Here is a 57,671-nt window from a genome sequence, read left to right as displayed (position 1 = left end):
AAAGTCTCCTAATCATTTACTTTCATTACTTATGCTTTATAGACAAAAAAACGGAGATCCTTTTGACAGGGATCTCCGTTTCGAAATTATTGCAAGAAGATAAAGTATAGAAGAAAGATGACAAAGAAGAAATACATGATTGGATGAATCTCTTTTGCTTTTCCTTTTACAATCATTGTAATCGGATAGAAAATAAATCCAACTGCTATACCCGTTGCAATGCTGTATGAGAGAGGCATTGTAATCATCGTTAAAAAGGAAGGGACCGCAATTTCAAACTTCGTCCAATCAATTTTCCCAAGAGAAGATACCATCAACACACCGACAATGATCAACGCTGGTGCAGTTACCTCTGGTGTTACAACCTTTAATACCGGAAAAAAGAATAATGATAAAAGGAAACAGCCTGCAGTTACTAAGGAAGCAAATCCAGTTCTCGCACCAGCAGCAACTCCAGCAGATGATTCAACAAAAGATGTAACGGTTGATGTACCAAGAATCGATCCAGAAACTGAAGCAACAGAATCAGATAATAACGCTTTACCTGCACGAGGTAGCTTATTATCCTTTACAAATCCAGCTTGGTTCGCAACTGCCACTAACGTCCCTGCATTGTCAAAGAAATCTACGAATAAGAATGTTAAAATAATTCCAAGCATCGTTGCTGTGTAAAATGAACTATCTCCAAAAGAAGAGAATAAAGCACCAAAGGTAGGAGCAATACTAGGCACACCATCTACTACTTTAGTAGGTACGTCAATTAGATTGAAAATCATACCGACGATAATCGTAATGACCATTCCATAAAAAACGCCGCCCTTTACCCCTCTAGTCATCAATATGACAGTCACTATAATTCCAAAAATCGCAAGCAATGTATTAGGGTTTGATAAATCCCCAATTCCAACTAGAGTTGCATCATTATTTACGATAATTCCAGCACTTTGCAAGCCGATAAAGGTAATAAACAAACCAATGCCCGCCCCAACTGCATATTTAAGCTCAATCGGAATGGCATTAATTAGTTTTTCACGAAGACCTGTTAACGTTAAAATTAAAAAGAAGATACTCGAAATAAATACGGCACCAAGCGCATGCTGCCACGGAATCCCACTTCCTAATATCACCGAGTAGGCGAAAAAGGCATTCAAACCTAAGCCTGGAGCGAGACTGAGCGGATACCTGGCAACTAGACCCATTATTACGGAACCAATCGCTGCTGACAGGGCAGTCGCAACAAATACTGCACCATAATCCATTCTAAGGGCTGCAGGCAGGTCTGGTACATCTTGCAATGTTAATGTGACCGGGTTTACAACTAAAATATAAGCCATTGCGAGAAATGTTGTCAGCCCGCCCATTATCTCCCTACGATAATTTGTTCCAAGTTCTTCAAACTGGAAATACTTTCTCACACATTACTCCCCCTAATAAGTCTATTTATTTTCTTTTAAAAATTTCTTTCATTAATGTATATTGCCGACATTGAATTAATAGCATTTGAATTCACTAAATATAAGGAATTTTCCAAAAATAATCAAAAGAATACTTACTTCCCTTATACTTCAGCAACATCCAATGGAAACAATAAAAAAAACGCTACGGAGTAAATGTACCGAAGCGTTGACAAACAGGGTTTATGTAAAATATGTAGCACCTGCCTAATGTAAGGAGATCTACAAAACTTACACTTACCTCGTAGTCAAGCCATTTACGGTAGCTTGGTAGATACTTTTGGGCCATATTCCCCAGATTATACGACGTAAAACGACAATATTTAATTCCTCTTTATTCTATCAGCAAAAAGTAAGTTCGTCAATATAAAAAGCGAACATTTTCATGTTCGCTTCAGTTATTGTTCGTATTTATATTTTTCATATGATAAAAATTACTAAGCAGGGCGCTTCCGAATTTTCTTTATTGTCTAGCTGCAGCGCCTAGCCCCTCGAGGTCATAAGCCAATCCATCAAGTAGGTTAAAGAGCAACCTTCTCGCTGGCTTATCTTATGCTTGTCGGGGCTAATCAAGGCGCTTCCGCTTTTCTTTTTGTCTAGCTGCAGCGCCCAGCGACTATTGGACTTCCGTTCCCTCCCTACGATAAGTCAACATCGAATCGCTATCGCTCTTCGTGTTTCCTTTATCTCAGTCGGGAGCCGTCCAGTCCATACGTCGCTAAGCGGGGCGCTTCCGCTTTTCTTTATTCCCACTCAATTGTTGCTGGTGGCTTGCTCGTAATGTCATAGACTACACGGTTAATGTGATTTACTTCATTCACAATCCGGGTTGAAATAATCTCAAGCACATCCCAAGGGATTCTTGCCCAGTCAGATGTCATCCCATCTATGGAAGTCACTGCACGAATGCCGATTGTGTAATCATACGTTCGGGCATCCCCCATTACACCTACACTTCGGATGTCAGGAAGCACGGTAAAGTACTGCCAGATATCGCGGTCTAGGCCTGCTTTCTTGATTTCCTCGCGTAAAATATAATCTGATTCACGAACGATTTCAAGCTTTTCCTCAGAAATTTCACCTAATACGCGAATACCAAGACCAGGACCTGGGAATGGCTGTCTCCAAACAATTTCGTCCGGAATGCCTAATTCTGTTCCTAAGGCACGAACTTCATCTTTAAATAAAGTGTTTAGCGGCTCAATTAGCTTAAATTGCATATCTTCAGGTAGCCCGCCGACATTATGATGAGACTTAATTGTCTGTGCAGTAGCCGTACCACTTTCAATAATGTCTGTATAAAGCGTTCCTTGAGCTAAAAATTCGATTCCTTCAAGCTTTGTCGCTTCATCGTCAAACACATAAATAAATTCATTGCCGATAATTTTACGTTTTTGTTCCGGATCAGATACACCTTTAAGCTTGTCCAGGAAACGGTCTTGGGCATCCACTTTGATTACATTCATATGGAACCCTTCTGCGAATGTCTTCATAACACTGTCAGCTTCCCCTTTACGAAGCAGACCATGATCAACGAAAATACAAGTCAGCTGATCGCCGATTGCCTTGTGAATAAGTACAGCAACAACGGAAGAATCCACACCGCCGCTTAATGCACAAAGAACCTTCTTATTTCCAACCGTCTGACGGATTTTTTCCATTTCTACTTCAATAAAGTTTTCCATTGACCAGTCGCCTTTGCATGAGCAAATACCAAAAACAAAATTCTTTAAGATATCATTTCCATAAACAGAATGAAGTACCTCTGGATGGAATTGCACGGCATATAAGCCCTTTTCTTCATTACTCATCGCTGCAATTGGGCAAGATGGATTTGTCCCATCAACCGTAAAGCCTTGAGGCGCTTCTACTACTAAATCACCATGGCTCATCCAAACCGTGTGTTCATCAGGAAGCTCAGCAAATAGCTTTGATTGATTTTCAAGCTTTAGTAACGCCTTTCCGTATTCACGTTGTTTTGCCTTTTCCACCTTGCCGCCAAAATGCATCGTCATTAGCTGCATCCCGTAGCAAATACCAAAGATCGGCAGACCAAGATCAAATATTTTTTCATCACAATGGAACGCTCCCTCTTCATATACACTGTTCGGACCGCCGGAAAAGATGATTCCTTTTGGATTTAACTGTTTAATTTCTTCAGCTGTAATCGTATGTGGATGCAATTCACTATATACACCAAATTCTCTAATTCTGCGTGTAATTAGTTGATTATACTGGCTGCCAAAATCCAATACAATAATCATTTCTTGATTGTTCCATTCTGTTTTCCCCGTCACACGGTTCACCTCATTATGTTAATTAAATTCTTTTAAACATATTTTTATTGTTCTCTTTTTTGCATAAAAAAATCTTAAAAACTAGCTAACCAAACAAAAAAACCAGAATTCTCCCTCACATTATGGCGAAGGCAGAATTCTGGTTCCTAAAAAGAAATAGCAAATAGAATCATCTGCCTTCATAGTCAAATCATTTACGGTGATCTGGTAGAAACTTTCGAACCATATTATCGAGGATATATGAAGGATACATTTAGTTTTTAATTATACCTATTGTATCAACAGGTCATTTTTTTGGTCAAGCTATTGTCTTTTTAATTAAATTTTCCCATAATTCCTTCGTTTCCTTCCAGCTTCCCTTTTGGAGATTTCCCCGGTAGATAAGCTGTTCATATCGAGCCGTTAACCTGCCCATCTCTCTAGACGAGAAGAACCGATCGACATAGTCTGCATAATCTCTAAGTGTTTGCCCATCCTTTCGATGCAATCCATAGCGTTCTAATTCTCTAAGTAATAGCATGTAAGCCTTTTGGAAGTTTTCATCTTTTTTCGTCCATTTGAATCTCAAAGTTAAATAATACGGAAGCCATCGGCCACGGATTTTATAGATAATGAGGGCAAGGACAGCTAATACAATAATAACCAAAGCGATCCATTTCCAATAAACCTCAAAGAAGTTTTTTATTGGAACGAATAACTTTTTAAATGAACCTTCAGAAGAAGCAGCTTGTCTCTCATTATTCTCTTTTAATTCCGGCTTATCCTTTTCCAATTCTTCAGGATTCATCACTGAAGGCTGATCATGACTTTGCGAAGCTGTGTCAAAGTTAAATTGAACACTATTTGAAAAGCCTTGAGTAGGTTCAAACGGAACCCATCCGATTCCAGGAAAATAGACCTCAACCCATGAGTGTGCATTGTTATTCGTAATTTCAAACATACGGCTTCCCGACTCACTTATTCCTTTGTACTCCCCTTCTGTATACCCTTTCACCCACCTTGCCGGTATACCGATAGACCTTGCCATTACAACCATCGAAGTCGAGAAGTTATCACAATATCCTTGTTTTGTGTCAAATAAAAACTGATCCACATAATCTTCATCATCTCCAGGTACAGCCACATCTTTCTGATCATAAGAGTACCCCGATCTACTAAAATAACTCTCTAACTCCCTTGCCTTCTCAAACCAGGAATCTTTCCCATCCGTAATCTCTTTAGCTAATTCCTGAATACGCTGAGGCAAATCCTTGGGAAGCTGTGTATACCTGTTGATCAATTCATTATTTTCAACTATATTTTTCTCTGAACTAGCTTCATTTAGAGCCGTTACACTGTATCGAGGAACAACATAATCAAGTGTATATTGTTTAATAGGAGAAGGACTATCCCCTTCTAAAGAATGAATTTTCTCTGTGGCCACTTCCAATTCAAAGGAAAAGAAGGAGGCTGCATCTATTTTCTTAATACCTAATGGGTAAACAATATGAGAATTGTTGTTCAGTGAATAAACTGTACTTGATTCCTTGACTGTTTCCACACCTGGTCTATTGAAAAAAGAAGTAATGGGAACTTGATCTGCAGAACCAAAAGGACTTCTTACTTCCCTTGAGCCTGAGGTAATCCACCCCTTCCCAGTGTACACATCCTTTGTCTCTACTTTCCAGTAATGACGCGACTCCGCCTCTACAGTGAAAACGACTTGATTGTCACCAATGAAAGGTCCGCCAAGACTAGAATCATCCAGTCCATACCCGATTTTCTGAACCCCTGTACCATCGCCGCTTTCTTTCCCATATGACGTTAAATATGGAACCGGATCAGGCCAGATTGGTTCTGCTTTCGGAGCAGCCAGGCCAAAGCCTATACTTACAACAATCATAGCAACTAAAGGGATCATCCATTTTCGTGAAAGATTTGTCTCTTTTTTGATTCCTTCTTTATCAAGAAGCCTGAAGAAGGTTAGCATCCCTAAGACGGCAAATCCTGAAATAACCGTTCGTACAATTGCCCATCCAGCATTATATGGAGTAAAAGTATCTAACACCGTAATATAGACCAATGTCATGAAAAAAAATATAAATATTTGCTTACGATTTATTAACCAATATTGGATTAAATAAGTCATCAGCCAAAGCAGAACAAAAAACAAAAAGCTTCTGAAAAGATTGCTTAAATTTGCCCAATCTCTTGCCATTACAAACTGAAAGCTTTCGATAAAATCAGTAATAAATACAGAAACCCACTTAAATTGAAAAAATGCTTCATCGATATATAAAAAGTCTAAAGCAGCGATGATAAATACCCATTTTATACATCCGCCAATTATAACAGGAGTCCCGATGAACGAAAGCAAGAGTGAAATGAAAATAAAAGAGAGGAAGACCCAAATATTCGAAGTATCTGTTAGTTGTTCCAGCGGTCTTAGCCATTCCCAAAGCAGCAAAAAGCCAAATATATACATAATAAAAGTCATTAAATCCTTCTGTACCTTCCGTGATGTCATTATCGTACCACCTCCGAAAATACAGATGAAAATTGTCCATCATGCACCATAACTATACGTAAGCCCCTTGCATTTGCAGCAGCTTTTAAAGAAAGCTCATTCTGAGAAAGGAACTCCTTTTCATTTTTCAAGAGGAAGATCGTGACTGTTCCATTTTTCGAAGTAAACCTTCCTGCCTTTTCTATTAAGCTTCTAGTCAATTGTGCCGTAATAAGCATCATATTGTTGCTTTGAAGCAGAAAGGTATGTTCCATTTCAAGCACACGATCGAACGGAACAGGACTGTTATCTCTTACCTTAGCTAAATGGTAAAATAGCTGTTGCTGCTGACTTTCTCCGCCTCTAACCGGGAAAGCAACACGCTCAGATGCAGAAGAAAGAAAGCCGATATGTGCCCCTTTTAAGAGAATTGCCTTTATGATGGATGCCGAAAAGGAAACAATCACTTCAAAATGATTGTCCGGCATACAATCCATTAGCATGTACACATCATGCGACTGTCTTTGCTCAAATTCCTTTGTCATAATATCATTCCGCTTTGCAGTCGCTTTCCAGTTAATCCATGAAAAACGGTCTCCAGGCTGATATTCTCTAATTCCAATCGCCATCGTTGTATCCCGTTGGACACGTTCTTTTGAAGCAGTCATCCCCTGATCATATTGATTTTCCATTGTCTTGTAGATAATCTCCTCATATGAAGGGTAAACAAGTATTTTATCTTCTGCTTGGAGCTGCCTTTCTTTTTCAATCAGTCCAAGGAGGTCCCCTGTCTTCATACGAATATTCCGAAAAAAATGTTCGCCTCTTGGTAACTTATCCACTTGATACTCCCAAGTGATTTCTTTACGGATGCCCGGGATTAGAAATACCTTTGATTGATTGCCCTGCTGCGAAAAGAAAAGAGGGTCGCCAATACAATCTTCTAATACTAGAAAGAACAACGGAAACGCAGATTTTCTTGTCATTGTAATCGTAACCTTTAATGTTTCTCCTGCATTATATTCACTCTTAAGGAAGGATCTCTTTGCCTCAAAATTCCTCATCGGATAAAAGGCAAGGGTAAGTGCATAGAGGGCAAATGGAAGGAAGCTATAAAATAAAAACCAGCTGACAAACCCGCCCTGGAACATAGCATAAGAAAAAGTAATCGCTATAAGCAAAAATAAAACGATTAATTTCCATACTTTTTTAATGACCGAAAAGAACCGATTCATATTATTTCACTAGCCTTCGTACTGGAACAGGTACTCTCGATACCACACGATCGACTATTTCTTCCGCTCGAATCCCTTCAAATTTCGCCTCTGATTTTAGAATAATCCGGTGGGCAAAAACAGCTGGAGCCAAATATTGAATGTCATCGGGAAGTACATAATCTCTGCCATACATAAATGCATAGGATTGTGCTGCTTTCATTAAAGCAATGGATCCTCTCGGGCTTACCCCAAGATAAACACTTGCATGAGTTCTCGTCCGACTAGCCAATTCTACGATATAGCGCTTGATTGTATCATCCACATGCACTTCTTTAATCTGTGTCTGCAATCCTCTTAATTCTATCAAATCGATTACTGGCTCCAGCTCATCAATGGGCTTTACTTTCTGCGCCCGATTTAATACTTCTATCTCATCCGCCATATCAGGATAGCCCATTTTCATTTTTAATAAAAATCGATCCAGCTGGGCCTCAGGAAGTGGATATGTGCCTTCATACTCAATTGGATTCTGAGTTGCCATTACAAAGAAAGGCTTTTCAAGCTGATGTGTAACTCCATCAATTGTGACGCTGCTTTCTTCCATTCCTTCCAGCAAAGCGGACTGCGTTTTTGGAGACGTACGATTAATTTCATCAGCTAAAATAATATTCCCCATAATAGGCCCTGGTCTAAATTGAAATTCCATTTCCTTTGGATTATAGATGGACACTCCTGTAACATCTGACGGAAGCAAATCGGGTGTAAATTGAATTCGCCTAAAGTTTGCACCCACAGACTTCGCCAGTGCACGCACCATCATTGTTTTCCCGACACCCGGAACATCCTCTAGCAATACATGTCCTTCTGCAAGCAAAGCAATGATACTTAATTCCGCTACGCTGCGTTTCCCAATCATTACTTTTTCTATATTTTTCAATATCTTATCTATCATCGGGTGAATATGTTCATGAGTCATAAAGATCCTCCTGTTATTAGCCCTATTTTTCTAAATTCATCCATTTATGTAATTCGATATTTTTTGTCAAAATCCTGCGGAAATTAAAATTCCCTGAAAGGAATTCCTCTCAGGGATATTTTTTGTATTCTGCTGATTTGCCGCAAATTCTTCAAAATGGTTTACATAATCTTCTCTTCAAATGCTTTATTATTCATTTCCATATTACTTCTCAACCCAAGCGCCCCTGCAATAATGTAAAGTACGCTTGGGACAAACATAAGAAAAATCGATATCGGAAAGGAAAGGACGCCACATGTAATCATTAATCCGCCATAAAGTTTATTGTCCATCCGATTCACCAGACAGCTCATGATTAACGCGCCTATTTGGATAATAAAAAATACAAATGTAATGATAGCAACCACCCAAGCAGCACCTGGGTCATCAGCTAAAAAACCAGCAATACTAAAAAAGAAACCGACTAAAGACAAAAGTATGCCTATTATTCCCCCGACTAATCCTAATACAAATTCCGCTGTTCTATTCATATACTCCTCCTGTTGCACACCACAATCTTAAATAAGATAATTTTCATTGTCCTATTCATTTTCCAGCTCTTTATACCACTTATCCTTCCACGCCTGAACCTTTGCATCAATTTCTTCATGCGCCTTTTTTGCCTCTGCATCTTTCTCTTCTTTAATCGCTTTAAAATGGTCTGTGCGCAAAATACGCATTTCCTCTGCTTTGTCAGAGACTTCCGTTCCATCTTCACGGCTAATCAGTTTGTTATCCTTTAAATAATAAACTGCCGTTTTTATTCTGTCAGCTTCCCGTTCAGATGCATGATAAAGGGGTCCATAAATATTCTGCAATCTTTCCATTTGATCTACATATTCATGCAGCTGGACACCTTGCGTCCCAATCAGCTGAAAAATACTTGGTTTCCATTTCTTTAAAATAACATCCTCAAACTCTGATTTATCACGAACAGTAGCATAATTACCTCCACCCGCTTCAGCAACCTGTTTTAGCTGCTTCTGCCCATCATCATCTACATCAAATCCAATAATATTTACCTTCGCCTCCGGTCCCGATATGACCGTACGCCAAAAGTGAAACATTCACATCCTCCTCAAGCTGATCTGTAAATTGCTTAATCGTTTCCTTGGCTAAATCCATCTTCACTCCACCAGCGACACTTGCTTTCATGCTTCCACTCGCATCCATTAAGATGACTACATTTGTTATCTGTTTTTTGGCTATTTCAATTTCGGCTTCTCCATTTCCTCACTTGCGGATGGCTTTGCTTTGTCTGAACATCCAGAAAGAATAAATAAACATAGAATTATACTCAAACTGCCTGCTAAATAATAACTGCTTTTTCTTAGCATTTCATATCCTCCTGATTTGTACCTTACTGTTCATTTTCCGCACGTATTTGTTCCATCCGTTCAGCCCAATCATTGATCTTCTTATCAATCCGATTGACTTCATCATCAATTTCCTTTAATTTTTGTTCTTTTAATTGATTTGTAAGCTGTTTTAATCGCTCTCCATGCTCCTCAATTTTGCCAATTAGATTCTTTTTTTGTTCCTCTGTAATTAGGCCCTCAGCAAACATGACGTTCGCAGCTCCCATGAACCTTCCTTGCTCTACATTAATTGCATCTGAAATTTTCAGTGCCATTTTATGTATATCCATATTCATCCACGCAACCGTAAAGGTTCCCTTAGGTGTGGACCACTGCTTTCCGATAATATCAATCAGACCAGGCGGCACCCATTTTTGGATAACAGTACTTTTTAGTTCCTCCGTATTTTTCGCTGAGAAATATGCTCCTTGTCCAGCTTCCGCAACAGCCTTTAATTGATTCTCTTGCTTTACATCGACATCAAAGCCAATAATATTTACTTTACGATTTTCTTGCCCTTGTACAAATTGCTTTGCTTCAGCAATAGGGTCTCCATCACATGTTTCTGCTCCATCGCTTACTATATAAAGAGTGATCTCCCCATCTAGCGATTGACTAACTTCATATGCTTTTTTAATTGCACCTGCTAATGGGGTCCAGCCTTTCGCTTCGACACCATCAACTGCTTGATAGAAACCTTCTTCTTCATACTTTTGCAGCGGATAAACTTCATCTATTGTCGAACACGATAATTGCTTATCTTTATTTTCCTGAGATCCGGCATGCCCATAGATATAGAGAGAAACCTCACTAGCTGAGCCAATTGTTTTCGCAAAGCTTCGGACAGCGCTTTTTGCGATTTTCATTTTCTGCTCACCATCTACGTTCAGCAGCATACTAGAGCTTGCATCTAACATGATAATGGCTTTTGAAGGAGCTGCATTCTCTTGAACTGTTTCTTCTGAAACTTGCTCAGGTTCTGGCAAATACGGTTCATCAAATTCAGGCTTAAATGTTAGTAACTCCTTAACCACTTGCGGATACGCACTGTTGCCAATGTAATAAATGAGTGATTGATAAAGCTTATCCACATCATCCGTTTCACCTGCAACTGAACGCAAATGCTCAGTCAGCTCACTCTCAATTCCTTCTAACGTATGCAGACTTGGCCAGGATGCTGTTTCTTTTTCATAGGAAAAGTTTGATGTAAGTTTGCCAGGCTGTGAGTTTGCAAAGTCCTCTATCGTTTTTGGGATTTTCACTGCCTCTATTTCTGTTAATATACTGTCCTTTTTTACTTCATCCTTTTTCTGAACATTTCCAGCTTCCTCTTCTACAGCCTTCTCTGGTTCTGCTTCAGGCTTTTCCTTGATTGTTTCATTTTTCTCCGAACAGCCTGAAAGAATTAGCAATAAAATAGCAATCATTGAAATTGTCCGTTTGAACACTTCCCCACCTCAATCAACGTTTTATAAAATTATATTACAGGATTCCCCGATAATTTTTCCTAAAATATACAAAAACAGGAAATAAGTTATAGGTATGGATTCATTTCTTCTAGGAAAAAAGATAGAATAATAGTTGTTGCTCGATGAAACTATTTTCACAAAAAAACCTTAATGGGCTTATTTGCCAATCAAGGTTTTTTCGATATGTCATAGCTAAGTTAGAAAAAGCCATGTCTCGTTCATTTTCATCTTGACAACATATTCTTTGGACACGCCTTCGTCTTCAACATCCACTTTCCTAGTTCCCTTTTACTATCCATACTACATTTCAATATTAGTGAATACAAAAAAAGCCCATTACCAAAGTACATAGTTATCCCTTGGTGACAGACTCCTCCAAAATTTCATTTCTATTAATTTGCGAACTAGTAAATCAAAATTTTTTATACCCACCTAAATCGATAGCACTATATAAGATATTTTATGAAGTAAGTTTTAATCCTATTGCTGCACCTAGAACCATAGCTATGAAGACCAGTCTTTTCCAGTTTTTTGATTCACCATATAAAAGTATTCCTAATATTGCTCCACCAGACGCACCAATTCCTGTCCATATCGCATAAGCTGTCCCCATAGGAAGTGTTTCCATTGCATAAGATAGAAGCACGAAGCTTGCTCCAAATCCAAGAACTAATAGAACAAGTGATTTCCAATTACGATCCCTATGAAGTTTATTTATCATAGCAACACCAAACATTTCAAATAACCCCGCTAAGACTAAAGAAGTCCACGCCATTAGGAATCAGCCCCTTCCTTAACGTCATCCTTTGTAACTAATTTCAAACCAATTACTCCCGCAAGTAACAGTAAAATCAAAAGTATTTTACTTATTTTAAATGGCTCTCCAAAAAATATTATTTCAGAAATAGCAGTGCCTGTAGTACCCAATCCCACAAAAACTGCATATACAGTTCCTACAGGAAGTTCTCGTCCCGCCCTTATCATTACATAGAAGCTTATGATAATGGATATCACTGTTCCAGTCCAAGTCAAAAAGTCATCAGCATGTTTTAAGCCAATAACCCAAAACACTTCAAAAAAAGCAGCAACAAATACTTTAATCCAGTTTGCATTCATATAAATGACACCTCCAATTTTATTTATTTTCCCCCAAAAAATAAAAAAGCCTGAGAGAAACTGATAAACAGTTTTCTCCCAGGCTTTTATCCCTCCGTGACACAGTAAGCTGTGAGTTTTCTCTCGGACCAGACCAACAGGTAGTTGCGGAACCCTAGAAAACATTTAAATTATTCATTTTTCTTTTATTATACGCACATTTAAAATTTATTCAAGATTAAAATTATGGGAATTTAGAATACAAGTTTCAAGTTTGCTTTTTTGTTTCTACAGTTTCTAGATTTATTTCTATACTCACTTTTCAACAAATTTTGGTATACTTTTAAATGGTTTGATAATAAAATATAATTGACTAATAAAATAAAATTTATCAAAAAAGAGGTGAATTCTTATGAATTATTTAGACTTATATTTGCAAAGACATCATTGCAAAAGATATGATGTCTATAAAAAAACCGGTGTGAGTCAACAGTTACTTGCAACTCACATCAATAAAAGCATTGAAAAATACTCCAGTAAAGTAATAATTGCAATTGCAGAAACATTAGATAAAACTCCGGGTGATGTACTAAATGAGCTCTTGCTTTTAGAGAAAGAAAAACCGACTTATGAAGCTTATAATCCAAATGATTTATTAGTGGGGTTAAAGTCAAAGTATGACAAGATTATTATACAAGGAGCATACTACAAAGAGGTAAAGAAAATAATGAACACTCAGCTTTCAGATAATGAACTTTTAGGAGTTGAATTGGGGAGTGCTGGTGTGTTATCCATTCTAATCTTTGCGATAGAATCCGTCATGGGCTTATTTAGTAATTCAGAAAAAATTGAAAAGGAAATAGAAAAAAGGTTACAATTGTATAATATTTTAGAGATGACTGATGAAAGTTTAGTTTTAGGTTTAAAACAATTAGATTATTAATCAAGTATTGTTTCATAATAACTTTTATCAAGTGTTCTGCATCTTTAATTGTACAAAAATAGGCTTAGCCCTTCTAAAAGGAAAACCCTGCTAAGTTCATATGATGAGTATCTTATATCAAATCAACTACCAAAAAGCTATTAAAGAATTAAGAGCCATTAACATAAAGAAAGAGCGTAATTCTTCCTGCTGAATTGCGCCCTTATGTGGAAGATTGATATTAAAGTAAAGCCACTTTGCGTAAGTACTATTTTAGTAAATAATATTTTCGACTACTTCGTAAAGTATGTCATTGAGATTAAATCATAATATATATCCTCATTAACTTTTATAGCTTTTACTTTACGACCTTCCTCAACAAAGCCGACCTTTGCATATAAAGATATTGCATTCGTATTTTCAGCGAACACCTCAAGGCAAACTTTTTCAATTAAAGGGTTTTCTTTTGCCCAAGCTAACAGTAAAGATAGCATAGCATTACCAACCCCTTGATTCCTAAATTCGTCAGCAACACTCATACCAAATGAACCTTGATGTTGTATTCTCTTTTTATGACCATTATGGAAATCTAAAAACCCAATAATATTGTTTTGATATTCTGCTACAATTGCTAACTTGCCATTGTCATCAAAAATCTGTTTTATAAATTGTTTTTGTTGTTCATAGGATACTTTGAATTCGGCTTCCGTAGTAAGTAAAAATGGTGCTTCGCTAATAATGGTTTGATTAAACCTCAATACCTTCTCCGCATCTTCAGGTAATGCCGTTCTTACTGTATATGGTTCGCCTTTATTATTGACGAAGTGCTTCGGTTGAATGAACCCCATAGAATATCACTCCCTCTGTTGTTTTATATTTAATTTCTTCCGAACTGTGTGATTCTCCTTTCTCATTACCTGCATTTATAGTTGAATTAAAAAAGCGATGCTTCGTTAATGAAGTATCGCGCCAATTAGTTGAACTAGATTTGTATAATTTTTTTGTTCATTTGAATACAGGTCGCATAAAGCTTCTCTCATAACTTAGAATACATTTCGTTTCCTCAGCAAATTTAAAAGCTTCCTGACATTCGGCATCCAATGCCATCTTTCCTCGGTACTCTTCATATGCTGCTAAACTAGGGAAAGTGAATAGGGCATAAGCAATATTATTAGCACCTTCATGTGGAAGGAAATATCCTTGATGTGAACCGCCTAATTTATTAACTAATCGAATCCACATCTTACCGTATTCTTCGAATTCCTTTACTTTATACGGGTCAATAACATATTTCAGATAGCATGTAACCATCTTACTCCCCCTAAAAATCTATTTTTTTTATCATAACATAATATTCAACTAACCTCCCTCTATATAGAAAGGAAAACCTCTCGATTTCTCTTGTTTTCTCTGAATTACACAATAGTCTGTTTTAAAATTCATTTGAATATTGGAAGAGTTGCCCTAACAATTAAAAATGTATATTTCTTAGGTCTAAAGTATAGTTTTTTAATCTTTCCCCAAGCCACTTTTGCTAAGAACTAATAGTTATCAACAATCCCCCCTAAAGATGCAGCTCTTATACTGGGTTCTTTCATCATTTCTAGAATTTGATCCTTCGTCCCATAAACGACTACTCCTAATATTTCTATATCTTCTATTTTTATATTTTTAAAGGTACTGTATACTTTCTTATGTTCACTAGAAACACTCGTTTGAAGTAATTTGAGAAACCGATCATAATCATAGACTAAATCTGCTGTTGAAGTAAAAGGACTATTTGTGGAAAAACCTAAAACATCATGTTCTCTAATAAATGTTGAAGACCAGTCATTTTCTTTTGCTTCTTTTTGAAATGCTTTTACTTCCCTATTCGTATACGTATTTATCCAAAACCAAGTCATTTCAGGAAGTACAGCAAAAGGTAATTCATTTGGCTTGTATGGCTTATCAAATGAGAGCGCAACCTCATATATTTTATCTCCCTGCATTTTTTCAATCAGTTCTTCATCCTGTTTGTATTTTTTATACGTAACATTAGGATGAAAAAACATCATTTCTCTCCAGCCGTTTTCTTTATAGGAAACTTGCCAATCCTCTCCAGTGACTCCGATAATTCCTCCTGAACCTCTTGAAATCAAAACAGATGGAATCAGACCAAATGAATATTGTTTTTGTTCGATAACGAGCGATTTGATTTTCATGTCTTTTGCTACTTTATAATTGCTTATTCCTCCTAAAAAACCTCTCGAATCAACTGTTTCGCTTATATAACCATTTGGCGTACTAAGTCTGATATAAGCATCCCATTGTTTAAATGTCTTTTGGCTATAATAAGCAGAAATAGCAAAGTTTAAAATGTTCAAAATAACAAATACGATTACCGAAATGATTCCAATCGTAAAAATCGTTTTCCTTTTGCCTTTTTTAATCGCTTTTTTTATCTTCCTTTCATCAAAAACATCATCTGTAAAGTCATTCATGAAGATTCCTCCATTTCTTTTGAAAATCTTTTCTTGCTCGAAATAAATACGTTCTAATGGTTTCTTCCTTCATTCCTAGTAATAGTGCCATCTCTTTATAACTTAGTTCCAGTTCGTATTTTAATAATAAAAGCTGCTTGTAATTTTCTTGTATACAATTTAAAGTAAGTGCTATTTCTTTATTCATTTCAATAGTTAATACATTAGATTCCATATCATGGTCATTGGTGAAATTATTCCAGAAGCGATCATCATTAATCGAAATCACTTGTTCTTTTCCTTTTTTCTTTAAAATTTTTTTTAAACTCATTCATAGCAATAGAGAAAATATACGAAAGAGCTTTATGTGAAGCAACACCACTGCTGTAAGCTATAAATTTTGTATAGCTTTCTTGGACAATATCTTCTGCATCTTCATGACTGCACCCGTTCTTTTTTAAATAAAAATAGATCATTTTTGCTTGCTTTTTATATAATTCCAATAGAAGCTGAGAATCCATAGTTCCTCCTCTCTACTATCCTCTATAAGTATAGAGTCCTTTTCCCTAAAAAAGTTTACAGCAAAGCGAAAATAAAATTAGAAAAAATAAAACCTTGACAGGCTTAAGCCTGTCAAGGTTTTTGGTTAAGCTTACTTATTGTTGAGTATAAGTATGGATTAACTCCGTTTTAAAATCTTCATACATAACCTGATAGCACATGTAAACTGCAATAAAAAACTGCCATATAAATGACAGTTTTTCCAACTTCCTTATTCTCCTACTATTTTTGCATCCTTTAACATTTCTTCTGTAAGTGTAATTCCTTCCTGCTCAGCTGCAGCTTTGTTAATAACAAGCTCTAAGCTTTCTGGAAAACCTACTGGAATCTCACTCGGCTTTTTCCCTTCAAGAATTTCGACTGCCATTTTGCCAGTTGTATATCCTAAGTCATGATATTCAAAGCCATATGAAGCAAATGTTCCGCGTTTAACTGAATCACTTTCCCCTACAAATGTTGGGATATCCTTCTCGTTGGCTACAGTAATAACTGATTCAAGAGCGGAAACAACTGTATTATCCTTCGGAATATAGAAAACATCCGCTCTTCCGACTAATGACTCTGCTGCTTGTTTTACTTCAGAGCTCGCTGATATGGTTGTTTCAACAGCCTCTAATCCAAGTTCCTTTAGAGCCTTTTTCGCGTTTTCCACATTAACAACAGAGTTAGGTTCCCCAGAGTTGTAAATCATCCCTACTTTCTTGGCATCAGGAAAAAATCTTTTAATTGTATTCATCGTATTTTTAATTGCGTCTGGATGTGTATCGGACGTACCTGTTACATTTCCACCCGGTTTTTCAAAGCTTTCAACTAATTCAGCACCTACCGGATCAGTGATTGCAGTAAACAGGATAGGAATTTCCTTTGTCGATTGAACAGCTGCTTGTGCACTTGCTGTTGCAATAGCTAAAATCAAATCATTATCATCCGTAACGAGATTTTGAGCAATCGTCATGTTGTTGTTCATATCTCCTTGCGCATTCTGGTAATCTAGCTTAAGATTTTTTCCTTCCTCGTAACCAGCATCCTTCAAGGCAGCAATAAACCCTTCACGTGCCGCATCTAATGATGGATGTTCAACCAGCTGCGTAATTCCTATTTTGACTGTTTCCTTTTCTTCCTTGCTTCCCCCTGCTTCTTTGCTTCCTGATCCACAAGCAGAAAGCAATAATAGGGAGCTGCATAGCAATGCAGATAAAATCCTTTTCAAGCACTTTCCCTCCTTCGACTATTTCGTGCATGTTCTAGTTGAAGGCATAAGGATATGTACTCAGATGCAGTCATGGATAGTGTCCTTTCAGCCAATATTAGATTCATATTATTCATAATATTTAGATATTATCATATTTAGAAACATATAAACAATGATAACTTCTGCTATCAACGATTTTTTTATTAGAAATATTGAAGGTCCAAAATGTTGCTATTACAATGCTCCTAAACTGTCAAACCATTTACGATAAAATTGTAATTGTTCTGCAAGGCTAACACATTTTAATGTTTCTTCATATCCGAAAATGTGAACGATATCCTCTGTGGAAGCTGGCTTACCTAAGGTTAATTTATAAGCTAGCTCCCCGGTTCCCATAGATATTTGCATGGGGGATGGGTAAACATTTTCAGCTGCACCATTGCACAATATTTGAATCTGTTGAGCCTCTAACTGTTCTCTAAGTAATTCAAGCGATAGGAAAAAGCTTTCTCCCTGATGACTCATTCTACTTCCTTCTATTATTAATTCGATCAAAACAAGATCATCATTAACCGGTGATTCCTCAAACAACAATAGTTGTCCATTAATCAAGTTTCCCTCATTATTTATAAGTTTAATATTCTTCTCTTCTCCAATCATAACGGCTACCTCCTAAACGATGGATTTGGAATAAATTCTCCGGTTAATTTCCCTTTCTTCTTCACATGAGCTCTTACAATTACACTTGGCTTAATTCCACCGGGTATAGAATGCTCTAATTCCTTATTTAATATTTTTCAACTACATAGAGGAAAAAATATTAAATTTTTACACCTATCTACTTATTACCATCTGTTTAATATTCGGTCAATAACGCCTAACTTTCCGATATTACATACTTTTCATTTCAATAGATATAAAACAGTACTAAATCATTATTTTTACTATAAATAGCAAGAAACGCTTGGAAACTTAACCAAGCGTTTCAACTGCATTATTAATCGTAGCCCTTTCTTTCTTTCCATGCAGTAAATAATAAAGACCAGAGGATACCAAAACAACAATGCCTAAAATCATGTAAAGTGTACTATAGCCCGTAATTGGTGTGAAGAATCCCAATAGATAAGGTCCGAATCCAAGCCCTGCATCAAGAAAAATAAAGAAAGTTGATGTAGCTAATCCCATTCGATGAGGTGGAGTGAGCTTAATCGCAATTGCCTGTGTACATGACTGCATATTTCCAAATCCGAGTCCAATTAAGATGCCGGCTGCTAATAGCGTAACGCTGTTGTGAGCCAAACCTAAAAGCAGCATACCGGCTGTAAAGAAAATAAATGCCGGATACATCGCATAATTTGCTCCTTTTACATCCATTAATTTGCCTGTAAATGGACGTGAAACCAACACCGCTATTGAATAGACAAGAAAGAAAAAGCTTGCTGCGCTAACAAGGTCAATTTCAATAGCATAGAAATTAATAAAGGATAGAACACTAGAGTAGCAGAAGGCTACAACTAAAGTAATCAATGCGATTGGAACGGCCTTTGGCTCAATAAATTGAGAAAGCTTGAATCCTTTTATCTCATATGTTTTTGCTGATCCTTCCAATAACGGTACATACACAAAGAATGCTGTGATCAGACTAATGATTCCTAAAACAAGGCAAAGACTAAAAATAATTTGTGTACTAGTATGCTGGCTCATATACAGACCAACGAACGGTCCGATTGCAGTAGCCAATGTGGCACTCATACTATAATAACCGACCCCTTCACCTCTTCGTGTTTCCGGGATAATCTGAGCTACAATTGTTCCCGTTGCAGTACTCGCAATACCTAACGTAATTCCATGCAATAAACGAGTAATAAGGAGGAAGACGATCCCGAAGTGGATAAAATATAATGTTGTCGATAAAATATATAAAATTAATCCAATAAACAATGTTCTTTTACGCCCAATTGAATCGATACTGCGGCCGATAAATAAACGGCCAATTAACGTCCCCACAATAAAAATTCCTGTTACAAGTCCTGCCTGGCTTGCTGTCGCATGATATTCATCTACCGCATAGACACCTATAATGACGATTAATAAATAAAAGACTAACGTTAACAAAAAATTGATGCTGGACACAATAATAAAATCCTTCGTCCATAATTTAGGCTTACTCACTTTTATTACCCTCTCTATTAAATAGGTTCTCTTGTATTTTAGGAAGAGTGTGGAAAGCAGCCTTTTGCTCGTCTTTCGCTACCCCTTCCATCACACTATTTTCTAAATCAGTTATTTTTTTTCTGCATTCCTGGTAAATCTTATCTCCTAATTCAGTTAACTGAATCACTTTTTCTCTCCTATCCTTACCGGGAATTTGCTTCACCATTTGCAGTTCTTCCAAACGGTGAACCCTCCTCGTAATGGTTGGCTTTTCTACATTATATCTAGAAGAAATATCTACAAGTGTCGACGGTCCATTGTTTTTTATATGATAGATAACTTGCCATAAAGAATAAGAAAGCTCATAAGCGCTCAATAATTCATTCAATGTAGTAATTAGTGATCGATAAAGACTTAAATAACGTTGAAAAAAACCTTCCAACTCTTACACTTCCTTTCACAAAATATAATTACCATAGATAACTATTACCAAGGGTAACTATAAGGTTATTTAAAGAAAAAGTCAAGTTACTCTCAATTATATGGTAAAATATTCAAAGCTATAAGCTTATTGAATATCATTAAGAGAGGTGGTATTTGTTATGGAATATAGAGGATCCAGCGCCTACAACCAAGCTGATTTTTTTAACAGTTACACGAAAAGAAGGGATAGAAAGGACAGTCCCAACAATGCGATTGAAGGCCCTATCATAAAAGAACTTATTGGTGGCGTTCAATATAAGGATATTTTAGATTTAGGCTGTGGTGATGCCTCATTTGGTAAGGAATTACTAAAGCAAGGAGCAGCATCTTATACAGGAATAGAAGGTTCTGAACAGATGATAGCTTCTGCAGCTTTCAATTTATCTGGATTAAATGGAGCCCTTCTGCATGAAACTATGGAATCCTATCATTATCCTGAAAACGATTTCGATATTGTCACCTCTCGTTTTGCCATACACTATGTTCAAGATATTCTTTTACTATTTCAAAACGTGCATAGCACCTTAAAAGATAATGGAAAATTTATTTTCAGTGTGCAGCATCCGCTCACTACTTCTTCTTTTATAAGCAAGCAAAAAGGAGATAAGCGCGGGAACTGGGTCGTTGATGATTACTTTATAGAAGGAGAAAGGAAAGAACCTTGGATCGACCAAACCGTTGTAAAGTATCATCGAACCATTGAACATTACTTTAAAGCACTTACTGCATCTGGTTTTTCAGTGGTTGATTTACGAGAAGGATCACCTAAGCGTGAGCATTTTTCTAATGAGGAAGAGTTCACTAGAAGACTAAGAATCCCAGTCGTACTTGCCTTTTCCTGTACCAAATAAGCAGAAAAATTTATGTTCCTCAGTGTCATCTGCAATGGCAAAAGCCCCTTTTATACAGGGGCTTTTGCATATTTAATTAACTATATGCAATCCTCTATATTTAAGGAGCGATCTGCCCATTGCCGATAGAACTTTTCTTCATGAGAGACTAGTAATACACTGCCTTTAAACTGAATTAATGCCTTTTGTAATGCTTCTTTTGTTTCCGCATCTAAATGATTGGTAGGTTCATCTAAGATAAGAAAATTGCACGGCGAAAGTACGAGCAGGCATAACTTCACTTTCGACTGTTCTCCGCCGCTCAGTGTCGCTATTGCTTGAGTCGTATGGGTATTCTTTACACCACATTGAGCCAATCGGCTTCGAATTTCCTTCAATCCCAATTTGGGATAAAAATCTGAGATGATTTGAAGCGGTGTTTTCGTTCCATCTTCCCATGCTAAATCTTGTTCGAAATAACCAATCTTTACTGATTCTGAAAATCGAAAACTGCCTGCTACAGCCGATATACGTTGTACAAGTGTTTTTAGCAATGTGGATTTACCGATTCCGTTGAAGCCTGTAATTACTAGCTTTTCACCGCCTAGAACGGAAAAATTCAATTTAGGCAATAAGGGTTTTCCGTAACCAACCTCTAGGTCGTTTACAGAGAGTGCAATCTGCGCGGAAAGTGAGATTTCCTTAAAGGCAAAAGCAGGTTTATGAGTGAATGTTGGTGGTGCCAATCGTTCCATCCTTTCAAGCTGCTTCCGGCGCCCTTGTGCGATCTTCGTATTAACTCCAGCAATATTTTTTCTAATAAATTCCTCCGTCTTTTCAATCTTTTTTTGCTGGGCTTGATATTGCCTGACATAATCCTCACGTAAATGCTCTTTTTGACGAAGAAAATCCGAATATTTCCCAGCATACTTTTTGATCGTTCCAAACTCAATATCGCATATGCAAGAAGATACTTTTTCTAAAAAGTCATAATCATGGGAAACAACGATATAGGCGCCATCGAAAACGGCTAAATAATTGGCAAGCCATTCTACATGTTCTTTATCAAGGAAATTCGTTGGTTCATCCAGCAATAGAACATTTGGCTTTTCCAGCAAAAGCTTCGCCAAAATGACTTTCGCCCTCTGCCCTCCGCTCAGTTCATGAATTAAGCGATCCGTGCCAATTGCATTTATCCCTAACCCGTATACGACTTTATCAATATGACTGCCTATTGAATAAAAATCACTCGCCTCAAGCTTTTCCTGATAGGCTGCTGCTTGCTCCAGTAGATCATAATTACCTGTATCCGCCATCTGCTGATAGAGATCATTTATTTTCTGTTCTAGATCAAATAGATTTGCAAAGGCCGTGTTTAAATATTCAATAATTGTTTGCGTTCCCGTCATTTTGGCATATTGATCAAGATGTCCTATACGAATAGAAGATTGCCATTTGATCAAACCGTTATCCGGAATAATTTCTCCCATCAATATTTTTATCAGGGTGCTTTTCCCTGCACCATTTTGTCCTACAATCCCCATATGCTCGCCTTTGTATAAATCAAAACCTGCTTTATCATATAGAACCTTATCTATATAACTGTGGGTTAAATTTCTAACTTCAAGTAAACTCATTCTCATTCCTCTTTTCCTAAAAATAAAAAAAGCAAAGAGACGGCGTTTTTAGACGCCAGCTCTTTGCTTTGGGGTTTTGCTGCAATAGATGCAACAAAATTCTTTCAATAATCATTGAAAAATCCAAAACAAAGGGCCATAGACAAAGCATTGTCTATGGCCCTTTAATCTTTGTATCATCGGCAAATAGTCATACTCAAATAAGCATAGTACCCTACACTTTTATCAGCAAACGATTAGCCGATGAATAGAGGAAGCCGCGTGCTTCCTGATTAGGCTCCTGACACAATGCTTCATCGTATACATTTGTGCGGAGCAAATCTCTCTAATGAAAACTCGATTCTGATTATTCATTTTATGGAAGCACCTCCTTTCCTCTTTCTATATTACGATTAATTCATAAGGATGTTCTCTACATACAGCCTATAATGTCAAACCGCCATCCACAAGAACAATCGAACCAGTCATATAGCTTGCGCGATCTGATGCTAAGAAAGAAACCATTTCAGCTAGTTCTTTCGGGTCAGCATAACGGCCCATTCTCATATTTGAAATCTCTTCTGGAACATAACCGCCTTTTTCAAATTGAGTGGCTACACTAGCAGTTAGGGCTGTTTGTACCCCGCCCGGACATAGGGCATTAATACGGATTCCCTTATTAGCATATTCTAATGCAGCCCCTTTTGTAAAGCCTATCACTGCATGTTTACTTGCAGAATACACTGCTACACTGTGCTCAGGACGAACTCCAGCAGTAGAGGCTGTGTTAATAATAGAACCACTGCCTTGCTCTTCCATTACTTTTAACACATATTTCATGCCAAGGAAGACCCCTTTTACATTGATCGCCATAATTCGATCAAATTCAGATTCTTCCACTGAAGTGAATGGAGCAAACTTTTGAATAATACCTGCATTATTGAAAAATACATCTATACGTCCATATGTTTCGACTGTTTTATTTACATAATTTTGTACTTCTTCATCTTTTGAAACATCTGCTTGAACGAAGATCCCTTCTCCGCCCTGTTCTTTCACAAGCTTTAATGTTTCTTCCCCTGTTTCTTTATTGAAATCGACTAGAACAACGGTTGCGCCTTCACCAGCAAGTTTCAAACTGCTCGCTCTGCCAATCCCGCTTCCTGCTCCAGTTATGACAGCAATTTTGTTTGTTAATTCCATTTATAGCTCCCCCTTGTTATTAAATAGTTGATACATCAATTATTTTAAAACTTGCAAAGCTATATTTATTGCAATATTTTACGAATAATAGTATTTTTTTATCATCTTTAATACACAAAATAAATTCAACTAAACTTGAATGGAGCTTGTAATTAAAATGGAAATGCCAAAAGAAGAATTACTATCTATTTGTCAGTTAATTTATGAAGCTCATCAAATTCCCGTTTATTATGTCAATACACTAGGTGAGATCGAATACGAAATTTCAACAAGTGACATGCGGAGAAATCCATACGATATCCCGTTCAAGCAGCAGATAAGTGTATATTCTAATGAAGAGGATCCCATTGATTTTCCTATCTTCTTTTCGAATTCTAATTTGAACTTCTTTTTTGTTCATCTAAAAATGGAGAATCATTTTTTTGGTTCTATTATAGTGGGACCCGTCCTTGAATCGGAAATTTCAGATAAAAATATCTCTAAAATTATAGACGCCTTTAAAGGAAACGTGAATAAAAAAAGTCTTACTGACTACTATCACTCCATTCCGATTATTGATAAACAGCAGCTGCTGGCGATCAGTTTATTAATGTATTTTTTGATTTACCGTAAAAAGCTAGATAAATCATTTGTCATACAAAACAATCATGCACTAAACCTCGTTAATATTGAATCAGAGGATTTAGATCTTGAGTTTTCTAATGGAAGAAGGAATTTAATTTTTCATTCAAATCTTTTATATGAACGAGTTTTGCTCGATTATGTTAAACACGGCCAAAAAGATAAATTAAAGGACATTTTCGACTACTCGATTATCGGTGAAGCAGAATTGGGGCTATTGTCAAAACGAAATCGTTTAAGAAGTGAAAAAAATCTGATGATAACAGGAATTGCACTTGTTTGCAGAGCGGCGATTGAAGGTGGTTTAAATGATGAAATAGCCTTTACTTTAAGTGATTTCTATATTCAGCAACTCGAGGAATTAGGAAGTTTGAAAGCCATACTGAAATTAACAGAAGAAGCCATAAGTGATTTTACCAATCGTGTGCACCAATTAAATGTAGCAAAATATTCGGCACCCATAACTGCTTGTCAGAACTATATTTATAACCATCTGTATAGCGACATCTCACTTGATCACCTAGCAGAAATATGCCATTTAAGTCCCAATTACTTGTCATCCCTTTTTAGAAAAGAAGTTGGTGCGCCTATAAGTGAATATATTCAGCGGCTTAGAGTGGATGAAGCAAAAAGACTAATTGATTTAACAAACTATTCAATTGCCGAAATTGGCACATTTCTAAACTTCAACGATCAAAGCTATTTCATAAAAACCTTCAAAAAACATACCGGACTAACACCTAAGCAATATAGAGGAAGGGACAGAGGGACAGGATCATTGTCCAAGTTATGACAATGATCCTGATAAAAAGCTTCTATTGTAACCACAAGATTATGAAGAGACAAATAAGAAAAAGACTACCTCCTGATTTTTAGGACCGCAGTCTTTAATCATTTAATTTGTTCAAAGCAGCAATCTCAGGGTACTGTAAAAGTAATTTTTCATTTGCACTTTCCATTTGCTCATAATATTTCGAATATGAAACACTTAATTTTTTCATCGCAGGAATAAATACATCATAATAACCACTTGTACGATTATATTCTTTCAGTATTCTTTGCATATGATAAACCGGTGATTGTTTATATTCCTCAGATTGCTTATATTCTAAGTATTGTTCTAACATTTCCCTATTTCCAGATAAAAATTTCTGGGGATCTTCTATAGATCGTTTTGTGTTCTCTATCATGCCATGAATATCTTCTATATTGATATGTTTTGTGCTTTCAACTAAAAACGATTGTACTTCTTTAGGAAAGTCTATAGATGGTGCGTTATCCAAAAACGTGATAATTTCTTCATAAGCAGCTTGCTGTTCACTAGTTGTAATAGGTTCATTCAAAAATCGTGCAAAATGTAAGCAGATAAATCGTCCATAGTATCCTGGGAATGCTTCCAACAACTTTTCTGTTACCGTTGCACCCTGCTCAATCGTTTCCAGTTCCCTATCAATTTCAGCAAAGCTATAGCCACAACTAAGCTTATCAAGAATAGCCTTTTTAGCTTTTTCCGCTGTAAACTTAATTCCTTCTGTACGGATATCTTTTGAAGTGCAGAGCTAGTTTCATCCGCAAATATCATCTTAATTTCTTCTATTCTAAGACCAAGCTTTCGTAAAACGGAAATTTCCTTTAAGCGTTCAACATCCTTGTCACTGAAATCTCGATACCCATTTTCTAAACTGTCAGGAAAAATAAGATTTTGTTCTATATAATAGTTAATTGCCTTTTTAGTCAAATTTGCTAATCTGCTTGCTTCACTAATCAACACGTTTTTCACCTCAAAATCATCTTAAACCAACACCCAAGGGAATAGTCAATAGTTCTCTACTGAAAGGAGCGAGAACAAGAGTAACTGTCTTTTTTTATAAAAACAGTCTTTGCATAAAGAAAACCCCTTCCGAGCAGAGACTACACTTGAAAGGGGCACTTTTATTTATGCAATGCAGGAGCGGATATCACTCAGGCCGCAGCTGTTTCTTATTTCGACCATTAACAAACACATTCCCTTACACTACTTGTTCTATTTCCATAAGCATTTTATCTAATTCTTTATTGTTTCTTTCTACCAACTCTTTCTCCCAATTGAAAATGCTTTCGAATTCCTTCATAATTGGCTTTCTCCATTTTTTTACCCATTCTATATTAAAGAGCAACGCACCTGTTCTACGAACAAAGAAGTCACTAGCAGTCATAGTCATTTCATAATAAACCGAATACCGTATTAATAAGCGGATAAATAGAGGCAGCCCTTCCGTTTCTTCTATTTCCTCTGCAAGTTGAAAGAGAATCTCTGAATTTGTTCCATAAGTAGAAGCTAGGCTATAAGCCTCTTCATGAGAAAATCCTGCACGAATAAACTCTTCCGTTTTTTCTTCTACGTAGCGCCCATAGTCTGTCGGAAATTCAAATTCTCCTCCAGAAATGCGTAAATGTTTTGTTATACATGGACCAATATTAGCTCCCCGTTTTTTTAAATCTGCTGCCACAGCATCTATGATTTGTTCAGCCATTTTCCGATAGCCTGTTAACTTCCCACCCGCAATACTAATTAGGCCTGTCGGAGATATCCAAATTTCATCCTTTCTTGATATTTCAGATGGTCCCTTTCCTTCTTCACGAATTAACGGACGTATTCCTGCCCAAGAAGATTCAATATCCTTCATTTGAACTTGAACGTCAGGGAACATAAATTTAATTGCTTCTATTAAATATAGTTTATCCTCCAATCCAGCAACCGGATTTCTTAAATCACCATGATATTTAGTGTCCGTAGTTCCGACATATGTTTTGCCTTTTCTCGGAATCGCAAACACCATTCGTCCATCGGGTGTATCAAAGTAAATAGCCTGTTCTAACGGAAAAATAGATTGATCGATAACAATATGTACACCTTTGGTATGAAATAAATGTTTTCCTTCAATGATTCGATCTTTTTTTACTAAAGACTCAATCCAGGGGCCAGTTGCATTAACAATCTTTGAGCCTTGCACATTTATTTTCTTTCCAGTAAATTGGTCAACACCTACTACTCCTATAATCATATCCTCATCATAAATAAACGAATCTGCTTTAACATAGCTTAAAAGTTTTGCCCCCTTTTCAACCGCCTTTTTAGCTACCTCAATTGTTAAACGTGCATCATCGGTGCGATACTCTACATAATACCCTCCACCAATCAGACCATCCTTTTTTAGCAAAGGCTCTTTAGCAAGCGTTGATTCTTTAGTTAGCATTTTTCGCCGATCCTGTTTTTTAACACCTGCTAGAAAATCATAGATTCGAAGACCAGCTGAAGTCGAGTATTTTCCAAATGTTCCATCTCGATAAATTGGTAGCAGCATCCACTCGGGATGTGTAACATGAGGAGCATTATTATAGACAATTTCACGCTCTTTACCTACTTCAGAAACCATTTTTATTTCAAACTGTTTTAAATAACGAAGGCCACCATGTACTAATTTCGTTGATCTGCTTGAAGTGCCTCCTGCAAAATCCTGCATTTCAATAAGTGCAACAGACATCCCTCTTGTCACCGCATCTAAAGCGGTCCCAATACCTGTGATACCTCCGCCAATAATAACAACATCGAAATGTTCCTGTTCCACTTCCTTCATCCATTGCTCTCTATTCGCAAAAGAAAATTTACTCATTCTGCTCTCCCTTTCTAATATGACTAAATGAAAAAACCATACTTTAACACACCACTTCATTTTGTAGTGTGAAAAGTATGGTCTCTCATCTATTCTCTAACCAAAATTCTTTATATTTATTTTATTCTGAAAATGATATAATTGGCTTACTTATATTTACTTTTTTACATTAAAGGAGACTATTAAATATGAATATTGTTGACCTCGTAGAATCACAAATCATAGCTTCTGTTGTTGATGAAAAAGATTTAGATATCGCCTGCAGATCAAATCCTAACGTCGTATTCTTGTTAACAGGCGACCTATTAACTAGTGCAGACTACATTAAAAAACTTCAATCTAATGGAAAAACGGTCTTTCTTCACTTAGATTTTATTGAAGGATTATCGAATTCAAAATCTGCTGTTGAATATATTGCTAAGAACTTGAAACCTACTGGAATCATTACAACTAAAAGCCATGTTGTAAAGTATGCAAAGGAATATGGTTTAGTGACCATTCAGCGTATCTTCCTGCTAGATGCTGCAGCCATTGAAAAGGGAATTGAAATGGTTAAATCCTGTAATCCTAATGCAGTCGAAATTCTACCTGGAATCATGCCAAAAATTATCGATCAGCTTGTGAATCGCCTGCCGCATCCAATCATTGCAGGGGGTCTCGTAACTGAAAAGAAAGAAGTGCTATCTGCATTAAAGGCTGGTGCACTCGCAGTTTCCGCTGGAGACCATTCCATGTGGAACTATGATTTATAATTGATCAATGTATTTTACACTATCTAATATATGCTTAGGCTTGTGAATTGAATCTTCTAAAAGCTCTTTTGTCGTTATTCCGGTCATCACTAGCACGGATGACATGCCTGCTTCATTGCCCATTTTGATATCCGTTTCTAAACGATCACCAATCATGAAGCATTGATCCACAGGCATCTTCAATACTTCTTTTAATACATACTGTGCCGTAAGCTGTGATGGCTTTCCAGTCACTTGAAATACAGACTCACCAGTAACAGCCTCTAACGCTCCAATCATCGCGGCGCAATCCGGAATCTCTCCTCCTTGAACAGGACAAGTACGATCAGGGTTCGTCGCAATAATTTTCGCACCATTCTTCCACGCTTGATAGGCATTATTAATTTTATTATATGTGAATTCCCTATCCCAGCCTAACACAACATAGGATACATCATTCGGCTTGTCTGATAGCTGAATCCCCTGCTCTCTAAGTTCATCTAACAAAGGCTCTTCACCGATACACATCACTTTTTCGTCCGGCTGCAATACCGATTTTAAATAGAGCGCAGTAATATAATTCGAATTAATCACTTCTTCTAATTCCACTTGAATGCCTAAATCATTTAGTTTTCTAACGTAATCAGATCGTCTCGAGATGGATTTATTTGTTAAAAAAATGACTTTATCCCCTCTTTTTTTTAGACGGCTAATGGCTTCTGGCACCCCATCAATGACATGCTCATCTACATAAATCGTTCCATCTAAATCAAATACATAGCCTTTCACCTTATGTTACCTCCTTAATCCCTACAAGCGCTGCTTTTTCCCTATATAACTAGCAAGCCCTTGAAGCACCAAGACTAAAGCTACTAGTATTACAGACATAGCTGCTGCTGAATAGTACTCTGCTCGAAGGATATTCTGAAAGATTGCTAAGCTCATAGGCGCCCACTCTGGTGGTGCAAGTAAAATTGATATACTCGTTTCCTTTATGACAGTAATAAATACAAGAACTGATCCTGCAGCAATTCCCGGTAATAATAATGGACCAATCACAGTGATTGCAGCTGTTAAGGGTGTAGCACCAAGATTAATTGCCGCTTCTTCAATATCTTGCTTAATTGCCCGCATCGCACCCATTGTCGATCGAACCATATAAGGAAGACGACGAATGGTATAAGCAATAATTAATAAAATTGCTGTACCTGTCAGCTGCAAAGGAGCCACATTAAATGTTTGGATTAATGCAATACCAAAAGCAATACCTGGAACAACCAGCGGAATGGAAGTCATGAAATCCATTTTCGCCGAATTTTGTCTTACGACGAAATATGAAACAAACGTAGCAATAATTACACTTAATACAAGTGCACCAATTGCTAGAACAATACTATTTTGGATATTTCCTAATGATGTTGAAAAAATAGTTTGATAGTGTTTAAGTGTATAGCCAGAAGGGAGTAAATCTTTCCCCCAAGTTGTAGCAACCGACTGAAGCAATACAGATAGCATAGCAAGCAGTGGCACTAGCACAATGATAAAAGAGTAGACTGATAGAGAACGAGTCACTACTTTATTTGTAACCATTTTTTGTTGTTTCGGCTTTCCTGACACTGATCCGTAATTTTTCCCTTTTGTCAGAATATGCTGCAACCAGAAGAAAAGTGCAGCAACGATAATCATAATGACAGTTAAAATCGCCGCTCCTCCCCAGTTGAAAAATCCTGAGATTTCACGGTATGCTTCAACAACCATTAAGTTTAAGTCTTTAGGTGCCAAAACGATCGGTGTTCCAAAATCTGAAAAGCTAACTGTAAATATTAGCAGTGCACTTGAAATGATCCCTGGAATGGCTAATGGAAACGTCACGAATATAAAGGTAAACCAGTTTTTCGCGCCTAAATTGAGCGAAGCTTCTTCTAGTGTTACATCGCTTATCTTAAAAGCGGCCACAAGCGGCCAAAGAGCATACGGGAAAAAGAAAAATACTTGAACTAGAATGATTCCCGTCATTGAATAAGGATCTATCAACATTCCTTCCCCGCCGAGCATCTCATAAAAATACGTTACCCAGCCCGCTCGACCGAACATAATAATGAAAGCGTACGCTGAGATAAAAGTAGGGATAATCAACGGAATTGTACATAATGCTGAGATCGTTTTTTTGAAAGGCATATTTGTACGGGCAATTCCGTATGCTAATGGAATACAAATCAAGATTACAAGAACCATAACAACAAGAGCTAAAGACAGACTATTTTTTAATGAATCTAAGTAACCCGCATTTGAAAATATTTGCCGATAGTTTTCTAGATTAATTGCTTTTAGTTTATCGATAGTTGAACTGAAAACGGCTGGATCAGTAAATGTCCCAATAATATTAACAGGCTCATTTGTAAAGCTGATTAGAAAGACAGCCAGCAAAGGGATAATTAGGAAAAGTCCAAAAAAGGCATAAATGAATATTTTTACTACGGAAAGACCATTAAACCTTGCCTTCATATGAGAAGTACCCTCCCATGTTCAATCGATAGTTTTACCTTTCTGCCCTCTTCAAAAATGCTCGTTCCAGATGAGTACGTAGTATCAACAATCATTTCTTGATTACCAACTTTCATGTCATATCTTACGGTTGGACCTAAATAAGTAGACATTACTACAATTCCTTCTAAAACAGTTACTTCCTCATTATTTACTGCCGTGTCATATGGCAAAACTTGAATATGCTCTGGCCGGATAACAGCTTTAGCCTGTTTCTTCTCAATCGTATTTGTTGATTGAAGCAGGAAACTATCTCCTTTTAATGTGGTCAGTCCATTCAGTTGATTATGATCAACAACCTCTACATCTAAAATATTCGATGTTCCTACAAAATCAGCAATAAACGGAGTAAGTGGATTACTATATAGCTCGGTTGGCGTGCCAATTTGAACAATATTCCCTTTATCCATAACTGCTACACGGTCTGCCATGCTCATCGCTTCTTCTTGGTCATGTGTTACAAAAATCGTCGTAATCCCTAAATCCTGCTGAATGGTACGAATCGTATTACGCATCGAATGGCGAAGTTTTTGATCTAGATTCGATAACGGCTCATCCATTAACAATACAGCAGGCTCCATGACAAGCGCACGAGCTAAAGCGACACGCTGCTGTTGACCTCCAGATAATTCACTTGTTAATCGTTCTGCATGCTGATCAAGCTCAACATATTTTAAAATTTCCATTACTTTTTCTTGGATATCCTTCGGTGTACGGCCTAAACGCTTTGATAATAATCGTGCATAGATGCCTAATTGCTTAACAGGATTACTTGCATTTAACTGCTTAATATTCAAGCTATAAGCAACATTGTCAAAAACATTCATATGTGGAAATAAAGCATAGCTTTGAAAGACCATTCCACAGTTTCTGCGGTTAGCAGGGATTTTCTCTACTTCTTTATCACCGATTTTAATCTTACCTGATGTTGGATGCTCAAACCCTGCAATACAGCGCATAGTAGTTGTTTTTCCACAACCCGAAGGTCCCAAGAGAGCAAAAAATTCGCCCTCTTGGATCTCAAGGTTTATATTGTGGAGTGCAGTAAAATCGCCAAACTGCTTTGTCATATTTTCAATAATTACTGAACCCATTCATATTCCTCCTACGTTCTTACTTACTGAAACTTGTCCTTCCACTCATTACGCACACGGTCATAATTTTCATTTACCCAATCAATATCTAAATCAACTGCAACCTCTTTTACTTTATCAATTGATAATGGCGTTTTTGATTCAACCTCTGGATTAATTGGAATATGATACCAGTCTGCCATAATTTGCTGCGCCTCTTTAGAAAGTAAGAAATCAATGAACTTTTTACCGCCTTCTGCATTTGGAGCTCCTTCAATTAATGTTGCTGGATTTACAAGAACTGGTGTTTTATCCGGTACGATAAAATCAACAGTCTCTCCTTTAGCCTTTTGTTCATAAGCCATGAAATCAAAGCCTATTCCAATATGGGCTTCACCCATTGCTACCGCCTTCGTTGGAGCAGATCCAGAATCCGGTGTGGAATTTGCTTGATCTACTAATTTCTCAAAATACTCCCATGCCTTATCTTCCCCTTGCCTCATCATTTGGTCCATAACCATAAGAGTTGCTGTTCCTGATGCCGCTGGGTTCGGGAACTGAATTTTTCCTTTCCATTTTGGATCTAATAAATCTTCCCAAGTTTTTGGTGCTTCTTCTTCAGAAACAAGCTCTGGATTATATGAAAAACCAAGTACAAAAATTTCTACTCCAACATATTTGCCGTCTTCGTGCTTTAATTTGATACCGTTTTCAGTAATGTCCCAGTCAGCTGCAAAATCTGGGATATAGGATGCTAGAATGCCTCTTTCTACTGCAGCTTCAAACGGTAAAATACCTCCGCCGCCATACCAGACATCCGCTTTAGGATTTTCCTTTTCCGCTAACATTTGATTGACTAAAACATTCGTTCCAGCGTAATGTACATCTACATTCCCACCAATTACTTCTTCATACTTTTTCGCTAGCTCTTTTGTAAAATCTGGTGTTTCAGGTGAATATAAAGTGATCCTTTTGCCATCTCCTTCACTGCTGCCTCCTGACTTTTCTCCAGCACATGCTGTTAACATACTAACAGCAAGTAACATGGCCCCAGTGAACTTAAACATTTTTTTCATCAGAAATCCCCCTTAGACTATTTTTGGCAAGAAAAAAATGAATGCTAAATAGCAACACTCCAGGATTTCTCCGAAAGCGCTCCCATTTAGGCATTCATCTCAGGTTCTCTGCCTTTTTTAAACTTGTTTATAAGTATAGTAGACAGAAATTAAATTAGCAATATAAAATTTATAAAATTTAAATTTATTAGAATTATCCATATTACAAAATATTTATTTTAGTCAGACTTTTTTATATATAATCTTGTTTAATTAGACAGATACACTTGAAAGGGGTACTTTTTTATAGTGCCTGTTTTTTTGAAGATGTTGTATTGCTTATTGGTTTGTTGCTTGTCTTGGAAGTATGGATTAGCTCCCCTTTAAGTCCTTTATAGGTTGAATAACACATAAACAGCATTAATATCGCAAGGGGGATAGAGGTAGCTACAAGTGCTGACTGCAATCCTTGTAAGCCGCCTGTCACAATTAGAACTGCAGATACGGCTGCAATGACGACGCCCCAAATGATCTTTGTGAACGAAGCAGGATTAGGATTTCCATTTTCACTAATCATACCTAGTACAAAAATCGCTGAATCTGCAGAGGTAATAAAGAATATAATCACAAGCACCATGGCCAAAATACTTAAAAACGTACTCATTGGGAAGAAATCAAAAAACTTAAATAAGGCAGACGTCACATCGGAAGAAACAGCTTCTGCAATGGCTGTTTTGCCGTGATTTTGGATAAGATCAAGCGCCGAACCACCCATCACTGCGAACCACAAAAATCCGCCAATAACAGGAATAAAGACAGCCCCCATCATAAATTCTTTAATGGTTCTTCCTTTCGAAATCCTTGCAACAAAGCTTCCTACAAGTGGCGCCCATGCAATCCACCAGCCAAAATAGAATAATGTCCAGCTGCCAATCCATTTCCCCTGCTCGGCATTATACGGCTCCAAGCGAAATGACATGCCTACAAAGTTTTGGACATAATCGCCAATTCCTTGTAAAAAAATTTTTAAGATAGATTGTGTAGGACCGAGGATCAACATAAACCCTAATAAAGCAAAGGCTAATAGCATATTCAAATTGGATAAGTGTTTGATGCCAGCCTGCAACCCAGAAACAGATGAGGAAAGGTAGAGAATGGTTGTAATAGCAATGATGGCTACTTGAGCGTAAAAACTAACCGGAGTCCCCCAAAGATAATGCATGCCGCTATTCACTTGAAGTGTTCCAAATCCTAAGGAAGTAGCAATTCCAATAACGATGGAAAGGATGACAATAATATTTATAAATTTACCAAAAGCACCGTAAATTTTGTCACCTACCAATGGATAGAAAACTGAACTTAAGGATGATGGCAGTTTTTTCCTAAACTGGAAGAAGGCTAATGAAACTCCAACAACAGCATAACATGCCCAAGCGGAAACTCCCCAGTGCAGATAGACAGTTTGCATGGCAAGCTTTGCTGATTGCTCGGAATTTGCTTGACCAAACGGAGGATCTATATAGTAGGAAACAGGTTCTGCTACACCCCAAAATACAAGGCTGATACCAATAGATGCACTAAAAAGCATAGCAATCCAAGTGGCTGTTTTATATTCAGGGCGATCATCGTCATCCCCCAAACGAATATGGCCAAATTTAGAAATGCCGATATACATACAAAAAACAAAGAAAATAAAGGTGCTTCCAAGAATAAACCATCCTAAATTATTATAAATAAAATTTAGTGATGAATTCGAGAATGTCTCTAATTGCTTTGGAGCAAAAACACCCAAACTAATCAACAATAGGCTAAGTACCAAAGAAATATGAAAAACAGCTTTCTTGCTATTCATCTAACCACTCCTTATTCAATTGATTTTAGTACAGGGTTCCTTTATATATGTAAGCGATTTCTAAAATACCAATCGTAAATCGATTGAATATAGTTGTTAGTCAGAAATTAGGATTGGCAACATATAAAAGCTAGAACTTCATATGCTGCCAGTATACTTATTACTCTACCATCACAGATGGCATCAGTGAGCTAACAATCTTAGACACCCTATCGCCAACTTCAGCTGTCGATGCCGCTCCCTTCATATCCGGAGTTAGCACTTCACCTTCTAAAAGCAGCCCTTCAATAGCATCAAGAACGAGTTGACCATATTTTTCATGCCCTATAAAGTCGAGCAGCTGACTTGCAGACCAAATGGCTGCAAGTGGATTAGCTAGACCTTTTCCGGCAATATCCGGTGCAGAGCCATGAATTGGTTCAAACATTGATGGGAAATTTCTTTCTGGATTAATATTCGCACCAGCTGCAAGTCCAATTCCTCCGGCTAAAGCTGCGCCTAAATCTGTTAAAATATCACCAAATAAATTCGACGTAACGACGACTTCAAATCTTTTCGGATCGGAAATCATCAACATTGCAGCTGCATCAACAAGATAAGAAGCCGTTTGGACATCCGGGAATTCTTTTGCAACCTCTTCGAACACTTGATCCCAGAATACCATCGAATAATTTAGGGCATTCCCCTTACTAATGCTTGTAAGTGATTTCCCTGCTTTTCTCGCTGTTTCAAACGCATAGCGGATCACCCGCTCAGTCCCCTTACGCGAAAATACACCGGTTTGCAGCACGACCTCATTTGCCTGCCCCTTGAATAACCAATCGCCAGCACCTGCATATTCACCCTCGCTATTTTCACGGATAAACAGCATATCGATATCTTCACGATTCACGTCTTTCAATGGGCATGGGGCACCTTTAATCAACTTAATGGGACGGATATTAATATATTGATCAAAGCTCTTTCTAATTTTTAACAGTAAATCCCATAGTGAAATATGATCAGGGACACCCGGGAATCCGACTGCGCCTAGAAAAATAGCATCAAAGTCTTTTAATCTCTCAACCCCATCCTCATCCATCATGACACCATGCTGGGAATAATACTCACACCCCCACGGAAAATACGTATATTCAAAATGAAGCGAACCATCTAATTCGGCGATTGTATTTAACACTTTGATCCCTTCTTGAAGTACCTCAGGACCAATTCCATCCCCGGCAATCACTGCAATATTATATATGCTCATTGCTATTCCCCTCGGTTCCAAACAACTAGCTTTAATTCTGTCATTTCTTCCACTGCATATTTAATTCCTTCACGGCCGGTTCCACTCTCTTTTACCCCGCCGTAAGGCATATGGTCAACCCGGAACGTTGGAATATCATTGATCATAACAGCCCCAACTTCCAGCACTTCACTAGCAAGCAATGCTTTATCTACATTTTTCGTATAAACCCCTGCCTGCAGACCGTATCTAGAATCATTCACGTATTCGATAGCTTCTTCAACAGATTTCACTTTATTAACAATAACCACTGGAGCAAACACTTCTTGGCAGGAAACCTTCAGCTTTGGATCTACATTTGTAATAATAGTTGGCTCCAATACACCATCGTCTGTTAATTTTCCGCCGGTTAATACTTCAGCCCCATTCTGTTTCGCCTCTTCAATCCAGCCTAAAGCACGTTCTGTTTCCCTTTCAGAAATTAACGCTGAGATATAAGTATTTGAATCTAGCGGATCACCTATTTTTAATTGTTTTGCTTCCACAGTAAACTTTTCTACAAATTCATCGTACACTTCTTCATGGGCGTAAACGCGCTGTAAGGAGATACAGACCTGTCCTTGATTCGAGAAAGCACCTGTTATATGACGGTCAACAACTTGATCAACATTCGTATCTTTATCTAAAATAACAGCAGCGTTTGAACCAAGCTCCAATGTTGTTCTCTTTAACCCAGCTTTGCTGCGGATTGAAATACCTACTGCCGGGCTGCCAGTAAAGGTAATCATTGCTACACGCTCATCTCTAATTATCGCCTCTCCTACGACAGCCCCTGAACCCATCACCACATTTAACACACCATCTGGCAAACCCGCCTCTTTAAACAGCTCTGCAATATATAGCGCAGATAATGGTGTTTGTGAAGCAGGCTTCAACACGATCGAGTTGCCTGAAGCAATAGCCGGACCTACCTTATGTGCCACTAGATTCATAGGGAAATTAAATGGTGTAATTGCCCCAATCACACCAATCGGCTTGCGTACCGTATAACCGATTCTTCCAACACCGCCAGGAGAAGCATCGAATGGAATCGTTTCTCCGTGAATTCGTTTTGCTTCTTCTGCAGCGAATTTATAGGTTTCAACTGTTCTTAAAACCTCGCCTTTAGCAAATGCAATCGGCTTCGCGGATTCTTTTGAAATAACCTCTGCAGCTTCGTCAATTCTTTCTTCTAACAGCTTTACAACATTTTCTAAAATAGCTGCCCGCTTATAAGCTGGCATTTTAGAGATCACTTGAAATCCTGAAACTGCCACTTTAATAGCATCCTTAGTCAATGTTTCATCTGCGAGTGCAACTTGGGCGATTTCTTCTCCTGAATACGGTGAGAATAGAGGGGCATACTCTGCCCCTTCTACATCTCCACCATTAATAAATAAATGCTTCTTCACTGATATTTTTACTTTTGTCATCGTCCTAACGCCTCCAATACCATTTCGTGAAATTGTACAATTGCCTTTTCAGATGAAGAGTAAACACCTTGGTTAAAGGCACGTGAACGGAAGCCTACTTGCTCCAATTCTACTAATTCAACATCCTCTGCTCTTACTTGTTCAGCAAATGTTACTAAGTCTTGTTCTTCTTGCGTTAAGTTTTCATCTCTGAAAAAGTAAGTATAAACCCCTAAAGTAGTTTCGTGGTCAATTGGGACCATCTGAATCGTTGCCATATTTGCTGGACCTGGATAGATGGTCACCATCAGATTTGGCCATAACCAGTAGAATTCTCCTCCCTGGAACTCTGCTTCATTTAAGTCTGTTGTACCCATTTTTTTATCTGGTTTCACAACAGATGCCTGGACTGAATAGTTTTGACAGGTAACAATTTGGTAGTTTTTCATATCTAACGTTGCGATAAAACTTGGATGGGCTACATGGCAGTGGTCACACTCTAAATAGTTATCAATAAACGCTTTCCAGTTTGCTTTAATAACCCGGGTCTTTTGGTTAATTCTCTTAAGCTCGCCTAAGAATGGGAACTTTCCTAAACGAGCAAAGAAATCACCGTACGCTTCAGCTAAAGGTGCAGCATGATCATCAAGATTAACGAAAATGAGTCCCTCTCCAATTTCCATCCTAACTTGACGCAAACAGCGGTCGCTTACACAATGGGCATCTTCACCAGAAAAGTTTGGAGCCTTATTTAATTGGCCATCTAAATGGAAAGTCCAGCCGTGATAGCCGCAGGCAAAAATTTTCTTTGTTCCTGAGTCAGCTTTTTCAAGCTTTGTTGCACGATGAGGACATACATTGTAGAATGCACGAACAACTTCATCTTTGCCGCGTGTTACAAGAATTGGCTCTCCAGCAACTTCAGTGGTGAAAAATTGACCAACTTTTTCAACTTGGCTTACATGACCGACGAGCTGCCATGACTTTGCAAACACATCATTAATTTCCTGCTGATATACCTGTGGATCTGTATATAGATCATAGGTTAATGTTCTTTTAAATATTTTGCCTGCCTTGTTTATCACTGGATTATAAGTTGCCATTGAAAATACACTCCTTCATTCACTTATTTTTTTAAAAGCTCATTCTTGTATTGCACTAAACACTCCGTTTAATTCCTCCCTAAAAAATGAGTCAGAAACAATTCATCTCGTAAATCTCTTTAACACTACAAATATAGTGTAAAGCGTTTACAGGATGCAGAATATTTAGTTAAATTAGAATAAGAGCATTTATAAATAGATAAATCTTACTGCACTTATTTATAAATTAATGCAATTATCGTGCCAACTTTTAAAAACCTTCTATATCATTGGAAAGTGTCAATCTTTCTTCAAATTTCACCAGGAATTTGAGTCGTTTTCAACTCATATGAACTAAAAACAACTCATTTAGGAAGGAGATAGAGCTCGATGTTAGATAAAATACAAATACCAGAAATTACAGGAGAAACATTAAGAAGAATTCTTGATCATTCATCCGATGAGATTTTTGTCATTGATAAAGACCAGCGGATTATTTTTGTGAATAGTGTGTGTGAAAAACATTACGGTTTAAAGCCCTCAGAAGTTGTAGGCAAATGTAACATAGAATTACTTGAGAAGGGGTATTGGAAACCATCCATTGTTCCATTGGTTTTTGAACAGAAGAAGCCAGTATCCATCAAGCAAACTACTTATATTGGGGCAGAATTAATAACAACGGCTGTTCCAATTTTAAATGAGGATAATGAAATTGAACTAGTAGTAACTACCTCACAGGAGATACAAACCTTTAAAAATATTAAAAAGAGCAGAGAAAGTAATCCTGCCAGCATCAATAGCTCTACACCAATTACAAATTGCAGCAAGATGAAAGACCTTTTAAAGGTTTGCGAAAAAATAGCTAAAGTGGATTCGACCATTCTTATTCAAGGAGAGTCCGGAACAGGGAAAGGGGTATTGGCTCATTACATTCATGAGATTAGCAAACGGAAACACAAAACATTTCTAAAAATAAATTGTGCTGCCCTGCCTGGGGATTTGCTCGAATCTGAGCTTTTCGGCTATGCCGAAGGGGCATTTACCGGGGCCAGCAAATACGGGAAAAAAGGGCTGCTGGAATTAGCAGACCAAGGAACATTATTTCTTGATGAGATCGGCGAGATGCCTTTATCATTGCAGGCCAAATTGCTGCAAGTTATCCAAGAGAAACAATTTATACCGATTGGAAAAAACGAAATAAAAAAAGTAGATGTTCGCATTATCGCTGCAACCAACCGCGATTTGGTGGATATGGTTAGTAAAAATCAATTTCGCGAAGATTTATTTTATCGCCTGAATATCATCGATCTCCATCTGCCGCCCTTAAGGGAGCGCAGGGAAGATATTATTCCACTGACCTATAATTTTTTATATAAATTTAATAAGAAATATGAGATGAATAAAATTATCTCACAGGAATGCTTAGACATGTTTTATTCATACTCTTGGCCGGGAAACATCCGTCAGCTTGAAAATGTCATGGAGAGGCTTGTTGTTACAAGCGACTCGATTATCCAAATCAGTGACTTGCCGGAGTTAATCACAAGGAATATCCGACCACAGGCCCAATACACACTCCCATCAAAGCTCGATGATGCCCTAGAACATGTAAAGAAAACATTAGTTGTTCAATCGTATAAAAAATATAAAAGTTCAAGAAAGGTTGCAAAAGATTTAAACATCAGTCAAACGAAGGCGGTAAAGCTCATTAACCAGTATTGCGGAGGGATGGTGGGAAAAATTTGATTTTGAAAAGACCTGTCTCTTTATAAAATAATGCAGCAGGTCTTTTCAATTTCAACCACAAAAGAAGCTTCCCGCTAAACGCTATGAAGATGCTAGTTAGAAGCCGTGTTCTATTAACCACTTCATAATGCTTTCCTCTCTGTTCTTACTATTTTCATACCTCCTATCGAATTTGCTCATTTTCTTCTGTGCAACAAGATTCCCATCTAACATAAACAAGACTCTTTCAGTTTTTGCAGCCACCTTGGCATCATGCGTGACAAGTATGACTGTTGTCCCTTTTCTATTAATCTCTGTAAGAATTGACATAATTTCTACTGTTGATTTGGAATCCAGCGCTCCGGTCGGTTCATCTCCAAAAATAATGTCCGGTTCATTTATTAATGCCCTGCAAATAGCGACTCTCTGCAGCTGTCCTCCAGAGCCTTGAGTAATTGTATTATTTGCAAGCTTTTCAATACCTGTCATTTTCAATAGTTTCTTTGCTTTAAGATTTACCGCATGTTTATCGGCACCTTTTGATACGAGAGCAGGAAACATCACATTGTCGATCAGTGATAGATTCTTTAAGAGGTTAATATCCTGAAAAATAAACCCCATGTTATTCAAGCGAATCCGCGCTAGTTGCTCTTCTTTTAGACTGGTGATTTCACTGCCTTTAAACTTTACACTGCCGGAACTTACTTTATCCATACCGCTTATATTATAAAGCAATGTTGTTTTCCCACTTCCCGATGGCCCCATAACCGATACGAATTCACCTTCTTCGATTTCCAGGTTTATATCTTTTAAGATATGAAGCTCATGATCATTTCCTAATTTTACCTTTTTGTTCATATTTCTTGCTTCTACTATCAGACTCATTTATATCCCCCTTGCAAACTAATAAAATTCACATCTACTATCTTAAAGTTACAGATAAATCATCTTTTACAGCTACTTTACAAGACACAAATATCGTAATACCAACTATTACAATCAATGCTAATGGACATAACAGCCAAGTCTGCCATGCAACATTAATTAATTCAATTTTTGCAGCTCCCATAAAAGTCATAGCTATACTTACTAGGATCTCTCCTAAATAACTGGAAGCGAATGCTCCAAATATGATTCCAAATACGAGTACCGTCAACGTTCCTGCCAAATATTGATGACTAATATTTTTAGAAGTTAAACCCATACTTCGCATAATGGCAATCTGAGACATATCCTTTGATAATAACATCCGGAGGAATAGTACAGTAATCAACACAATAATCATGACAGCAATGGCAATTCCCCCTAATACCATGGTGTACATTTGTTCAATAATATTTCCAAGTGTCTGTTGTGTGTATTCTTTAATATCATTAACTTGTGCAGAATCATACGTATTCTGATAGTCGTTCATTTTCTCGTGAATATCCACACCGGGCGCCACATCCATGCTCACAATATACCAAAGAACGGCTTCCTTATTTATTTCAAGACTTGCATCTGCTTTTGCTGTTTTTCCGCCATTTGTAATATCTTGATAAATACCAGTCACTCTCAACGTCTTTTCTTTCCCATTAACCTTTACTATTACCTCATCTCCAACCCTCTTGTTTAATGCGTCTTTTGAGGCATTCGCATAAGATAGTGAGATTTCTCCTTCAGCCTTTGGTGCCCTTCCTTCAAGGTATTCTAATGGGAATATGGAAAAATCCCCAATTTCAATATTAATATAGTCCCATGAATCTTCAGTATTTTTAATCTGGTATGAACTCGTGACGTATGCTGCGTTTTTCACAATCTCGGAATCATTTTTTATCTCTTCGAGCAGCTTGTTAAAATCTTCTGTTATTGTATCTGTCTTTCGAAAATCAATTCTAATATCGGATTTTTCAATGCCCATGTATGTAGAAAATTTTGGTGAATTCATGGTGTTATAAAGATTGATAGGAAGTATGATAATAAATGTACATACGATAAAAATTAAGAACAGCAGTCTATATAGTTTGCGTCGTATCCAAACATCCCTAAGTCCCATATAGATATTGGTGCTAAACCATTTATTCTTTTGCAGTGGAAAACTGTATTTGCGGTTCTTTCCACGCTCCATAATATTGGAACGTAAGGCTTCCACCACTGAAATTTTATCGATTCTTTTCAGTACTTTCTTGCAGTACATGACAATCATGAAATAAAACATAATTGGAGCGATAAGTGAAAGTACATACTTCAAATTTCCTGATAAATCTGAGGATATATAAAGTTTCATGTTACCGTTAATCAGATTAACAATTGCAAAGGAAAGCAAATACCCGATTGTACCAGCTAGTACCGACATCATTCTATATTTGTTCAGATATACCTTACTTATTTCCATTTTGGATATACCGATAGCTTTCATTACACCAATTTCTCTTATATCTTCATCAATCGTTGCTAAAAACGTAAGTCTAATACAGAGAAAACTAATAATAATCAATAGAATACTGATTAGTATAATGACCATGGCCACTGCGGTATCTGACAAAGCATTAAATACCAGGAATATTTTCCCATCTATTGCAGGACCGTTTGCTGGAAGTCCAGCTTCAATATAGGCAGTCTGAACAGCCAAGGAATCCCCGTTTTCATTTAGTTTGAATTCGATGAGATATTCTATTTCTCCTACCTGAAATTTCCGCATTTCATCATAGTCAACTTGATTCACAACAAACCGTTTCGAAGAAGTAAGAGAAGAGTTCATCTCATAATCTCTTGCATAATCGGAAATGACAAACTCTTTTTCATAGTCTCCATTTTTCACTGTAATTGTTTCACCGATTTTTAAATCATAATATTGCATGAAATAAATAGGAACCGCGACCTCACCTTCCATTACCTCAAGCTTTTCGTTGTCTAGATTTAAGATGAAGTCAAATTTTTCATTCTGAACAACAAATGAAATATCCTGTACAGTTCCCGACATCGTTTGATTTTTGCCAAAATGAATATGTCTTCCATCAAGCGTCAGAAGAACCATTGTCTCCTGCATCGCAATATTCTCACGATGTTTCTCAGTAAATTGATCAATCCCTGCCTGATCAAATTCTCCAGAATGCATCTGTGTAATATCAGCTGGCACTGCACGTTCCTGTAATTCTGACATCGATTGAATCAAATTGGCAATATTGTTGATCGCGCTAGCTGCCAAAATAACTGCCATCGTAATAAATACAAATACTGCTGTCGTTATTATTTTGGTCCTTTTAAAATCGTTCTTTACAATCTTAAAAAACATCACTTTCCCCCTGACTTTGTATTCCTCTTCTTTAGTATCCAGATTATTGAGAGAGTCATTCTAACTGCAAGCTCCCTTCATTTCCATCTTCTATTAGTAATTTCTATGTTTTTCACTAAATGGAGATCCTATATTATTCATTATCGTTGCTGTCTTCGCCACCAAACAGTTGCATGATGTACATAAGGCTTCCGCTTTCTGTACCAAGCAGCCTTTCTAAGTTGAAAACAAACGCACGTATACGTGATACTCTTTCTTCATTCGTCATCTCCACCATATCATCATCAAAAACAGTATTCATATATGCCACAACCATCTCCATGCACTCATACGGGAACGGCGTATCAAACAGTCCCTGCTCAATGCCCTCGCGGATAATACCTGCTAGTATCCCAGGAACGTTGTTAATGATGACCTTCTGTATTTTCTGATGCATAAGCGCGTTCTGCGGCTTATGCATGTGCTCCTTGATTTCCTCGCCGCTATCCCCCTTTACATTTAAAGCCATTACAACACCAATAATGCGCTCATTTACAGGTATGCTCTTGTCTACAGCAACTTCCCTTGCTGCATGTAAAATACGGTCACCATATCGATCAATCAGCGCATCCATAATAGCCTCCTTCGATTGGAAGTGGTAATAAAGCGTTCCTCTTGCAATTCCGACCTTTTCTAGAATATCTTTTGTACTTGTTCCGTCAAAACCCTTCTGACCAAAGAGCTCCTCCGCTGCATCAAGTATTTCATTTCTACGTATCTCTGCATCTTTTACAACTCTCATTTTTACATCTCCTTGTTTTATAGACCGACTGTCTGTCAGCATTAGCATAACACACCGTCGTTACTTGTCAATAGTTTGGAAAAACAGGGGATATAAAACAAAACTAAGAGGCCACTGAAAATTTCAGTGACCTCAAACAAAATGGTATTTTTAATGATTCATGACTGATAAAACTTTGTTTCATTAAGGGATTGCATGATTTATGGGTAATGTGATTGTGAATTTTGTCCCTTGCTGTAATGAACTCTCTACTGCAATCACACCCTCATGCGCTTCAATTAAACTTTTCACAATCGCCATACCTAACCCTGTTCCTTCAGATTTTTGTTCGGTTGTTGTGCCCCGGTAATAACGATTAAACAAATTTTGCTGCGTTTCCTTTGTCAAACCGATTCCATTATCTTGGATACAGATGGTTAATATACTTTGGTCCTTTACCAAGGTAGTTGTAATTGTAATAGGCGCTTCATTGTGGATTACTGCATTTATATATATATTTTGCAGTGCCCGTTTTAATAAATGAGAATCAACTTCCATCACTAAAGCATCGAGTTCCGTATACATTTCAAATTGATGTTTTTGCGCTCGCAAATCATTGCTAACATCAGCAAGCACTTGTTGGATAAAAGTAACAATATTTTGTGCTGTTTTACTAATGGGCACCAATTGTGCGCCCTCAAAACGTATGGCTAAATTTAGATCTTCTACAAGCTGCTCCATATGTGTCCCTTTATCATCAATTTCTTGAATGAAATTATGCTGCTCCTCTTTTGACCAATCATAATCCGGGCTTAGTAATAATTTAGAATATCCTTTAATGTAGGTTAATGGTGTTTTTAAATCATGTGAAACTCCTGCAATCCAATCCCGCTTCGACTCTTCTACCTGCTCACGTTCGCCCTTTGCTTTTTCTAGCTGTGAGCGCAGGTCAGAAAGCTGTGAGATCACTTCCTGATATAATCGATAGCGAATTTTCAACTTTCCTTTGCGTGTATATATTTTTTTTTGCTCTTGAAGAGTAGTATAATCCTCATGAGCAAGCTGGTTAATCCCCTTCATCACAAGCATTAAGGGACTGCCAAAATACCAGCCAAATAGAATTATGCATAACAGTGTCACAATACAAATAACAATGGGCACTATCCACTCATACTTCTCACCAGCAAGCCCGAACTTTGGTAAAATAAGCTGCATAATAATTGGTATTATGATAGCTAAAAGCAATAACCAAAAAGCAAATCCTAATAATAGGTATCGAATAAAGCGGTGTTGAACTTTCACCTTGTATCACCTGTTGGAGGAATAAACTTATAGCCAATGCCTCGCAAGTTAACGATAATCGTTGGATTTCTCGAATGATCACCTAACTTTTTACGCAGCTTTGCAATATGAATTGTGACCGTTTTCTCTTCTCCAAACACATCCTCTCCCCATACAAGCTCATAAATTTTTGAAGTCGTAAACACACGGTTTGGGTTTTTACAAAAGAAATGCAATAATTCTAATTCCTTTGCAGTAGCTTTTACTGCTTCCCCATGCACAGTTAATAAAGCCTCATCCGGTGAAAATGAAAATGTGTTGTATTCATAGATTTTCTTTTCAAATAGCCCTATCCTATTTTCGTACACTCTCTGTCTGCGCAAAATGGCACGTATTCTCGCCACCACTTCAAGTGGATTAAAAGGCTTTGTAATATAATCGTCCCCGCCAATACTAAGCCCTGTTAATTTATCAAAGTCACTAGAACGTGCACTAATAAATAAAATGGGCGCTGTCGTTTGCTGACGAATCGCTGAACATAACGCAAACCCATCACCATCTGGCAGCATGACATCTAATAAAATAATATCGAATTCTTTTTCCTCTATAGCCCGCAATGCCTCTTCTTTTGTTGATGCTGTTGTAATATTGGAAAAGTGCTCTCTTTTCAAAGTGATATCTAGCATTTTTAAAATGCCCATTTCATCATCCACAATTAAAATCCTTGCATGATCTGTCATACATTTTCCTCTTTTTATTTTCATTCTAGCATTTTTCCCCACCCCTACCCACCTTTCAAATAAAAATTTCGTACATTTTCCATTCTGTTTACTTTGTTTTTACTTTCATCTTTTAAGCTGTAAATAAGCAAGTAGAAACAGGAGGCTTATGTATGACCTATATTATTCAGACACACCAGTTAACAAAACGATTTACACTCGATCCTGTCATTACCAATGTGAACATGAATATAAAAGAAGGAGAAATTTATGGGTTTCTTGGACCAAATGGTGCTGGTAAAACCACGATAATGAAAATGATATTAAACTTAGTTAAACCGACATCCGGTGAAATCATTATTCAAAACGAGCAGATCACTAAAGATTCTTATCATTATTTAAAAGACATCGGCAGTTTAATTGAATATCCAGTATTTTACGATAACCTTACCGCCTATCAAAACCTGCAATTGCATTGTGCATATATAGGATATAAAGATCATAATCGCATTGTTAAGGTTTTAGAAATTGTAGGACTCAGGGAGATAGAGAAGAAAAAGGTAAAAGAATTTTCACTCGGTATGCGCCAACGCCTAGCAATTGCACGTGCAATTGTCACAAAACCAAAAATATTAATATTGGATGAGCCAGTTAATGGGCTGGATCCAATCGGCATAAAAGAAATGCGTGAGTTATTTATCAAATTAAAAAAACAGTATGGAATGACCATTATAATTTCCAGCCATATTGTCTCTGAAATTGAGTCCATTGCCGATACAATTGGCATATTACATCATGGTAAATTAATTGAAGAAATCACAATGACTGAACTCCGCAAGCTGCAACAGCCAATGATTGAAATGGTAGTGAGTGACACTGATAAGGCAAAGCGTTTACTAGAAGAGGCGTTTGGTGCTAAAGTACAAATCTTTAGCGAAAAAACGCTGCAGATTACAAAAATAAACGAAAAGACAACCTCTATGACAAAGCATCTAATTCTTAATGGGGTAGATATCGAGAAAGTGGAAATAAGGCAGCAAACATTGGAAGAATACTTTGTTCGCCGCATTAACGGAGGGATCACAAATGCTGCAGATCATGAAGCTTGAATGGAACAAAAATCAGATGACACGTTATTTTAAAACCTTTGTATGCTGTATTTTGAGCATCTATGGTTTTGTCACATTAATAGCAATTGACAGTGGAGATATGGGTTCGTTCCAAGAATTTATGTCACTTATTACAGTTATCTCCAATATTACATTCATTACTTTTGGCAGTGTCATTCTATCGCGCTTAATCATTTCGGAATTTCGAACGAAAACGATGCAAGTGCTATTCACATACCCAATCGAGCGAAAAAAATTGTTACTGGCTAAATTAATCCTTGCCTATACCTTTACGACAGGAAGTTTATTGATTGGTATTTGTTTTATGCAAGTGATCACATTATTTCTACAGCCTTCTATCGGACTATTTGCAGGCACAATCACTTGGCAAGAAATAATAGCCACTTTTCCCAAAACAGTCACAAACGCATTTTCAATGGGTGCGATTGCATTAATTCCATTGTTTTTCGGCATGCGAAAAAAATCAACAGCGACAACGATTACCTCAGCTGTCATTATTGGCTTTTTAGTAAATTCAACGGTTTCAGATAGTGGAAAGACATTTAGCCTAGCCGATGTCGTCATTATTCCACTGATTCTAGCGCTGCTTGGAATCGGCATTGCTTATTTATCCTTCCGTCATATTGATAGAAAGGATGTAGCCTAATGAAACGAACAATTTTAGCAGTACTATTGCTCGGAATTGTAGGCACAGCTATTTTTTTTCTATATATAAAACAACCCGCTAAAACTATAACAATTGGTGAGTATGAAGCGGTGTCCCATCTCGATGTGTCACTTGATATGTTAAATACCGAATTTATCAACTCATCTGATGATAAAATACATGTACAAATAAAAGGACATCAATTAAATAAAAATATGGTAAACATTCGAGAAGAATACAATAGATTGGTGATGGAAGAGCAGCAACAAAAGAAAAAATGGACAGATCATATTCACATTCGTCAGACAACTATTCTCGTACAGCTACCTAAAGGTCAACTTAAAACACTTACACTTCATACGGATGATAGTAACTTAAATATTAATGACTTAGTGCTGGAATCAGTAGAGGTAAGGACTTCTGCGGGCGATGTCATTCTAGAAAATATGTCCATCTCATATGCAGATATCCAATCAAAAGATGGTAGTGTGTCAATAGCTGAAAGTACAATTGAAAACCTTTCGATTACGACAAATGCAGGTGATGTTGCCATAAAAGAAAGCAAGGGCATCACTCATAAGATACAAACAGTTGATGGGCAAATTTATATAACAGAGGCAAAGGAACAGCCAAAGGTTCAAGCAAAAAGTGCTTCAGGAGATATTCGTATTCACTATAAAAAAACACCCGATTCCCTTCGATTGACAACTGCTGGTGAAGATATTGAAATACTGTTACCACATTATAATAAGAAAGCACATATTATTGGTAAAGGCGTTAACATGCTTTCAGCTGAAACGGAAGATGGTGCAGTTTTGATAAAGTAGCCCACCATTCTTTTAAATTTCACAGATTGATAATCAAACGGAATAAAGCTTATAAAAAGAACCCCCCCTCTTTCATTAGGAGGGGGTAAAATACTTAGTATGTAAATTGCGAACATGAAGATCATGTACATGTTAATACCCTTGAAAACCTTGAAATATCACGAATTGGGTCAGATTACACCATGCCGCCCGTGAAGAGAAAACTGGATGACAACTTTATTTTGACTTTTAAACGAGTACAGTTTAGTTTTTCAGTGGAATTTTGTATTGGTTGATGAATAATCTAATCCATTTGTTTATCCACTGAAATTTTTACATTAAGCAAACATAAGCTCTGAAAGGTTTTCAACAACGTAATCTGGATGTAGTTTTATTCACCTACTTAAACTTAGCTGTTGAACCAGATCTAGTTCAAGCGCTTTCAAAAGTTTCTTTTGTTTCCATTGCCCATTGTTTATTCCTTTGTTGGTTTTAATTTTATAGGTTTAGGATTGGCGCCTATTTTTCCATCATGCTTCACGCGATGCCTGCTCGCTTTGGGAAGAGATTAGTCACAGACGATGGTACGTTATCAAATGGACGCTGGCCTATAATGGAAGTACATTCTTATCTCCCCTTCTTGGATTCATTGCTACTCATTTATAAATAGACGTATTCCCGTTTGTTATCGTGTTTTATATGATTGTAATACTCATAGGTTCAGAAAAGCTCAATTTTTTAATGAGAACACGTCTTTGTATAATTGAGAAGGTTTTGACGACGATTAAGTAGGAAGCACAGGAACGGTACTAGTGTTTTTTTGCGAGGAAGCTAGAGAAGCTTCTCCATGCTTCCTCCATTTTTATTACCTTCTTCAGCTTCATCTTCCACTAAAAAACCGGCAAGGATCGACAATCACGATTACGTTGAAAGAACAAGCGCTGATATTTCCAGCCGCATCTGTAGCCGTACATGTGACAGTTGTTGTCCCCCGAGGAAAAAAGGAACCTGATGCCGGGGTGCAGACAGCTGTTGCGCCAGGACAGTTATCGATTACAGTAGGATCTGGAAAGCTGACAAATGCTCCATTACTTCCAGGATCATTAAATACCGTTATATCGTCAGAACAAGTAATCACTGGAGGTTCAGAATCGACTATTGTAACTGTAAAAGAGCATTCGGCAGTATTGCCAGCGCTATCAGTCGCAGTACAAATAACTGGTGTGATGCCTACACTAAAAAAGGTTCCTGATGCAGGGGAGCACGAAACCATCACACCAGGGCAGTTGTCGCTTGCAATTGGAGCCGGAAAGTTGACAATTGCTCCACATTGGCCAGGAGCATTTGATGTCATAATATCATTAGAACAAGTGATGTTCGGCGCTTGGGTGTCTTCGACAGTAACGGTAAATGAACAGGAATCAACTACAATTCCGGAGGCGTCTGTTAGCGTACATGTCACCATCGTCGCCCCTACAGGGAAAAAGGAACCGGAACCCGGGCTGCATGATGCAATAGCTCCAATACAGTTACCTGAAACGGTAGGAGTAGGATAGTTTACTACAGCTCCGCATTGGTTGAGATCATTTGCTACCGTGATATCGGCGGGACATACTATTTCGGGCTCACAGTCGTTGAGTAAAATCGAAATTGTGCCAGATGTAAAGTTTGTGACTGCTAGATCAACCAGTCCGTCTCCATTAAAATCGGCTGACGCTAGCGAGGTTGGGCCAAGTCCGCCACTTGAAAAAGGACTTCCAGGCGCGAGAGTGAATCCTCCCGTCCCATTTCCTAAAAGCAGCGAGATTGTGTTGTCGCTTGTGTTTGTGACCGCGATGTCTGGAATCCCATCGCAATTAAATTCCCCAAACGTAATATCACGTGTACCACCTATACCTCCGGTTGGAAAAGGACTACCAGAAGCTAGGGCGAATGCTCCCGAGCCATTCCCTAAAAGCACTGAGACAGCGTTGTTAATAAAGTCCGTGACAGCAAGGTCCAGAAATCCATCTCCATTAAAATCCGTGGCAATGATCTCTGCAAATACTGAACCTCCACTTGGAAAAGGACTTCCAGGACCTAAGGCGAATGCCCCTGCTCCATTCCCTAAAAACACTGCGATGGTGCCTGTAGAGTTTGAGACAGCGAGGTCAGCAAACCCGTCTCCGTTAAAATCGGCTGAAATGACGGCGGTTGGAGCAGCACTTATCAAATTAACACCGAAAACAAAGCTCCCCGTCCCGTTACCTATAAACACAGCGACATTGCCGTTTTGGTTTGAGACAGCGAGGTCAGGAATCCCGTCCCCATTAAAATCGGCAGAAGCAATATCGGATGCAGACAAACCTCCGCTAGAAAAAGGACTTCCGGGAGCGAGGGTGAACGCTCCGGTCCCATTCCCTAAAAACACCGAAACAGTATTGCCAATCCCATTCACAACAGCAAGATCAGGAAACCCGTCTCCATTAAAATCATCGGAAATGATCGAATCTGGACTCAGGCCGCTGCTAGAAAACGGACTTCCGGGAGCCGAAGCGAAACCGCCTGAGCCATTCCCTAAAAACACTGAGATATTGGCGGAAGTCTGATTTGTGACAGCGAGGTCGGGATTTCCATCCCCATTAAAATCTGCGACAACAAGATTAACCGGAGCAACACCACCGCTTAGGAAAGTTGATGTCTGAAATGATGGACAAGGCATAGTAAAACCTCCAAATTTGCTTTCATTGGAAAAAGATGAGGACTTTATTTGAAAAAGGAATTTCTTGATGGTGCGGGAGCCATATCTTTACATTAATTTCACTATAAAATTTTCATTGAGAACAAAAAATTGATTTTTTCATTCTACAACCTATGCTCAATTTTGAAATAAATGTAAAACAATATACCTCATATCCTGTGCTTCACTTGTAATCGGTTGTACAAATAGCCCTCTCTGTACCAATGTTTACATTATTATTGTATGGATTTTTGGATAATGAGATTGGGTTATTTATTGTTTTTAAATTAGCTTGGCTCCTGTACTTTAGTACAAGCAAATTTAGATTTTCATTATATGATATTGGAAAATTAATTAATTAATATAAGGAGGGATGATTCAAGACCTAACCTAAGGGCTATATCTCAGAGCAGTTTAAAGAAGCGTCTCTTTTTTATTTATTAATTAAATAACTTTTATAATTGTGTATTATTTATTATAATCCAATAGTTCAATTAAGAATGTGTAGTTTTCACTCATATAATTGCAGGAATATGGCCTGAAAGCTTCTACTGCACGCTTATTTGGAGACAGATTTTGTTAATAAGCCCAGGAAATATCGTTCACTCACCTAAGTGCATAATATTTTTTGAGTTTTTTTTGATCGTTATATCAGAATAAAGAAGCATAGGGGCTGTTCTTGTCTTTTTTACGAGCAAGCAAGAGCCCCGTCCCCTTGCTTCGGAAAATTTGTGGTGATTTCCGTTTTTTTGCATATTGAAAGGAAAACTAATAAGGCTTTAAGAATGTGGCCCTGTTAATGTTTGCTGTTGTTTTATAGCCTTTGGTGTACATGTTCATTTAATTTTATTCGAATGAATAACTAAATGAGTATGTGCACCAAAGGTAGTGTAGCTAATCAACAATTGTTTAACATAGCCTCTAAAAATACTAAGGTGTAATTCACTGGGACTCTCCGATTAATCTCGTTCCACAGATTGATTTTTACAAAATAGCATACATTTTTGTTAATCATACGTTTGATTAACAAAAATGAAGCTCCTCAAAAGTCTAATGACTAATGAGAAGCTTCATTTAATTGGTAAGGTGTGATTACATCATGCCGCCCGTAAGCTGAGAGTGTGTAATATCTTTAACGATGAGTGTGAAAAGTACGTTAAATTAAGATTTTTTAAATTCTGTCTGTAACATCTTTAACGGGGATTTACCGTTTTTCATAGGATTGCGTTAGTTCAAAATGTTAGCATTTTCACTTCCGATTCTGCCAGCTATGTAATCAAAATTGTAATCTATAGCTTTTAGTAACGTCTATCTAAACCATATACTCAATATGTGAGAAGTAAGCTGCGCTGTTAAAAAACGGAAGCTGTCTCAATTTTCATTTGAGACAGCCACTTATGAATAGGATATGCGATTTCGCATTCACCATCGGCATTAACAAGTAACTTTGATAGTCCCTGTATTTACAAACAAATGCCTGTTATGCTTTTGGAGGTGTTCCCTCAGCGTTTGCTACAACTGCATCGATTTGGATTAAAGCATCTTGAGGTAAAGCTGATACGCCAACTGTTCTTCGTGCAGGAATACCGCTTGGGAAGAATGTTGTGTAAACTTCGTCTACAGCATCAACATCCGCGATATCTTTAAGGAAGATATTTACTTTAACCACATCGTCCATATCATGGTTGATACTTTCAATAATTGCCTTGATATTTTTTAAGCACTGTTCAGCCTGCTCTTTTATACCACCAGCTACTATTTCACCAATTTTTGGGTCCAAAGGTAATTGAGCTGAAAGGTGATTGTAATGAGAAAACGCTACAGTTTGTGTAGATAGTGAACTCTTTGGTGCATCTTCAGTGTTGTTTGCCCATATAACGATTCCATGTCTGTCTTCAACAGCTTGTGGAGGTGTACCATCTCCGTGTGACACCACTGCTTCAATTTGTACCAAAGCATCCATAGGTAAAGCGGAAGCTGCAACTGTTGTCCGTGCAGGGACATAGGCTACAGCCCTAGCAATAGCCGAGTCTGGGAAAAATGTTGTATAAACTTCATTTACCGCATCAATATCCGATAGGTCTTTAAGGAAGATATTAATTTTAACAATATCATCAAAAGGAACGTCGATACTTTCTAAAATTGCCTTAATATTCTTTAAGCACTGTCCAGCCTGCTCTTTTACACCGCCAGCTACCAATCTACCAGTTTTCGGATCGATAGGTAATTGAGCTGAAAGATTATTGTAATGAGAGAAAGACACGGTTTGTGTAGATAGAGAACTTGTTGGTGCATTTTCCGTGTTATTTGTAAGCTTTATGAGATCGCCTGCTTGTGGTGCGTTTGGAATGGTACCTTCACCGTGTGAAACAAGTGCTTCAATTTGCACCAAAGCATCCATAGGTAAAGCTGCAACTGCAACTGTTGTTCGTGAAGGAACATAGGTTGGGAAGTATGTTTTATAAACTTCGTCTACAGCGTCAATATCTTTGATATTCTTAACGAATACAGTGATTCTAACAATATCGCTCATAACATGATCAATGCTTTCTACAATTGCCTTGATATTTTTAAAGCACTGTTCAGCCTGCTCTTTTATACCACCAGCTACCAATTTACCAGTTTTGGGTTCGATAGGTAATTGAGCTGAAAGATTATTGTAATGAGAGAAAGCTACAGTTTGTGAATATAGACCGTTACCGTTTGGAGCATTTTCCGTATTTCTTGCTAATACTGCGTTAAAGCCGCTCATAATAGTATTCCCCTTTTAGATAATTTTTTTATAGATATATGTATTAACTCATGTTTCGCACCGAAATAACCGGCTAAACCATTAAAAATGATTTGTTTTGTAGAAATGCAAGGAATATTAAGTAGTTCAACCTTGCGACTTAACTATAAAATATAGGGCATTACAGGCGAATAAAACTGTAAGGAGATACATTGCAAAAAGATTAAATTATATAAAAATACCCGTATTGCTCATTTGCAATACGGGGGTCAAAGGTTTATTTCAGATTCGGTTTCACCTATATGTCTCTAGATACTTTTCAACATATAACCAAGACCAGGGTAAGTAACAGTGTATTAGTATCTTAGAACCCCATCGGCTTTAGCCGTGGGAGTATCAGGAAAAATATGTATCTCCAAGTAACCCAAGAAATGAAAAAAGAAGCCCCCCAAAAGTTCAATGAACTTATGAGAAGCCTCTATTAATATCCTCAATGTTAGCAAACCACTCTCACCTTACTAACAAACCCAGTCATATCAATGGTTGGAGGGGCTTATTACATCATGCCGCCCATTTGTTATGAGGGAATATAGAGAAATACTACCCTAGTTTCTACTATTATATATAGCTGTTAGGTACAACCTTATCATTTAAAAATTCACCTGACGATACTGAAAAATATTAAAACAGGCACTTATTGGGCACCTTTTGGATACTACACCGCATTCCCTACTTGCTTTAATACATTTAATATTAATGGAGAAACTTGAATAAGTACATAACCCAACCCAGCATTTTGAATCATGGTCATTTAAAAATCTATGTTTTATTCAACAATTGCGCCCGATTGTTGAATATTGTTATTAAAGGAAAGCAACTCATTAGCTTAAGTAGAAAAATTCACATTCTAACTTTTTTAGATAAAAACTATTACTAAAAGTTTTATATTATATAAATATTTTAAACATGTAAAAAAGCTTACTCAAAGAGTATGCTTAACCTCTATAAACACTATCACATGTTCCAGGTTTTGGTTCATAAAAACAATGGTTTTTAAATTGACCAGTATGAGGTTGATCATACCATGTTGGAGGACATGGCGCATAGGGATTGAAATACCAAAGGGCATATCTAGCCGGATGCTGTCTCCAGTGCTTCAAATTCTGTTCTGCCAATCTTCTTTCAATACCTCTCGCTCTTTGATAAAATACATTCCCTTTTTGAACAGCTTCAAAAGCATAATTTCCTCCTTGTACTTGATAAATGACCTGTGGAATTGTTCTTAAACCTATAAAGTCTATACAATTAGCTACAAGTCGATTCACAATTACATTTCCAACATATAACATTCCTTGTTGTCCTTCACCTTCTGCTTCTGCTCTCATCATCCTTGCCATTAAGTCAACGTCTGAACTTCGGTATTTTGCTCTTGTCATTTTTCCACCCCAAAAATATAGTATGAAAAATAACCTACATTCATGTCATTATTTATGTAATATAAATACTTAGTTATAAAAACTTAAAGCTTTTAAGTAAAATGAAAACTATTGCATTCTTTTTTCTCTTTGTTCAACTAAACTCCCCGTTTGTGGAATAGAATGATTCATATTTATTAACTTTTTAAACGACTCTATTGTTAATTTTACAACTTAATAATCTTTACACCTCCTATAGGTAGATTGGGTTTTTCACACCTTCACATATCTTCTGAAGCTTTTTCTTCCGATAAGGCGTGTTTGTCACCCAAATAAGTACAAATTGTGGATTATATGTGGATAACTTTGTATATCTTTTGAATTTTAGAATGTCTTTTGCCAGAGATTGTTTGTAATCGATCTCATTAGAGTGGTGGAATTTGTTAGAGATGAAGATACGTCTGTTACGGATCACAAGAGCACTAACCATACAGAAAGAAACCTATAGGGACATTTGGTGGAATAAATAAAGCTCTTCTCAAATGAGAGGAGCTCCAACTTATAATACCGAAACTTTCATTATGTCCATAAAAGGAACTTTAGTAACATTTGAATCCTTTTCGATATGAATTAATCTTGTACGACTATCCATTTTTATAATATTTCCTTGAACAGGCCCTTTTTCCCAAACATCTAAAATTACTTCTGATTTTTCATCATTTGCCTCTACAAGTGTATTTCCAATCTCCTCTAACTCGAATTCATCCCTTGTTGGTCGTTTTCTCTTAATTTTAGCCACTGTTATGCACCTTTCCTTAGGTTTCTTACTGGCCCGACTGATAAGATGTTAGTTATTTTCCTGGTATATCATTTCTAATAATGCGCCATTTGCTGCCGCCTTTAATAATAAACTTCTCATCAATCTGACCTCCTTTACCTTCATTTTATACGAACATTTATTCGATTTCAAGCTGAATAAAGAACTAATGTTCGCATATAATATATGAAAAGGAGATGGAATAAATGATAAAAGACCGCGGAACTATTAAGTGGACTGCAATGATGCTGCCAGAGCATGTACAGAGTTTGAAAGATGCACTAGTGGATGAACATCGGGTTGAACAACCTTTATTAGACGAACAAGCCATAGAAGAGTTTGAATTGATTATTTGTGAAGCCATGGAATTTAACGAAACCTTGAACATCGTAGTTTTTGAAAATGGATTTACTAATATAATTACCGGCACTGTTCATTATATTAATAGCATGAAAAGTCAATGTTGGGGCCAATTCCGACAGTACATGGTAATCCAAAATCATGTAGTTAACTCCTAGTTTAGACTAGCAAATCCTAAATTTTCC

The 57,671-nt window shown here is 37.3% G+C and carries 52 protein-coding genes and 3 riboswitches; of the genes, 9 read left to right on the top strand and 43 right to left on the bottom strand.

Annotated features, from left to right (window positions below; all coding sequences use genetic code 11):
• Positions 1 to 86: 86 nt before the first annotated feature.
• The 12 genes from AN957_RS03370 to AN957_RS03325 all read right to left on the bottom strand — a co-directional run bounded on the left by AN957_RS03370 (position 87) and on the right by AN957_RS03325 (position 12,411).
• Positions 87 to 1,415, bottom strand: a complete 1,329-nt coding sequence (locus AN957_RS03370) for an NCS2 family permease (protein ID WP_056682300.1) — start codon at positions 1,413 to 1,415, stop codon at positions 87 to 89.
• 264 nt (positions 1,416 to 1,679) lie between these two features.
• A riboswitch (purine riboswitch) is annotated at positions 1,680 to 1,781 on the bottom strand.
• A 416-nt stretch (positions 1,782 to 2,197) separates the two neighbouring features.
• Complete coding sequence (guaA, locus tag AN957_RS03365) at positions 2,198 to 3,718, bottom strand: glutamine-hydrolyzing GMP synthase (protein ID WP_172797681.1); 1,521 nt, start codon at positions 3,716 to 3,718, stop codon at positions 2,198 to 2,200.
• A 195-nt stretch (positions 3,719 to 3,913) separates the two neighbouring features.
• Positions 3,914 to 4,015, bottom strand: a riboswitch (purine riboswitch).
• A gap of 34 nt (positions 4,016 to 4,049) precedes the next feature.
• Entirely contained in the window at positions 4,050 to 6,257 is a 2,208-nt protein-coding gene (locus tag AN957_RS03360; protein ID WP_056682295.1) for a transglutaminaseTgpA domain-containing protein, read from the bottom strand.
• Positions 6,257 to 7,471 (bottom strand): DUF58 domain-containing protein, encoded by a 1,215-nt coding sequence (locus tag AN957_RS03355; RefSeq protein WP_056682294.1) that lies wholly within the window; start codon positions 7,469 to 7,471, stop codon positions 6,257 to 6,259. The genes AN957_RS03360 and AN957_RS03355 overlap by 1 nt, the downstream gene beginning before the upstream one ends.
• A 1-nt stretch (position 7,472) precedes the next feature.
• A complete protein-coding gene (locus tag AN957_RS03350; protein ID WP_053478138.1) occupies positions 7,473 to 8,429 on the bottom strand; it encodes an AAA family ATPase in 957 nt (318 codons plus the stop codon).
• 161 nt (positions 8,430 to 8,590) lie between these two features.
• Positions 8,591 to 8,959 (bottom strand): DUF4064 domain-containing protein, encoded by a 369-nt coding sequence (locus AN957_RS03345; protein ID WP_053478137.1) that lies wholly within the window; start codon positions 8,957 to 8,959, stop codon positions 8,591 to 8,593.
• Positions 8,960 to 9,010: 51 nt separating this feature from the next.
• On the bottom strand, positions 9,011 to 9,535 hold the full coding sequence (locus AN957_RS03340; protein WP_056682291.1) for a hypothetical protein: 525 nt from the start codon (positions 9,533 to 9,535) through the stop codon (positions 9,011 to 9,013).
• Entirely contained in the window at positions 9,471 to 9,623 is a 153-nt protein-coding gene (locus tag AN957_RS26590) for a hypothetical protein (RefSeq protein WP_172797609.1), read from the bottom strand. Before AN957_RS26590 ends, AN957_RS03340 begins: the two co-directional genes overlap by 65 nt.
• 50 nt (positions 9,624 to 9,673) lie before the next feature.
• The gene (locus tag AN957_RS28735) at positions 9,674 to 9,805 is read right to left on the bottom strand and encodes a hypothetical protein (RefSeq protein WP_256376286.1); all 132 of its coding nucleotides are present in this window, start codon (positions 9,803 to 9,805) and stop codon (positions 9,674 to 9,676) included.
• Between the two features lie 23 nt (positions 9,806 to 9,828).
• Positions 9,829 to 11,274 (bottom strand): vWA domain-containing protein, encoded by a 1,446-nt coding sequence (locus AN957_RS03335; RefSeq protein WP_156341116.1) that lies wholly within the window; start codon positions 11,272 to 11,274, stop codon positions 9,829 to 9,831.
• Positions 11,275 to 11,755: 481 nt separating this feature from the next.
• Complete coding sequence (locus tag AN957_RS03330) at positions 11,756 to 12,070, bottom strand: DMT family transporter (protein WP_056682279.1); 315 nt, start codon at positions 12,068 to 12,070, stop codon at positions 11,756 to 11,758.
• Complete coding sequence (locus tag AN957_RS03325; RefSeq protein ID WP_056687036.1) at positions 12,070 to 12,411, bottom strand: DMT family transporter; 342 nt, start codon at positions 12,409 to 12,411, stop codon at positions 12,070 to 12,072. Before AN957_RS03325 ends, AN957_RS03330 begins: the two co-directional genes overlap by 1 nt.
• Before the next feature lie 73 nt (positions 12,412 to 12,484).
• Positions 12,485 to 12,580, bottom strand: a riboswitch (guanidine-I (ykkC/yxkD leader).
• Between the two features lie 222 nt (positions 12,581 to 12,802).
• Here AN957_RS03325 and AN957_RS03320 point away from each other — a divergent pair.
• Positions 12,803 to 13,333 carry a helix-turn-helix domain-containing protein gene (locus AN957_RS03320; RefSeq protein ID WP_056682276.1) on the top strand — a complete coding sequence of 177 codons (531 nt, stop codon included), beginning with the start codon at positions 12,803 to 12,805 and terminating at the stop codon, positions 13,331 to 13,333.
• A gap of 272 nt (positions 13,334 to 13,605) precedes the next feature.
• On the opposite strand, the gene AN957_RS03315 is transcribed toward AN957_RS03320, so the two are convergent.
• From AN957_RS03315 to AN957_RS03280, 9 genes are all read right to left on the bottom strand, one after another.
• Entirely contained in the window at positions 13,606 to 14,160 is a 555-nt protein-coding gene (locus AN957_RS03315; protein ID WP_053478130.1) for a GNAT family N-acetyltransferase, read from the bottom strand.
• A gap of 157 nt (positions 14,161 to 14,317) precedes the next feature.
• Entirely contained in the window at positions 14,318 to 14,623 is a 306-nt protein-coding gene (locus AN957_RS03310; protein WP_056682273.1) for an NIPSNAP family protein, read from the bottom strand.
• A 230-nt stretch (positions 14,624 to 14,853) separates the two neighbouring features.
• Positions 14,854 to 15,795 carry an anti sigma factor C-terminal domain-containing protein gene (locus tag AN957_RS03305; protein WP_056682270.1) on the bottom strand — a complete coding sequence of 314 codons (942 nt, stop codon included), beginning with the start codon at positions 15,793 to 15,795 and terminating at the stop codon, positions 14,854 to 14,856.
• On the bottom strand, positions 15,788 to 16,063 hold the full coding sequence (locus AN957_RS28355) for a sigma factor-like helix-turn-helix DNA-binding protein (RefSeq protein ID WP_245637756.1): 276 nt from the start codon (positions 16,061 to 16,063) through the stop codon (positions 15,788 to 15,790). Before AN957_RS28355 ends, AN957_RS03305 begins: the two co-directional genes overlap by 8 nt.
• Positions 16,050 to 16,295 (bottom strand): RNA polymerase sigma factor, encoded by a 246-nt coding sequence (locus AN957_RS28350; RefSeq protein ID WP_245637755.1) that lies wholly within the window; start codon positions 16,293 to 16,295, stop codon positions 16,050 to 16,052. The genes AN957_RS28355 and AN957_RS28350 overlap by 14 nt, the downstream gene beginning before the upstream one ends.
• 251 nt (positions 16,296 to 16,546) lie before the next feature.
• Positions 16,547 to 17,545 (bottom strand): ABC transporter substrate-binding protein, encoded by a 999-nt coding sequence (locus AN957_RS03295; protein WP_056682267.1) that lies wholly within the window; start codon positions 17,543 to 17,545, stop codon positions 16,547 to 16,549.
• A gap of 216 nt (positions 17,546 to 17,761) precedes the next feature.
• Entirely contained in the window at positions 17,762 to 18,187 is a 426-nt protein-coding gene (locus AN957_RS03290; RefSeq protein ID WP_056682264.1) for a hypothetical protein, read from the bottom strand.
• Positions 18,188 to 18,499: 312 nt separating this feature from the next.
• On the bottom strand, positions 18,500 to 19,705 hold the full coding sequence (locus tag AN957_RS03285; RefSeq protein WP_056682263.1) for an MFS transporter: 1,206 nt from the start codon (positions 19,703 to 19,705) through the stop codon (positions 18,500 to 18,502).
• The gene (locus tag AN957_RS03280; RefSeq protein WP_056682261.1) at positions 19,692 to 20,123 is read right to left on the bottom strand and encodes a MarR family winged helix-turn-helix transcriptional regulator; all 432 of its coding nucleotides are present in this window, start codon (positions 20,121 to 20,123) and stop codon (positions 19,692 to 19,694) included. The genes AN957_RS03285 and AN957_RS03280 overlap by 14 nt, the downstream gene beginning before the upstream one ends.
• Before the next feature lie 160 nt (positions 20,124 to 20,283).
• Here AN957_RS03280 and AN957_RS03275 point away from each other — a divergent pair, with 160 nt between their 5' ends.
• Positions 20,284 to 21,015 carry a class I SAM-dependent methyltransferase gene (locus tag AN957_RS03275; protein WP_056682259.1) on the top strand — a complete coding sequence of 244 codons (732 nt, stop codon included), beginning with the start codon at positions 20,284 to 20,286 and terminating at the stop codon, positions 21,013 to 21,015.
• Between the two features lie 80 nt (positions 21,016 to 21,095).
• Here the strand turns inward: AN957_RS03275 and AN957_RS03270 are convergent, their stop codons facing one another.
• Both AN957_RS03270 and AN957_RS03265 read right to left on the bottom strand, forming a co-directional pair.
• Positions 21,096 to 22,631 carry an ABC-F family ATP-binding cassette domain-containing protein gene (locus AN957_RS03270; RefSeq protein WP_056682257.1) on the bottom strand — a complete coding sequence of 512 codons (1,536 nt, stop codon included), beginning with the start codon at positions 22,629 to 22,631 and terminating at the stop codon, positions 21,096 to 21,098.
• 423 nt (positions 22,632 to 23,054) lie between these two features.
• Positions 23,055 to 23,813 carry an SDR family NAD(P)-dependent oxidoreductase gene (locus AN957_RS03265; protein ID WP_053478120.1) on the bottom strand — a complete coding sequence of 253 codons (759 nt, stop codon included), beginning with the start codon at positions 23,811 to 23,813 and terminating at the stop codon, positions 23,055 to 23,057.
• Positions 23,814 to 23,970: 157 nt separating this feature from the next.
• On the opposite strand from AN957_RS03265, the gene AN957_RS03260 reads away from it, so the two are divergent.
• Complete coding sequence (locus AN957_RS03260) at positions 23,971 to 25,227, top strand: helix-turn-helix domain-containing protein (RefSeq protein WP_056682256.1); 1,257 nt, start codon at positions 23,971 to 23,973, stop codon at positions 25,225 to 25,227.
• Between the two features lie 94 nt (positions 25,228 to 25,321).
• On the opposite strand, the gene AN957_RS28270 is transcribed toward AN957_RS03260, so the two are convergent.
• From AN957_RS28270 to AN957_RS03250, 3 genes are all read right to left on the bottom strand, one after another.
• A complete protein-coding gene (locus AN957_RS28270) occupies positions 25,322 to 25,837 on the bottom strand; it encodes a hypothetical protein (protein WP_218970981.1) in 516 nt (171 codons plus the stop codon).
• Positions 25,838 to 25,845: 8 nt separating this feature from the next.
• Positions 25,846 to 26,202, bottom strand: a complete 357-nt coding sequence (locus AN957_RS28265; RefSeq protein WP_218970980.1) for a MerR family transcriptional regulator — start codon at positions 26,200 to 26,202, stop codon at positions 25,846 to 25,848.
• A gap of 241 nt (positions 26,203 to 26,443) precedes the next feature.
• A complete protein-coding gene (locus AN957_RS03250) occupies positions 26,444 to 28,087 on the bottom strand; it encodes a glycerol-3-phosphate dehydrogenase/oxidase (protein ID WP_053478118.1) in 1,644 nt (547 codons plus the stop codon).
• Positions 28,088 to 28,275: 188 nt separating this feature from the next.
• Between AN957_RS03250 and AN957_RS03245 the strand changes: the two genes are divergently transcribed.
• Positions 28,276 to 28,839 carry a glycerol-3-phosphate responsive antiterminator gene (locus AN957_RS03245; RefSeq protein ID WP_056682254.1) on the top strand — a complete coding sequence of 188 codons (564 nt, stop codon included), beginning with the start codon at positions 28,276 to 28,278 and terminating at the stop codon, positions 28,837 to 28,839.
• On the opposite strand, the gene AN957_RS03240 is transcribed toward AN957_RS03245, so the two are convergent.
• The 8 genes from AN957_RS03240 to AN957_RS03205 form a co-directional block, all read right to left on the bottom strand.
• Positions 28,834 to 29,607 (bottom strand): HAD-IIA family hydrolase, encoded by a 774-nt coding sequence (locus AN957_RS03240; RefSeq protein ID WP_053478116.1) that lies wholly within the window; start codon positions 29,605 to 29,607, stop codon positions 28,834 to 28,836. The genes AN957_RS03245 and AN957_RS03240 overlap by 6 nt on opposite strands.
• Before the next feature lie 21 nt (positions 29,608 to 29,628).
• Complete coding sequence (locus AN957_RS03235; protein WP_053478115.1) at positions 29,629 to 31,323, bottom strand: ABC transporter permease; 1,695 nt, start codon at positions 31,321 to 31,323, stop codon at positions 29,629 to 29,631.
• Positions 31,320 to 32,456, bottom strand: a complete 1,137-nt coding sequence (locus AN957_RS03230) for an ABC transporter ATP-binding protein (RefSeq protein WP_053478114.1) — start codon at positions 32,454 to 32,456, stop codon at positions 31,320 to 31,322. The genes AN957_RS03235 and AN957_RS03230 overlap by 4 nt, the downstream gene beginning before the upstream one ends.
• 23 nt (positions 32,457 to 32,479) lie before the next feature.
• Positions 32,480 to 33,511, bottom strand: a complete 1,032-nt coding sequence (locus AN957_RS03225) for an ABC transporter substrate-binding protein (RefSeq protein WP_053478113.1) — start codon at positions 33,509 to 33,511, stop codon at positions 32,480 to 32,482.
• 283 nt (positions 33,512 to 33,794) lie between these two features.
• Positions 33,795 to 35,342 (bottom strand): BCCT family transporter, encoded by a 1,548-nt coding sequence (locus AN957_RS03220; protein ID WP_053478112.1) that lies wholly within the window; start codon positions 35,340 to 35,342, stop codon positions 33,795 to 33,797.
• A gap of 160 nt (positions 35,343 to 35,502) precedes the next feature.
• Positions 35,503 to 36,591 carry a tartrate dehydrogenase gene (locus AN957_RS03215; RefSeq protein WP_053478111.1) on the bottom strand — a complete coding sequence of 363 codons (1,089 nt, stop codon included), beginning with the start codon at positions 36,589 to 36,591 and terminating at the stop codon, positions 35,503 to 35,505.
• Between the two features lie 2 nt (positions 36,592 to 36,593).
• Positions 36,594 to 38,042 (bottom strand): aldehyde dehydrogenase family protein, encoded by a 1,449-nt coding sequence (locus AN957_RS03210; protein ID WP_053478110.1) that lies wholly within the window; start codon positions 38,040 to 38,042, stop codon positions 36,594 to 36,596.
• Entirely contained in the window at positions 38,039 to 39,124 is a 1,086-nt protein-coding gene (locus AN957_RS03205) for an aromatic ring-hydroxylating oxygenase subunit alpha (protein ID WP_053478109.1), read from the bottom strand. The genes AN957_RS03210 and AN957_RS03205 overlap by 4 nt, the downstream gene beginning before the upstream one ends.
• Positions 39,125 to 39,493: 369 nt before the next feature.
• Between AN957_RS03205 and AN957_RS03200 the strand changes: the two genes are divergently transcribed.
• Positions 39,494 to 40,849: a sigma-54 interaction domain-containing protein gene (locus AN957_RS03200; RefSeq protein WP_142108190.1), complete on the top strand. Its 1,356-nt coding sequence runs from the start codon at positions 39,494 to 39,496 to the stop codon at positions 40,847 to 40,849.
• Between the two features lie 96 nt (positions 40,850 to 40,945).
• Here the strand turns inward: AN957_RS03200 and AN957_RS03195 are convergent, their stop codons facing one another.
• From AN957_RS03195 to AN957_RS03175, 5 genes are all read right to left on the bottom strand, one after another.
• Positions 40,946 to 41,713: an ABC transporter ATP-binding protein gene (locus tag AN957_RS03195; protein WP_053478108.1), complete on the bottom strand. Its 768-nt coding sequence runs from the start codon at positions 41,711 to 41,713 to the stop codon at positions 40,946 to 40,948.
• A 37-nt stretch (positions 41,714 to 41,750) separates the two neighbouring features.
• Positions 41,751 to 44,102: an ABC transporter permease gene (locus tag AN957_RS03190; RefSeq protein WP_056682252.1), complete on the bottom strand. Its 2,352-nt coding sequence runs from the start codon at positions 44,100 to 44,102 to the stop codon at positions 41,751 to 41,753.
• Positions 44,103 to 44,235: 133 nt separating this feature from the next.
• Complete coding sequence (locus tag AN957_RS03185; RefSeq protein WP_053478106.1) at positions 44,236 to 44,883, bottom strand: TetR/AcrR family transcriptional regulator; 648 nt, start codon at positions 44,881 to 44,883, stop codon at positions 44,236 to 44,238.
• Positions 44,884 to 45,066: 183 nt separating this feature from the next.
• Positions 45,067 to 46,164, bottom strand: coding sequence for a sensor histidine kinase (locus AN957_RS03180; protein ID WP_056682249.1), 1,098 nt, complete (start codon positions 46,162 to 46,164; stop codon positions 45,067 to 45,069).
• Complete coding sequence (locus tag AN957_RS03175; RefSeq protein WP_053478144.1) at positions 46,161 to 46,883, bottom strand: response regulator transcription factor; 723 nt, start codon at positions 46,881 to 46,883, stop codon at positions 46,161 to 46,163. The genes AN957_RS03180 and AN957_RS03175 overlap by 4 nt, the downstream gene beginning before the upstream one ends.
• Before the next feature lie 152 nt (positions 46,884 to 47,035).
• Here AN957_RS03175 and AN957_RS03170 point away from each other — a divergent pair, with 152 nt between their 5' ends.
• Genes AN957_RS03170 through AN957_RS03160 form a run of 3 tightly spaced genes read left to right on the top strand, consistent with a single transcriptional unit; the run spans position 47,036 to position 49,465 of the window.
• A complete protein-coding gene (locus tag AN957_RS03170) occupies positions 47,036 to 47,971 on the top strand; it encodes an ABC transporter ATP-binding protein (RefSeq protein WP_053478104.1) in 936 nt (311 codons plus the stop codon).
• Positions 47,949 to 48,638, top strand: a complete 690-nt coding sequence (locus AN957_RS03165; RefSeq protein ID WP_056682248.1) for an ABC transporter permease — start codon at positions 47,949 to 47,951, stop codon at positions 48,636 to 48,638. Before AN957_RS03170 ends, AN957_RS03165 begins: the two co-directional genes overlap by 23 nt.
• Positions 48,638 to 49,465 (top strand): DUF4097 family beta strand repeat-containing protein, encoded by an 828-nt coding sequence (locus tag AN957_RS03160; protein WP_053478102.1) that lies wholly within the window; start codon positions 48,638 to 48,640, stop codon positions 49,463 to 49,465. The genes AN957_RS03165 and AN957_RS03160 overlap by 1 nt, the downstream gene beginning before the upstream one ends.
• An 859-nt stretch (positions 49,466 to 50,324) precedes the next feature.
• Here the strand turns inward: AN957_RS03160 and AN957_RS26585 are convergent.
• From AN957_RS26585 to AN957_RS03135, 4 genes are all read right to left on the bottom strand, one after another.
• Positions 50,325 to 52,145, bottom strand: a complete 1,821-nt coding sequence (locus AN957_RS26585; RefSeq protein ID WP_075209074.1) for an FG-GAP-like repeat-containing protein — start codon at positions 52,143 to 52,145, stop codon at positions 50,325 to 50,327.
• Between the two features lie 1,498 nt (positions 52,146 to 53,643).
• On the bottom strand, positions 53,644 to 54,915 hold the full coding sequence (locus tag AN957_RS03145) for a RidA family protein (protein WP_056682246.1): 1,272 nt from the start codon (positions 54,913 to 54,915) through the stop codon (positions 53,644 to 53,646).
• A gap of 974 nt (positions 54,916 to 55,889) precedes the next feature.
• Positions 55,890 to 56,330: a cell wall hydrolase gene (locus tag AN957_RS03140; RefSeq protein ID WP_053478098.1), complete on the bottom strand. Its 441-nt coding sequence runs from the start codon at positions 56,328 to 56,330 to the stop codon at positions 55,890 to 55,892.
• Between the two features lie 538 nt (positions 56,331 to 56,868).
• Positions 56,869 to 57,108, bottom strand: a complete 240-nt coding sequence (locus tag AN957_RS03135; RefSeq protein WP_053478097.1) for a YolD-like family protein — start codon at positions 57,106 to 57,108, stop codon at positions 56,869 to 56,871.
• A 224-nt stretch (positions 57,109 to 57,332) separates the two neighbouring features.
• On the opposite strand from AN957_RS03135, the gene AN957_RS03130 reads away from it, so the two are divergent.
• Entirely contained in the window at positions 57,333 to 57,644 is a 312-nt protein-coding gene (locus AN957_RS03130; RefSeq protein WP_075209073.1) for a YolD-like family protein, read from the top strand.
• Positions 57,645 to 57,671 lie beyond the last annotated feature (27 nt).

This window comes from Cytobacillus solani, from assembly GCF_001420595.1.
GTDB classification, from domain to species: domain Bacteria; phylum Bacillota; class Bacilli; order Bacillales; family Cytobacillaceae; genus Cytobacillus; species Cytobacillus solani.
This window is presented reverse-complemented; position numbering and strand designations above follow the sequence as displayed.

Bases quoted from the DNA above. Each gene is read 5' to 3' on its own strand.
- AN957_RS03185 (WP_053478106.1), bottom strand. From the start codon at position 44,883: ATGAGAGTTGTAAAAGATGCAGAGATACGTAGAAATGAAATACTTGAT.
- AN957_RS03275 (WP_056682259.1), top strand. From the start codon at position 20,284: ATGGAATATAGAGGATCCAGCGCCTACAACCAAGCTGATTTTTTTAAC.
- AN957_RS03260 (WP_056682256.1), top strand. From the start codon at position 23,971: ATGGAAATGCCAAAAGAAGAATTACTATCTATTTGTCAGTTAATTTAT.
- AN957_RS03325 (WP_056687036.1), bottom strand. From the start codon at position 12,411: ATGAATGCAAACTGGATTAAAGTATTTGTTGCTGCTTTTTTTGAAGTG.
- AN957_RS03165 (WP_056682248.1), top strand. From the start codon at position 47,949: ATGCTGCAGATCATGAAGCTTGAATGGAACAAAAATCAGATGACACGT.
- AN957_RS03250 (WP_053478118.1), bottom strand. From the start codon at position 28,087: ATGAGTAAATTTTCTTTTGCGAATAGAGAGCAATGGATGAAGGAAGTG.
- AN957_RS03290 (WP_056682264.1), bottom strand. From the start codon at position 18,187: ATGATTGGAGAAGAGAAGAATATTAAACTTATAAATAATGAGGGAAAC.
- AN957_RS03270 (WP_056682257.1), bottom strand. From the start codon at position 22,631: ATGAGTTTACTTGAAGTTAGAAATTTAACCCACAGTTATATAGATAAG.
- AN957_RS03190 (WP_056682252.1), bottom strand. From the start codon at position 44,102: ATGTTTTTTAAGATTGTAAAGAACGATTTTAAAAGGACCAAAATAATA.
- AN957_RS26585 (WP_075209074.1), bottom strand. From the start codon at position 52,145: ATGCCTTGTCCATCATTTCAGACATCAACTTTCCTAAGCGGTGGTGTT.
- AN957_RS03340 (WP_056682291.1), bottom strand. From the start codon at position 9,535: ATGTTTCACTTTTGGCGTACGGTCATATCGGGACCGGAGGCGAAGGTA.
- AN957_RS28735 (WP_256376286.1), bottom strand. From the start codon at position 9,805: ATGCTAAGAAAAAGCAGTTATTATTTAGCAGGCAGTTTGAGTATAATT.
- AN957_RS03210 (WP_053478110.1), bottom strand. From the start codon at position 38,042: ATGACAAAAGTAAAAATATCAGTGAAGAAGCATTTATTTATTAATGGT.
- AN957_RS03355 (WP_056682294.1), bottom strand. From the start codon at position 7,471: ATGAATCGGTTCTTTTCGGTCATTAAAAAAGTATGGAAATTAATCGTT.
- AN957_RS03320 (WP_056682276.1), top strand. From the start codon at position 12,803: ATGAATTATTTAGACTTATATTTGCAAAGACATCATTGCAAAAGATAT.
- AN957_RS03140 (WP_053478098.1), bottom strand. From the start codon at position 56,330: ATGACAAGAGCAAAATACCGAAGTTCAGACGTTGACTTAATGGCAAGG.
- AN957_RS28350 (WP_245637755.1), bottom strand. From the start codon at position 16,295: ATGGATTCTCAGCTTCTATTGGAATTATATAAAAAGCAAGCAAAAATG.
- AN957_RS03305 (WP_056682270.1), bottom strand. From the start codon at position 15,795: ATGAATGACTTTACAGATGATGTTTTTGATGAAAGGAAGATAAAAAAA.
- AN957_RS03220 (WP_053478112.1), bottom strand. From the start codon at position 35,342: ATGAATAGCAAGAAAGCTGTTTTTCATATTTCTTTGGTACTTAGCCTA.
- AN957_RS03225 (WP_053478113.1), bottom strand. From the start codon at position 33,511: ATGAAAAAAATGTTTAAGTTCACTGGGGCCATGTTACTTGCTGTTAGT.
- AN957_RS03360 (WP_056682295.1), bottom strand. From the start codon at position 6,257: ATGACATCACGGAAGGTACAGAAGGATTTAATGACTTTTATTATGTAT.
- AN957_RS03265 (WP_053478120.1), bottom strand. From the start codon at position 23,813: ATGGAATTAACAAACAAAATTGCTGTCATAACTGGAGCAGGAAGCGGG.
- AN957_RS03215 (WP_053478111.1), bottom strand. From the start codon at position 36,591: ATGAGCATATATAATATTGCAGTGATTGCCGGGGATGGAATTGGTCCT.
- AN957_RS03175 (WP_053478144.1), bottom strand. From the start codon at position 46,883: ATGACAGATCATGCAAGGATTTTAATTGTGGATGATGAAATGGGCATT.
- AN957_RS03245 (WP_056682254.1), top strand. From the start codon at position 28,276: ATGAATATTGTTGACCTCGTAGAATCACAAATCATAGCTTCTGTTGTT.
- AN957_RS03195 (WP_053478108.1), bottom strand. From the start codon at position 41,713: ATGAGTCTGATAGTAGAAGCAAGAAATATGAACAAAAAGGTAAAATTA.
- AN957_RS26590 (WP_172797609.1), bottom strand. From the start codon at position 9,623: ATGAAAGCAAGTGTCGCTGGTGGAGTGAAGATGGATTTAGCCAAGGAA.
- guaA (WP_172797681.1), bottom strand. From the start codon at position 3,718: ATGATTATTGTATTGGATTTTGGCAGCCAGTATAATCAACTAATTACA.
- AN957_RS03170 (WP_053478104.1), top strand. From the start codon at position 47,036: ATGACCTATATTATTCAGACACACCAGTTAACAAAACGATTTACACTC.
- AN957_RS03345 (WP_053478137.1), bottom strand. From the start codon at position 8,959: ATGAATAGAACAGCGGAATTTGTATTAGGATTAGTCGGGGGAATAATA.
- AN957_RS03200 (WP_142108190.1), top strand. From the start codon at position 39,494: ATGTTAGATAAAATACAAATACCAGAAATTACAGGAGAAACATTAAGA.
- AN957_RS03145 (WP_056682246.1), bottom strand. From the start codon at position 54,915: ATGAGCGGCTTTAACGCAGTATTAGCAAGAAATACGGAAAATGCTCCA.
- AN957_RS03315 (WP_053478130.1), bottom strand. From the start codon at position 14,160: ATGGGGTTCATTCAACCGAAGCACTTCGTCAATAATAAAGGCGAACCA.
- AN957_RS03330 (WP_056682279.1), bottom strand. From the start codon at position 12,070: ATGGCGTGGACTTCTTTAGTCTTAGCGGGGTTATTTGAAATGTTTGGT.
- AN957_RS03160 (WP_053478102.1), top strand. From the start codon at position 48,638: ATGAAACGAACAATTTTAGCAGTACTATTGCTCGGAATTGTAGGCACA.
- AN957_RS03130 (WP_075209073.1), top strand. From the start codon at position 57,333: ATGATAAAAGACCGCGGAACTATTAAGTGGACTGCAATGATGCTGCCA.
- AN957_RS03350 (WP_053478138.1), bottom strand. From the start codon at position 8,429: ATGACTCATGAACATATTCACCCGATGATAGATAAGATATTGAAAAAT.
- AN957_RS03235 (WP_053478115.1), bottom strand. From the start codon at position 31,323: ATGAAGGCAAGGTTTAATGGTCTTTCCGTAGTAAAAATATTCATTTAT.
- AN957_RS03230 (WP_053478114.1), bottom strand. From the start codon at position 32,456: ATGGGTTCAGTAATTATTGAAAATATGACAAAGCAGTTTGGCGATTTT.
- AN957_RS03205 (WP_053478109.1), bottom strand. From the start codon at position 39,124: ATGGCAACTTATAATCCAGTGATAAACAAGGCAGGCAAAATATTTAAA.
- AN957_RS03310 (WP_056682273.1), bottom strand. From the start codon at position 14,623: ATGGTTACATGCTATCTGAAATATGTTATTGACCCGTATAAAGTAAAG.